The following is a 57671-nucleotide window of genomic DNA, read 5'->3' as shown; positions in this document are numbered from 1 at the left end:
CCCATAAAACGTGAAACGCTTCTGCAACTTCAAGTAAGTAGAAAGTGATTCTATGTGGCTCACAAAGCCTTGCAGATATTTCTACCACATCTGGCCACTTTGCTAAGGTTTTTATGAGGAATAGCTCCCCATCTGTCTTTAAAAGTGAAGGGTCTGCTGTTGGGAGCTCTTTTGGAGCATTACGCATTAACGAATGAGCACGGGCGTGCGCATATTGCACATAAAAAATAGGGTTGTCTTTTGACTGTTCTTTAACTTTAGCAAAATCAAAGTCCAAGACCATATCATTCTTGCGTGTTAACATTATAAAACGAGTTATATCCCTGCCAACCTCTTCCACTACATCCCTAGCTGTAAGAAAATTTCCTGATCTTTTCGACATCTTAACAGGTTTGCCATTTTCGAAGAAATTCACAATATTATGCAGTTTTACCTCTATCTTTGCTTGATCATCACTGAGCGCAGAGACAACTGCTCTAAGCCTTTTAATATAACCGCCATGGTCACTGCCGAGCTCTACGATCATATTGTTAAAACCACGTGATATCTTATCAAAATGGTAAGCAATATCCGATGCAAAATAAGTCCAGCTACCATCCTCTTTTTTTAGTGCGCGGTCAACATCATCACCAAATGTTGTAGAGCGAAATAACATTTCTTTTCTGGAAGTCCAACTTTCACTTTCTTTGCCTTTTGGTTTCTCCAAGTATCCTTCATACACAAGACCCTTATCAGATAATATCTTTATACTCTCTTCGATTTTGCCATTTTTTTGTAGCTCATACTCTGAAGTAAAAATATCATGATTGACTCCAAGCAAGCTCATGTCTTCCTTTATGAGTTCTAAGATAGAACTTAAAGTATATTCTCTAATTACTCGATTATCTTCCTCTGATCTAAGCTCCTTTCCATATTTTTTAGCTAGCCCCTTCCCTATTGGCTTTAAATATTCACCTGGGTATAAACCTTTTTCGATGCTAATTTTCTCTCCCAGAGCTTCCTTATACCGCAAATATACTGACCGAATTAGCGTATCTATCTGCGCTCCAGCATCATTGATATAGTACTCCTTAGTAACTTTATAACCAACTTTCTTTAGCAAATTTGCTAAAACATCACCAAACACTGCCCCTCTTGCATGACCAATATGTAGTGGCCCAGTTGGATTTGCGGATACAAACTCAACATTGATGGCCTGATTGTTTCCAATGTTGAGAGTGCCAAACTCCGTTTTTAGCTCATTTATTTGCTTTAAAATCCCATGCCATACTTCCATTTTCAAGTGCATATTGATGAACCCAGGACCTGCTATTTCCACTTTTGCAACTTCATCAAAAGATTTAAATTCTTCTGCTAAGATCCCTGCAATCTCAACTGGATTCTTTTTTTCATGCTTTGCAAGCACCATAGCAACATTTGTGTAAATATCTCCATGCGCTCTATTGCTCGGAGGTTCTACAATAAAGTTTGTTGCATTCGTGCTTATAATACCCCTTTGCTTCAACTCATTTAACTTGCTGGAAATTAGAGAGGAAACCTGCTTGAAAATGTTCATTTATTATACTGCTAAAATCTATAGCAGTATAGTTGATAAATGGAAGGAGTTGAAGGGTTATCTGATGTAATCTATAGCTAAAGTGACTTAGGTTTACCGACAATTTGAAGAACTGTCATTCCGCTACTAGTTAGCGGCCGCGGTGGTATGACGTGTTGCTCCGTGTCAGCTACTTGGATAACACCTATAGCTCTGTCATTCCAACGCGTAACGCTGGAATGACAAAGAAGAATGGGCTATTGGTTTTTCATATGGTTATGCAAAAGCCTAATCTTGCAGTCTTTTCTTTAATGGCACATGTATCAAAATCGTATAAGCTTATACCATTCCCTGTTCAAAATATCATTTATATAAAAAACACTGGCACTACCTCTGAAGAATACCAAATTACTTCTTTGCAAAGTTCACAATCTCTTCTGTCTTCTGTACAATCAGTTACGTTTCCCTCCTGATCAAAAAATGCTCTGCATTCATCAAAAGTTTTATTACTTATTGTCCCATCTTTTTTTATAAGTCTATCTGTTTTTTTGTCAGCAACAATCAGTGATTCACTTTGAGAAAGTACTACCACCGGCTTATTTTTGTCAATGCTGTCAGGGTAGTAATATGCTCTTGTGTTAGTTAAATAAGCATCGTCAGAAAATACGTGATTTTTACAAGATGCATACCAATCAGGCCAATCATTCCTGTCACCAATTTGGCGTACATTATAAGATTCTTTGCAAAGACTATTCGGAGGAATAGTCATGCAATTTGCATTCATACTTCCTCTCCAAGTGATAAAAGGGTATTCCATGCCATTCTTATCGCAGTTAGTTGCTGCTATACCAAGTTGTTTTACATAATAATCATCGGTTTTAATTTTGTCAATAATGTCTGCACTTAAGTCAGGGTAAATTTTATTTAATGCCTCTCTTATATAAAGCTTACCATTCTGAGTTACTTCAATATAGTTACCATCTTTTCTGCTGTTGTCACATCCTTTTCGGTCACACTCACCTTCGTCAAATATTTTTCTAGTTTTCTCTTCAAGGTTACACGTTTTTAATATGTCACAATTTAACTTTACCCTTAATTCTTTGTCTATTTTTTCTTCTACTTCCTTTATCAATTCATCCTTAGCCTTATCATCAATCTTACAATTAAGATCTTTCTCTAGTTCATTTTTAATCTTTTCTTTCAGTTCATCCTTAGTCTTATCACCAATCTCAAACTTAAGATCTTTCTCTAGTTCATTTTTAATCTTTTCTTTCAGTTCATCCTTAGTCTTATCACCAATCTCAAACTTAAGATCTTTCTCTAGTTCATTTTTAATCTTTTCTTTCAGTTCATTCTTAGTTTTATCATCAATCTTGGATTTAGGGTCTTTACCATCATCTAGCCTTGTATGTAAATTAATTTTCAATATATGTGGCAGTTGACGTATATGACTTACATGCCTATTATTTGAATAAGGGGAAGTGTTCTTTAACATAAAATTGCTCCATTAATAAATAAAGGTTACTAAAAAGTTAACATAAAATAGAAGTGTATACTAACAATGTATACACCTTCATTACTTTCATATAATATAAACAATACCTTCTGGTACTGACATTTGTTCAGGAGAAAATGCTGATTCTGTGCGCGTATCTATTATAGAAGCATTTATCGCATCCACACAAGCTTTGCATTCAGGATTACTATCACATTGTCCTTTGATACGATTGTCTGGACCAATTTCAAGATTGTTGTCACTTTTATCAATAATTTCTTTACATTTTGCAAACATTAAACCACTAGATTTCTTAGTAATGGCATCTTTAATCTCTCCAGAAACTGCATCAACTACTATTGAAAGCTTTGAAAAGTCAATTGGTTTTTTAGGTTCTGGACAAGCAGGACACTCAGGACAAGGAGGTATTTTTACCTCAGGACATTTTACATCAGGACAAGGAGGTATTTTTATATCAGGAAGCTGTATATTTAATTCGAGTCTATCACAACACGGATCAAAGTGGTCATGGCAATGTGGGTTAAAGTAGTTATGACAATGTGGACCAAAATTATTATGGTACCGTGGGTCAGTTGTGCAAGCCATACGCGTCAAGTTAAGAGATTGTGAGCAAATTTAGAGAGGTTAAAGTGGATACTCTAGCCCTTCTACGTTTGTCTTTTAATGAAAATCGCGACCAAGTTATAGTGAGTTTTTTAAGAAATGCTTTTAAACTATTAATTTTGGTTAATACTAAAAATAACTCTCTAACCCGCCTTTTTAGCTCAATAAATGCCTTTGTTAAGCTAAGTTCTGTATTCTTTTTCACTTCTGTGCAACCAACCATGCCGTGAAATATAAGAATTGCGCACAATTTAGCATATAGTTCACATAATACTCTGCATGGCTTTCCTTTTAGCTTATCAAGCCTGATATGGCTTTTATACAATTTAAATAATAACTCAATTTGCCACCTTACTCTGTAAATCGTTAATACTTGCTCAGCACTAATTTTATTTTCTGGAACATTAGTTATAAATATTGACCAGTTCAACAATTTTTGATTTCTTTTAGAGGATGTATATCCCTGCGATCTTGCTAATCTATTAGCTTTCCTTCTTCTGGCCATAGACTGTTCTTCAGTTAGTTTCTGACATATAATTCTTACTCTAATTTTTGCTTCTTTTCCTAACAATACCTCGTTTTCTAAAAATAACTTATCCTCTAAACATTCTAATAACTCCATTTTTTGATTTGTTTCTACATCATATATGTTGGTATCGGATTTATAACGACTTATGAAATAAGCTCCTATTTCATTGATTTGTTTAAAAGAACTTGGCACAAAATAACCGAGATCAGATATTAGCAAATCATTGCTTAATATATTACTTAAATGTTTCCTATATCCCTGGTCTGATCTCACTGCCATTAAGTTAAGGGAAAGAGAAGTTAAGATTGGACAAAAAATTTGAAGTGATTGATAATTATGGTAAATACTAGGGTGAATTTTTAAGAAAAGGGAGTCTGAAAAGTGCAAGTTATTTAAAAAAGTAATAATTGCAGGTTATTTTGCAAAGAATGTACTAATGCAATGATACTGAAAAGATATCTTGAATTTAAAACACATGTTTTCTAGCTCTTTTCTGGTAGTTGAGTGAACGAATATCAGATATCTTATGACGATCAACTCTTCTCCCTTTTCTCACCACTAAAGTGTTCATCAAAAATAACTGTGATAGTCGATCCATAATGCAGTCTATGTCTGACTCTGTAGAAAAAATATCAAAGGCTAAGTTTTTAATCGCATTAAATGAGACAGATTTATTGATGCTTTTTTTTAGTTTACTATTCTGTGAGCTCAATGTCTCTTCATCATCTTCTATCATGATACTTTCTAGATTACTGATGAAGATAGTTGACCAAAAATCCTGCTTGATAGTTTCAATACTTTTTCCTGTGAAATTCTCTAAATTTAATCTTCCCTTCAGCCTAGAAAAAAATGTTTCTACTCCCCAGCGCAAGTAATATAATCTCTCAAACTCTTCAACTGTAAAACGTTTCTCATCTAACAGAGATGTTACTAACACTTCAACTTCGCCAGAAGAAAGTATTATTTTGACTAACCTGAATTTCATCTCATCAGGTAATCCTAGCTTTCGTAGCTGTCTTGCTACTTTAATAGGTGCGGTAGACACTACCACCGTACTAGATGGGCTTTCCGGCTTAAACATAGCGTTTATTTCATTGAAAGACGAACTTGAACAGCGAATTATATAATTGATTTTCCTTCCTGTAAGCTCAGCAAGAAATCGATAAGATACGTATCCTCTATCACAGATTAACAAATCGTCTGATTTTATGGATTCAAGCATACCGATTGCTAAATCAACCTCATAGCTGTCACCTCTACTTAGCACAGATTTTATTGCAATATTATTTAGCATATCGTAGCAAACTTCAAAGGTTGCACTTGTATAGTCTTCAAATCTCTGGATTCCATTCCATACTGCTCTTGAGCTAAACTCACCTATTATTTTGTCGCTCTTTGGCAGAATCAGTATTGAAGCATCAAATGCAAGTACTCTGAAGCCATGGTGGGTTTTAAATTCCTGATCTTGGTAGTATAGGGAAACTATATCATCATTTAACTCTGAAAACGCAGTATGTTTTAGCTTCTTTCTTGCTTGAGTAAATGCACTTGCCGTAATTGTATAATCTTTTCTTGTATGCAGAACAAACTCATTAAGCATCACTTGTAATGACTTTACACTCTTTCTAAAAATCAGGAGAAATACATTAACGAAGGGCAGCTTTCTTTTTCGTGAGAAGTCTTTTGAGGATGCTCTGTGTGCGTTTATAAAGTTTAAACTCATCAATTTATTTTTTATAAACATGATTATTCTTTTTTTTACTCATGTCATTACTTCTTTTAATTTGTGAATCTTACCTGATTTTATAATACAGTTCATCACTTTTCCTTAACTTAATGGCAGTGAAGCATTCTTCTGCCTCACACCGCTTTATATTTGCTCTACCTATGTTGCAACGATCTTGACTAGTATTGCTGGACGGTGGCACATTGGCAGAGGGTTTGACTGCGTATGCAAATCAGTCCCTCTATCAAATCTTCTTGGCTCTTGTTTTGCATAGAGTGGCTGTCCAAGAGTATTCACTGTTTCATTAAAATCTGCTGGTGCAAAATATGTTGTAAATGTGCTTGCTGTTCCTACTGGAAAACAGTGCCCCGTATCCCTTTCTATAAATCTTCTCACGGTTCCTTCAGGATCAGTTGCTTGTCCTCTATATTCCTCAAACGTTATTCCACAGAACGTAAATCCTGACCTCATATCATTTCTTAGCGCTGCTCCTTCTTGCCATCTCTCATATGCTTCTTTCACTTTAGCATGAGAAGTAAGTGCATCAAAAAACTCAGGGCTTACTAAAGCATGAATTCCTGTCATATATTCACCACTTAGATTATCTTCTATGTGCCTCAATACTTCCAGACACTTACGTTTTACATCAGTTATCGCTGCTCCCAGTGCAAAATTTACTACTTTTGGTGTTATTTCAAATTCGTTGTACAGATTTAACAATTCACTGCCATCTGCGTCCAGAATTATTCCTTTCAGCGCTCCCATACGCAAATGCTCCAACGTTATTGCATGTTTATTTCTCATTAGCTGCAAATGGTCAGTTATTACATCTGCCAGCGCTTTAAGTTTACTTTCTGATCCAAATGCTCTTATTCCCTGTACTTCTTCTGGTAACACTACATCATCATGCGGAATATGTGGAATCGTAAATGTTCTTACCTTTCTTTTTCCTCTTTTTCCTACTGTTGCTGGTGCTCCGGGTACTTGCGTTGGTAGTAAACTTAATACTCCATTTTGCTCTTCTATGGTAATATGTCTAAATCTTACTGACCTACTTGGAAATAAATTTAAATTTTCAACCCGTCCATAATTTATCGGCAATATATTCATCGCATTAGTTAGTGCCGTCATACTAAATGCTGTATTTGTAAATGGATTTTGCATTTTTTCTTTTCCCCCTTTGTGTTTTTTATTGTTTAATATAGCTTTAGACTGCTTTACGGATAATGATCCCTCGTGTTTCAAGTTGCTTTATTGCTGCATTTTTCTGCTCTTCAGTGATATTTGCTGGCCATACAACTGCATGATCTGCTAGCATTGCACCGCGAGCAATAATTACTCCTTTAGCATTTTCCTTTGCGTTTACATCACTTGAAATTACTCCTATTGCCGTTTGTGTGCCATCGGTTGCTGTTAGATTTAAGACCCTAATAAAACCATCTTCAGTCTTTTTAGCAACTACTGCCACCAAGCTTGAGATTCTGTCCTTTGGCAACAGTTATTTGATCTCGTGAATATAAATTTGATGCTTCATATTTTAGAAGATCACCAAGGTTATTTTGTTCTGTTATACTACTCATTTTGCTTTTCTCCTTTTGTTATATATTTTAAATGCCTACGACTTTTCGCTACCTGCATCATCAACTCTTCTCCTGAATTCTGTGGTATTGTACTTATTATCTCTGTCTTCTTTGTTCTTTCTGCAAGTAATTCCATTAAAACTTCCCTTGCTTGCTCAACACTTACACTCTGCTCAATAAATTCTCCTATTTTCTCTGGCATCTTTGATATATTACATAAACGTATTAATTCAAGAACTTCAGTACGATACTTAGTTAAATTATTAGTTTCTTCTTTTAGGTCAGTTATAGTTTGTTCGTTCATAGTAATACTCCTGTTTTTATTAATATATTTAAACTCTGAAAGAATTGTAATTCCATCTGCAAGACCTATTTCTACTGCTTTCTCGCCAAAATATAGCCCTGCTTCTGTTGATTTGATTGCCTCTACAGAAAGGTTTCTATTGCGTGCTATTAGCTCAACCAGCATTCCATATAAACGATTCACTTCGCTTTTTAGGTTTTCTAAACTCTCAGAAGTTATTGGCTCATGTGGATTTAAATCATTTTTTCTACTTCCTGCAAATACTGTCGTATATTTTATTCCCTGTTTTTCATCAAACCCACTTTGATCTATATGACTTGCTATTACTCCTATGCTTCCTACTCCTGAAGTTCTACTCACAAATACCTTCTCAGCGCTTGAAGCTATAGCATATGCAGCAGAGTATGCATCATCATTTGCTAATGCCACAATTCTCTTTTTTAATCTTGATTCGTAAATAAAATCAGCTAAATCAAATACACCGTTTACCTCTCCTCCTGGACTATCTATGTCCAGTAAAATAGTCTCTATACTACTATCTTCTAATGCTTGCTTTACTTGTACTTCTATTTGCTCATATGATGTCATCCCGAGCATTTCATCAAACGCACCCGGTTTTTTAGTTAAAATTCCATGAATTGGTATAATTGCAGTTCTTTCTACGTTACTTTTGATGGAGTGATTTTTGAAAATTGGCTGTTTTTCTTTGTATAACGATAGCAGCTCAAAACTCCTTGGTTCAAGCATTAATGGTTTTCCTAAGAGCATCATAATCCTTTACAATCAGAGTCAAACATTAAGTTGAGACTATTTGCACGCTTTTGATCTTCTGCTATTTCTTGATCTATTTCTTCAACATCGTAACCCATTTCTGATACTACTTCTGATCGACTCTTAAATCCATTTCTTACTGCCATTTGCTGTGCTTGCTGATCTTTTAGCGGATCCACCCAATCAAATCCCTGTGGTATCCATTTTACTTCTTCTTTCGCTGCTTTTACTACTTTTTCATCTATACTCAGTTCTCCACAAAGTACTGCTAACTCTAGCCATCTACTCCAAATAGGTCTACAAAACTGGAACACTATCACGTTATGCTGTAACATTGCGCACCTTCTGCGAAACTCTATCAACCCTGCCCGAATGGATGAATAATTAACGCTTGTTAAATCTCCTGTTAGCTGCTCATATGTTATTCCTGTGCCTATTGCTATTGCCCTGAGTTGCTGTCTCATAAATGCTTCATAGCTTCCTCCTACATCAGATGGCTCTGAAAACTTTATATCCTCACCTGGATCAAGTAGTTGCATAGTACCAGGTTCTAGGCCAGATAGTGCTACTCCTTGCTCATTACTTTCACCTTCTCCTAAAATATTTGCTTCTGGATCAAGTCTCGTAATAAACCCTGCAAACATTGCTGCAGTCTTTTTTCGTACTAATTCTGCATCATCATATTGATCAAGTTCATAGAGCTTTAGCAGTATACTCGAAAGCCATGGCTCTCCTCTAATTTGCCCAGGTCTCAGTGGTTTATAGATATGTAAAACATCATTTGCTGGTACTCTTACTGATTCTCCAAATGAGCCTTCGCCTGGATGTTCTCTAAATAAGTAATATGCTTCTCTTTGCCCAAAACTCAATCCCGTTTCTTATTACATTACCATTTGCTAAAGTTTGATTTGTTTTATTGTCTAAATGTTCAGACTCAAGTACTTGCAGTTGTAGTGGTACAGAAAATCTATCTTCCAGCTTTCTCGTTCTTAAATGTACAAAACATTCTCCTCCCTCTATCATACTTCTACATACTAGAGCTTGTAATCCATAAAAATCACTTACTCCGCTACTGTCTGCTTCATCTGTCCATTTTAGCCATAATTCTTGCACCTTCTTTCGAAATTCTCCATCTCTTGCTTTTGATTGTGGTTTTATTCCTGTTCCAATAGAGTTACTTACTATTGTATCAATTATATTTGCAGCATAGGGGTTTTTCCTTACCATATCACGTGATCGACTACGCAGGTGCTCAAGGCTTTGAGAGAGTAAGCTATTTATATTACTTTTCTCCGGTTGCCAATACATTACCCTTCTTCCTGAGCCAGATGCATCCCAGGCTGAACTTTTGATTTTTGGCTTACCAAATAATTGTTTAAATGACTTTAATAGCATTACTTTTCCTTATCTGAAATTTTCAATAATTCAGCCTCTAGCTCTTCTATTGTTGGTAGCGCTGTTTTTATCTCCTCTGGTAGGTTTTCAGTTATTCGATATTCAGCAAGGCCTATCGGTTTGGTCATATCTTGCAATGTATACTCAGCAAGCACGTTATTTTTCGATTTACATAGGATTAATCCTATAGACGGTTGATCTGTTGAGTGCTTGAGTAAATTATCTACTGCAGATAAGTAGAAATTCATTTTACCAGCGTATTCTGGTTTAAACTTATTATCTTTCAATTCAATTACTATAAAACAACGTAATTTCAGATGGTAAAACAATAAATCAACAAAGAAGTCTTCATCACCAACATCTAAGTGAAACTGCCTACCAACAAATGCAAATCCTTCCCCTAGCTCTAGCAAAAACTTCTCCATGTGCCCTACAAGCCCTTTTTCTACTTCTCTTTCATGAGCATCCTTTCCTATACTTAAAAAATCAAAAATATATGGATCCTTTAATGTGTAATGCGCTAAATCTGATTGAGGCAAAGGTAGCTTCTCTTTAAAATTAGTGATAGCTTTTCCCTGACGTTTATGCAACCCAAGTTCAATCTGCATTACCATGATGTTTCTTGACCAGCCATGTGCTATAGCTTCTTTTATGTAGAATAGCCTCGCTTCTTTGTCCCGAACTAAGTCCATCAGAAATACATTATGTCCCCATGGCAATTGGGCAACAAGTTGTTGCACAAATTCAATATCTTGATATTCCCTTGCAAATTGCTTCATGTATTTTAGATTTCTTGTGCTAAAACCTTTCATTTCTGGAAACTCAGCCCTTAAGTCTCTACTTAACTGCTCAATTACTTTGGATCCCCAACCTTGATTCTTTTGTTTTTCTAGAATCTGCGTTCCAATATAATGATAGAGTAGTAGCAGCTCTTTATTTACTGTCCTTGCTGCTTTATAACGACTAGTAGCAATCTGTTCTTTGAGCTGCTCTAAAAATTCTGTATATTCTTTTGCTATAATTTTTGTCATATGGTTCCTTTCAACGATTTTTATCATTATATGATCCCTTTACTCGTTGAAAAAATAATCTTTCTTTTGGCTACGGTTTTCAGTTCAGCTTTAATACGTTGTCTTAAGCTTAGCAAGTCATTTATCTGGACTTCAGCATATCTCACAACATGATCACCATAAGCAATTGAGACAACTCTTTCTCCGCTTTGCAGTTTCTTGATTGCTTTTTCTACTTGCTCTAAATCAACTATGTTTTTTTTAATTTTTCATTTGTATAATTTTGCAACTTTACCCAACCATATAGATAATAAAAACCCGTTTGTCATAGAAACAGAATTCTATATCAAAACAGCTACTGCAACAATTTCCGTTTAAGCTATGTGAACAAGCACTTTAAGTTTGTGTGGACGCACAATATTCATTTCAATTACTGCTATGTAAATTTTTAAACATTCAAATTAATTGCCTCTTTAAGCCTTGCATTAGCAATTACTATAATTTTACGCATTAGAGCTGTTATAGCTACCATCTTCTTCTTACCACTTTCAACAAGCTTAGAATAAAAGGTGCCAAGTGCAGATTTGGACCTTGCAGCAGACATGGCAGATGTAAAGAGCTTTGAACGAATATTACTTCTACCTCCTATAATCCTTCGGTAACCAACAGTTTTACCACTTTCCCTAGGATGAGGTGCAACTCCGGCAAGACTTGCTACTTCTTTTCTACTTAAGTAACCAAGCTCTGGCATTAAACACAGAAAATCTTGTGATAGCTTTTTACCTATTCCAGAAACTGTTTTAAGGATTTTTTGACGTTGTTGTAGTTCATGGCTTCTATCAATAATTTTTTGTATAGTATCATTGAGTTCGTTTATTTGACTATCGAAAAATTCAATGGTCTTCTGACAACTTTTCTTTATATGATCATTTTCAGGAGCTTCCAGTCTACACTTTTCCTGAGCTCTCATTTGCGTAATGTCATCACGACGTTGACAAAGTGCAACCAGGGTTGATTGTTCTTTTGATGTAGGTACAAATAGAGAGAGAGTTCTATGGCGTTCAAATCCATATTGAGCAAGAGCCCTCGCATCTGATTTATCAGACTTTGCTACAGTTCCGTGAGACAAGATAAAGCTTTTTACTTTACGAGTATTAGCTCGATGTACTGCAATATTCTTGTCAATAAGAAAATGTGACAAACCAAGCTCATATTTTCCTGTGTTTTCCAAAGTTACTAAAGAATTAGGTAGAATATCTGAAAACTTTTGAAATAATTGTTGCCAACCATCAGAATCATTGTCAAATTTGACAGCGTTCTTCTGTTTGTGAATTGCAACGACATTTTTAAATTTTCCGATGTCAATGCCAATAAAATTTTGATAAGATGTAACCATAATAAACCTCGATAGTTTTAGTTAATTTAAGATTGTAAACGGGTGCATATATATGTCCCAAGCAACTATTCAAACGTATCGAGAGATGGGCTAGTGTACCTTGATTTAAACGGTTGTAGTACCAATATTCTTCCGGTCGCACACGCCCATGATAGTCCTATTCCTATAGTGAGTAGGGCTATCTTTCCCTCTTATCCTCTTTTATATCACATTTTCAACTTACAATATTCTTTATTGCTAGTTTTATATCATCACTTTAATTTGGTTGTATTTTACTAAAAAAACTTTAGATTTATTTTATAATCGATACTCAAATATGATTTGGAATTTATTGCAGACAGGGCAAAAGGAAGGCTATAAAATTGCGTATACCAATGCTCGTATTATTGACCCGGAAACTAAACTTGATATAAAAGGTTCATTATTGACTGAAGGGGGTAAAATTGTTGATTTTGGCGAATCATTATTTTCAACAAGTGGAGTTGATGAAATAATAGACTGTAAAGGGCTTGTTCTAATGCCAGGCCTTATTGACATTCACGTACATTTTCGTGAACCAGGTCAAGAGCATAAAGAAACTATACATACAGGCAGCAAATCTGCAGCTGCAGGGGGCGTTACAACTGTAGTTTGCCAGCCAAACACTGTTCCAGCGATTGATAGTGTTGTCTTCGCTAAGTATTTGAAATATAGAGCATTTGAAACTTCGCATGTGAATGTTCAATTTTACGCTAAAATCACCACTTCGGAAGAAAAATTAACTGAAATGGCACTCTTAAAGGAAGCAGGTGCAGTTGGGTTCACCGATGATGGTATGCCAGTTATGAATCCAATGATTATGAGACAGGCACTGCTTTATTCAAGTATGCTTGGTGTTCCTATTGCTCAACACGCAGAGGATTTGAATCTATCTGCTGGTGGCGTAATTAACGAGGGTAAGATTTCTGAAGAATTGGGAGTAAAGGGAATCTTGAGTGCATCGGAATCGGTTATGGTAACTCGTGATATACTGCTAATGAAGAACATAGAAAATGTACACTACCATATTTTACATGTCTCTTCAAAAGATTCACTTGATGCTATTAAACGTGCAAAAGATTTGGGATTAAATGTTACGTGTGAAGTAACTCCTCATCACTTTACTTTAACTGAAGATATAGTAAAACAACACGGAGCAATCGCAAAAATGAACCCGCCGCTTCGCACTGAAGAGGATCGTTTAGCTATGATTGAAGGTTTAAAGACAGGTGTGATTGATTGCATTGCAACCGATCATGCTCCGCATGATCTTAGTTCTAAAGATCTGCCACTTGAAAATGCTGCATTTGGTATTATTGGCCTTGAAACAATGCTGCCCCTTTCACTTGAACTATATCATAGTGGACAAATGGGTCTACTTGATGTGCTTGCAAAATTGACATATAAGCCTGCAGATATCATACATATGCCACGTGGCCGCATACAGAAAAACCTTGTAGCGGACTTAATTTTAGTTGATTTGGATCATGAATGGGAAATTAAAGTTGACAACTTTGCTAGTAAATCAAAGAATTCCCCTTTCGATGGACGCAAAGTAAAAGGGCACGTAGTACGTACCGTTGTGTCTGGCAAAACTGTATATTTACAGAAGAGTTAGTTATTATACAATTGTGCTCTCAATTTCAATCAATTGTAAAGATTTAATATAAGTGGTAAAATATAGCCACTGAATAAACAATATATGCTAATTAGTACGACATCGGAACTGGAAAATGCATGTAAAGAATTGATGGAAAAAGATCCAAAATTTATAGCAATTGACACGGAGTTCATTAGAAATAATTTAACCTACTACCCAAAATTATCGTTAATTCAAATTTCTTACGGAGAGAAGAGTTTTATTGTAGATGCATTAGTGCCAGAAATTGATTTATCATTCATTAAGAAAATGATGCTAAATCAAGGAATAATCAAAGTGTTTCATAGCTGCAGGCAGGATATAGAATCCTTACTCACTGTGTTTAAATGTGTTCCCACTCCTATTTTTGATACCCAAGTTGCTGCTATGTTTTGCCATTATTATCATGACTTTATTGGTTATTCAAAAGTAGTAGAGCAATATCAAGGAATAGCACTGGATAAAATTAAAGCTAAAAATTCAGACTGGTTAAGGCGTCCATTGTCTGAGGATCAACTAGACTATGCAATAAACGACGTGGTATATCTATATGATCTATACCAAATATTGTGCAATAAACTTGAAGAAAGTAATAGGATGAGTTGGTTTCAAGAAGAGATGGAATTATTGGTTGATATAAATAAGTATTTGCATAGTCCAAAAGATGCATGGAGGAGGATTAAATTTAACTATGAAGCAAATCCGAGGCTAATGTTAGTTGTTAAAGCAGTGAGTGAGTGGCAAGAGACTTTAGCACAACGCTATAACATCAATCGTAATAAAGTAATTAATAATGCTGTAATAATTGGTCTTATTGAAAAAAATGTGGAGCGTATTGACGAGGTTTTAGATGATCTTGAGAGGAACACAAAAAATATAAAAGAGGAAGATTTATTAGAATTTATGAATATTTTCAATGAGAATGAGAAGGAGTTTGTGCAGCAAAATTATACTCTGTCAGATAATTATGATAAATCTGTATTTGATATACTCTCGATTATTTTAGAGAGCAAATGTAAGGAAAATAACATATCAAGAAAGTTAGTTTCATCAAAAGATGAGTTAGCTGGTTCAATATCTGGGCAGATAGATAAACTATTCAAGGGGTGGAGATATGATTTTTTCGGTAAGTCAGTTGAATCATTTTTGAACGCAGGCTCAAGGTTTGAGATTTTAATGGTAAAATCTGCTGATAGTACAGCTAAAATTCGGAGTAATCTTGTGGAGAATCACCGTATCACGTGTTGAGGTCTAACGAGTTTATTATATCTTTCACTTGAGAAAGAACATTTGCGCTGGTATCGATGATGAAATCACTCATTTGCCTTTTTTCTTCAATAGGTAGCTGAATACTGGACATTAGATTCAGCTTTTCTTTATCCATATTACGCTCACTGAGCCTTTGAGCTTGTACAGCGCTATCTGCATGGATAAAAACAATAAAATCGCAATACAAATGGAATCTCGTTTCCAGCAGGAGTGGAATGTCTAGAACTAGAGATTTTCTATCATTTTTTTTCTCCTGAGCAATAAAAATTTCTAATTCATTTCGCACAACGGAATGCACTAAAGATTGGAATTGTTTCCAATTTTCATCATAGGCTAAAAAATATTCAGACAATACTGCTCTGTCTATTTTACCATTTACTACCACCCCAGGAAATTTTTCTTCTGCATAACTTATTATGTTTTTGTCCACTTTATAAAGCTGGTGCACGACAGAGTCGGCATCAAACAAAGCGGCACCAAATTCTTTAAAGCAATTGGCTACAAAGCTCTTTCCAACTGCAATCCCACCTGTTAAACCTATGATCATATAGCAAATTTCTTATAAAACTATATTTATAGCATCTCCTATGCCTATTTAAAACTGAATGCATAGGTATAAAAAGAAAAGCTATGATTTTTTTAGTAATTAAGTAAAATAGAGTGAAAGATTAAGAGGAAATTTTGAAAAATAAGATAAAAAAGATAGTGATTTCAGGGAAAGAAGTGTGGCCAATCATCGAGGGCGGCAAAGGCATTGCAATCAGTGATGGAAGATCAAGTGGGGCGTTTGCTGCAGCAGATGCTGTTGGTACATTTTCTGGTGCAAATGCTAAACTTATTGATGACAATGGAGAGTTGGTGCCACTGATTTATAGGGGTAAAACAAGAAATGAAAAACATGAGGAATTAATTAAGTATAGTATTGAGGCTGGAGTTAGTCAAGCAAAAATAGCGAATGAAATATCAAAAGGCCGTGGAAGAATACATATGAACGTGCTTTGGGAAATGGGAGCAGCAGAACAAGTCCTTCATGGCATATTAGAAAAAGCAAAAGGCTTAGTTCATGGCATCACTTGCGGTGCTGGTATGCCTTACAGACTCGGAGAAATTGCAGCTAAATATCAAGTTTATTATTACCCTATTATCTCATCAGCACGCGCTTTTAAAGCGTTATGGAAACGTGCTTATCAAAAAATATCTTCTTTTTTACTTGGTGGAGTAGTATATGAGGATCCGTGGCTTGCTGGTGGTCACAATGGCTTGAGTAATAGTGAAGACCCAGAATTACCGCAGGCTCCATTTGAAAGAGTTGCAGAGCTTAGATCTTTCATGAACGAGATTGGTCTTACTGAAACGCCAATTGTTATGGCAGGGGGAGTGTGGCATTTGAAGGATTGGGAACATTGGTTTGACAATTTACAAATCGGACCAATAGCTTTTCAGTTTGGCACTCGTCCACTTTTAACAAAAGAAAGCCCGATTTCTACAGAGTGGAAAAAGAAGTTACTTACTTTAGAAGAAGGTGATGTATTTTTAAACAAATTTAGTCCAACAGGGTTTTACTCATCTGCAGTAAGAAATAACTTCATACGTGAGCTACAGGAGAGGAATTCACGTCAAATAAAATTTTCGGAAAGTGCAAGCGGAGAGTTTAATAATGAATTTGCAATGGGTAGCAGAGGTAGAAAGATTTACCTCACTGTAAAAGACAAAGAGCTAGCAAATGCATGGATTAAAGCAGGGTATACAGAGGTAATGAAAACTCCAGATACAACTGTTATTTTTGTGACACCAGGCAAATTTGCGGAAATAAGACAAGATCAAATTAATTGCATGGGATGTTTAAGCCATTGTCTGTTTAGCAATTGGAAAGATCATGGTGACCATTCAACAGGGCGAAAGCCAGACCCACGGAGTTTCTGTATACAAAAGACACTGCAAAACATTGTACATGACGGCAATGTTGAAAATGAACTCATGTTTTCTGGACACAATGTGTACAGATTTAAGCAAGACCCATTTTATGAAAATGGCTACGTACCGACAGTAAAAGAACTGGTGGGAAGGATATTAACTGGGTATTAGGGTATGGTTGAATTGACAAGTAAACTTTACTTTGTTATAATAAATGTTTATTAATTTAACCTTAATTTAGGGGGAACTTTTATGCGTGATAGTGTTTTAAAAAGGTATGCACTTGCCTATATAAAAGAAAATGGCAGTGACAATGGTGTTCAAGAATTTTTACGTTCTCTTGATATGCAAAATATTGAGAACTGGAGTGATAAAAGTTTTGAAAATGCGTATAAGGAATTTAAGCTCAATAATCCAACTAATGAGCAGAACAGTACAAAATATGATAGAAGCAATAGGCAACAAACTACAGGCCCTCAAGTCACGCACGTACATGATAATAGAGGTTTAGATTTTTGGGATTATTTACTACTTAGCAACCTGTTTGGTGGTCGTACTACAGTTATAAATAACCCTGGTTTTGATACTGTTGGCTACCAAAGCAGAGAAGATAAGAAAAAAGACTCAGAAGACAGCAGGAAATTATTAGCTTTAGGGATAGTAGCTGTAGTTGCGTGTGTTGCTTTCCATGCTTTAATGTGTGTTTGGTACAACAGCAGCGAAAAAACGGCTAGAAAATCAGAAAAGGTAGATTACCTGGATAATAAACTTAAAATGTTCAGAAATATAGAATTTGCAGTTGGTGCAATTTCTTTAGCAGCTTTGGTAGGTTGCGCTATTAACCCAGTCTTACCAGTTTGGGGTTTAGTCATTCTTGGTATTAATTCTCTTGTATGTTTTGCTGGTGGTTTGGCTTTTCATATGAAGCATGAGAAAGAGTCAGAAAATATTGAGAGAGCTAAAGAAGCGGTAGATAATTATCCTAAACAAGGACCTGGGTACAGCTCTAGAGATTCTTCTAATCTTGAACCACCACCTCCTTACTCTCCTCAAGATCCTAATACTGCTCCAAGTGCTCCTTCTTATGATGAAACCAGACCTGGTGGGTTGTTTTCTACTCCTAATCTGACACAACAGTTTGGAGGTTTGTGCTAAGGCTAATAGCTAAAGCATAAGTTACTAATCGAGAATACCGCTGCAACACGCAGCGGTATAATGGATTTTCAGATTGCTTGTCTGGTAGGATATGTATTGATTTTTATTACTAGTGCAGATACGATAAAGCTTTAAGCACTACAAGATGGAGCAATTTGAGAGCTTTTACATCACTACGCCAATATATTACGTAAACGACAAGCCACATATCGGCCACGCATATACTTCCCTTATCTGTGATGTTACAGCTAGATTTATGAAATTAGCTGGAAAGAACGTCAAATTTACTACTGGTACAGATGAACATGGACAGAAAATTGAAAAAGCGGCTAAGGTAAAGGGAATAGAGCCAAAAGAATTTACAGATGAAATAAGTGTTACGTTCAGAAAATTGGCTGAGCTAATGAACTTTTATTATGATGATTTTATTCGCACCACAGAAGAACGTCATGAAAAAGCAGTTATAGCTCTATGGAATAGGCTTGAAGAGAGAGGGCAAATATATCTGAATTCTTACTCAGGTTGGTATTCAGTTCGTGATGAAGCGTTTTATCAGGAATCAGAGTTGATAGATGGCAGAGCACCAACAGGTGCTGAAGTTCAGTGGATAAAAGAAGAGAGCTACTTTTTTCGTTTGTCAAGTTGGCAAAATAAATTACTAGAGTTATACGAAAATCAGCCGAATTTCATCTTTCCTGAGAGCAGAAAAAACGAGGTGGTATCGTTTGTAAAATCAGGACTTACTGACCTTTCGATTTCTCGTACTAGTTTTAATTGGGGAATAAAAGTACCAGGGAATGACAAGCACGTAATTTATGTTTGGATAGATGCGCTCACTAACTATCTCACATCAATAGGCTTTCCTAATATAGAAGATGAGGAATATAAGAAATTTTGGACAAACTCCTTCAACGTTCATGTGATCGGTAAAGACATATTGCGTTTTCACGCTGTATACTGGCCAGCGATCCTCCTTGCAGCAGATTTATCACTGCCAAAGCAAATTGCAGTTCATGGTTGGTGGCTGAACGAGGGGGAAAAAATATCCAAATCCCTTGGTAACGTTATAGATCCAATTGGTCTGGCAGAAGAGTTTGGTGTTGATCAACTACGCTATTTTCTCCTTCGGGAAGCAAGTTTCGGTCAAGATGGTAATTTCAGTAAGAAGAACATGATCAGCCGCATAAACTCAGAGCTGGCAAACAATATAGGCAATTTAGTGCAAAGAACAATTTCATTTCTGCACAAGCAATGCTTTGGAGTTGTACCAGTGGTCGATCGCAATTTGCTTAAAGATGATGAGAGTTTACCAAATTGCAAAGCCATAATTGATCAAGTAATGGATCATCTATCAAAGTATGAATTTAACCAGATTATACTCCTGATTATCAATATCTCTTCCAAGGCCAATGCTTACATAGATAAAAGTGCACCCTGGACACTCAGTAAAACCGATAGAGAGCGCATGGATTTAGTAATCTACAAATTACTTGAATACATTAGAATGATTGGCATTTTGCTGCAGCCAATTGCTCCAAAGTCAGCAAAAATGATACTCGATCAGTTGCAAATTCCAAAAGAACAACGTGATTTAAAATCTCTGTGCAACGCATGTGTAAGCTTAGGCATTACACTGCCTAAACCTACGCCGATTTTTTTGAGGATCGATATTTAAAGAATCCTTAGTAAGCCGTTACAAGACTAGACTGAGTTGGCCGTTCTGTAGTTAGCCTTTTTAATTCAACAGAGTCAAAAAAAAGGTTCTGTCGCATCTATAAACCATAGGAAAAAAGCTGAGATTATAGGAGTTATGAAGCCATTAACATAGCAAAATTCTCAAAAGTAGAAACATTATTTTAATAATTTGTCTTTTTTGAATCATACGAATATTTTCTATGCCTGTGATGGTAATCTTTGCGAAATGGAAGCTTTTAAACCCAAGCATTGGCTTTATTAGTTTTTTGATAAATCTATCAACAATATTATTTAGATATTTTATTTGAAGAACTGTAATCTTCAGAAATTTCTGCATTCAAATCATCAAGAGCAGCAGTATTACTGCCGCTTTTATCAATTACAATTTTCTCAGGAAGATAGTTACTCCTGAAGGCTTTACGAAAGAATGCAAGTGCTGCAGACTTGTCTCTACTAACACACAAGTCTACAGTATATAAATAAACCCATTTACCGTTTAATTTAATGTAAGTCTCTCCAACTACTACCAACCTGCTTCTTTCTTTTCCTTACTGCCTCATCTATCAGTGGTGATAACCCACCTTTGTGACGTAGCATTTTGCTCCCCTTATACTCATCATTTCTTCCAAATCTCGATAGCTCAAAGAGAATCGATATTTCATGTATACAGATAACATCCTCTGAAAAGCTAAATCCTTTGAAATATGGCAACAATTTTTGATTGATACGAAACATCTTTGCTTTTTTTTTAGACAATTATATCATTCTTCTTTCTACTTCCCTACAAATGCGACAGAACCTTTTCATGATACTGTTTATAATCCTCAAGACTCTTTGATATTTTGCCTTTTAACTCTTCTTGCGAATCTTTGCTTTTTAACGTTTCTTGCAAATTTTTGTCTTTTAACAACTCGTTAGCTTTAGATTTTTCAATTTTTGGCTTCCACTCATCATATGTATATTTTTGTTTCCCACCATATTTTGTACCATAACACTCGCTTCCTGCATTAAATATTTCTTCGTTACAGATTTTATCACCCTGATAAAAGTAATCGCTTATATTAATTTTATCGCTAGTTAAAGTTTGTCTAATTGCTGCTTTATTTTCTGCAAGTTCTTCTCTGTACTTGTTAATGCAATTTAGTAATTCTTTTTTGCAATCTGTAGTCATAAGCTGTTTCCTTTAATAAAATAATTAATATTTTATTACTATTTTGGTTATAACTAAGATAGTAATGAGAAGTTCAGTGTCTACAAAGTTTGTTTAAACTATTTTCAAAATGGGTAGAATGTAATTTTAGGTTAATAAAATGAATTACGATGTAATCATTTCAGGTAGTGGGCTAATTGGTCTTATTACTGCTATTGGCCTGAGTAATGACTCTGTATCTGTAGCCGTAATTGAGAAAAATAGTTTATCACGTGCAGTTGATGATAATCGAGCATTTGCTATTTCTCAAGGATTAAAAAAAATACTAGAAAAATTAGGGATTTAGCGGCTCTTAGAAGGCGAAGCTGAACCAATACTTGATATATGCATATTAGATGGAGATAGTCCATTTACTGTGCATTATGACCATAAAATGGTTGGTGAAGAGCCAATGGGCTACGTAATCAAGAGCGCTATTATATGGAATGCAATCAATAACAATTTTTTGCATAAACTCAATATATATTCTCCACGTTCCTATAAGACAATCTCTTGTGACGAAGGATAAATGGAAGTTACTCTTGATAATGATCAAAAATTGATATCATCACTATTTATCTGCGCTGAAGGTAAAAACTCTAAGTTGCCAGAGTTGTTTTCTATACCAATGATAAAATTTGATTATAAACAAAATAGCATGGTATTTAATGTAAAACATGAACTACATCACCAAAACTTAGCTGTAGAGCGGTTTTTTCCTGGTGGTCCATTTGCAATTTTGCCAATGAAAGGTGGCTATACTTCTTCAATAGTTTGGACAGAAAAATGCGAAATTTCAAAAATGCTGATGAGCTTATCTGAAGAGGAGTTTATCATAGAACTCAAAAAAAGATTTGGTTCTTATTTGGGAGAAATTGAATTAGAGGGTGAAAGAAAATCTTACCCTTTGAGTTTTACTTTTGCGAGAAAGCTTCATAAAAGCAGAATTTTGCTTATTGGCGATGCAGCACATTCAATCCATCCAGTTGCAGGTCAAGGACTTAACCTTGGAATGAGAGATGTAGAGAGTGTTATTAGACAAATAACTGCTGCAAAATCCTCTGGCATTGATGTTGGCAGTAATTATCTATTGAAGAAAATTTCACGTGATAGATACTTTGATAATTTTACTATGGCACTTGCAACTGATGGACTAAATAGAATATTTTCCAACAGAATACTTTGCGTTAAAGTTCTGAGCAATCTTGGTTTAATGGTAGTTGAAAATTCAGATTTTCTTAAAAAAAGCTTCGTTCGACATGCTATGGGGTTTATATAAATCATTAGATTTCTTTCATCATAATCAGGTGTCATTAGAGTAGTTGACACTGGAGCCCAAATTCCATAATGTCATGCCAGTGCCCAGACACTGGCATCCAGAAAAATTTATAAGCAAACTTGAGCTTATGCTAAATTTGATGAAATGAAAAACTGAATTCCAGCGTCACGCACTGGAATGACAAGAAAAAGGGTACTGGCATGACATTAAATGATTTTCCTTATTTTAGCATTAAACGCGATGAAGAAAATCATTTATAATCGCTATAGCAACTAGTGTTGAAACCTGACGTACCTTTTGGCTTGACAAACGAGAGTTTTTATCTGATTTGACAACAAGGGCTTCTAGATGACTTTGAAAGTAAATATTACCATGCTTATCTTCGATAGCTTCTATTACCCCGTCATTGGCAAATGCTGCAATTTTATATCCAAGTAGCTCTAGCCTTCTTCTATTCTCTGTAGTATTACTTACTGTACCTGAATGAGCATTCGGAAAATAAGTTGAAAACCAGCCATTTTGATTAGGTAGTAAAAATCTAGCTACCACTTTTTCCAAACGACTACCTGGAACAATTTTTATCTGCTGAAGAGATATATTCTCTTTTTGTGGATAGGATGATGATTTTAAATGATTCTTCTCATCATTAACAACATTTGTTATTTCAATTTCTTTTGCATGCATAATGTCTTGTAAACCACCGCATATGGCAAGCAAATGAATTGTAGGATTGTCATCTACTATTTTTACAATTGCTTCATTCACAAGCTGGCGGTAAGGGTTAAGAGCTGAATGAAAGTTATCTGAAATAAATATTCTGTTTATCTTTTGCTCTTTGATAAATTTTGCAACTTCAACTTTTATTCGATCTAGTATCAGCTTTTTTGCCAATATTTCATCTTGTTTTGCGAACTCTTCTTGGATTTCTTTTAGATTAATTATTTTGTCGTAGTCAATGAATATAGTTTTAACCCCAAAATTATTGAATATCTCATAGATATTTTGAGATTCATCTGTTTGCAATAAACCAACAATTATATTATAATTTACTGCATTTTCCACTGTCAAAGCAGATAATTCTTTGTTTACTTTTTCACTATAAGCGATATTACTCAATAGTAGAAATGTAATTAATAGTATATTAAATATTCTATTGTAACATTTATACATTATTTCCTAAATAATTATATTAATATTATAATATATTATAGAACATTAAGAAAAAGAATGTGGCCTGAGCAGGAATCGAACCAGCGACACAAGGATTTTCAGTCCTTTGCTCTACCAACTGAGCTATCAGGCCAACTACGTACTTTCATTTTTAGATAAAAAACGTTATCATGTCCATCAAAAGTTTTTGAAGTATAGAAACAAAGAATGAACATTAGTAACAAAATAGGAATTTATCCTGGTACATTTGACCCCATAACTTTTGGGCACCTTGACATAATAAAAAGAGCATGTAAGCTAGTCGATAAGTTGATAATTGGTGTTGCAGAGAATGTTAATAAACATACTAATTTTGACATAAGTCTACGCACAAGCATGGCTAAAAATGAAGTGAAAGGAGCAGGAATTGATGCAGATATTATATCCTTTAATGGGTTGCTAGTGAAGTTTGCCAAAGAGCAAAATGCTTCTGTTATTATTAGAGGACTGAGAGCAGTATCGGATTTTGATTACGAGTTTCAAATGAGTTGGGTAAATTATAAGCTCTTTCCTGAAATCGAAACTATATTTCTTCCTGCATCTGAGGATACTCAATTTATCTCATCAAGTTTTGTAAAGGAAATAGCGAGATTAGGAGGAGATGTTAGCAACTTTGTGTCAAAAAGTGTCCAAAGTGAATTGATTAATCTAAATAGGGTAGAAAATGGAGAATAAGTATTTGTTGTCTTTTTTATTTCCAAAAGAGTATGTTAGATGTGTAAAATATTGTAAGCTAAAGGAGAGACATGTTAAAAGTGAGGGATAATAATGTAATAGTTTGCTGCCGTGGTGATGAGAATGATGATGGTTCTGGTCATCCAATAGTATACTTACACAAAGAAGGAGAAATGTATTGTCCTTATTGTAATAAGTCAATGGATGAAATAGTGAGTGCCGAAGAATTTCAATCTGTTGAGGTGAAAGTAATAAGCAAGAAGGAAAGAACCAAAGGTTAATAGTACTTCATTTTTTTAGCTTATGTAAATAGCAATGAGAGGGGCAGTAAAAATGAAACTATCCATACGGTCGAGTACTCCTCCATGGCCTGGTATAATACCTCCACTATCTTTAACATTGTAAACTCTTTTGATGAGTGACTCAGTGAAATCTCCAAGTTGGGCTAGAATAGCAACTATCAAACCAATTATTGGAGAATAAAAAATTGGAAATAAACTCAAAAATATTGAGCCAAAAATTGTACACACTATTCCAGCTAAGACTGCACCAAAAAGTCCTAACCAAGTTTTCCCAGGGCTAATGATTGGACAAATTCTAGTTTTACCAAAATTTTTGCCGAAAAAATAGGCAGCAATATCGATGCTCCAAATAGTTAAGATAAGCCATACTAATGCATATTTTCCCTGTGGTAGATTATATAGGCATATTAGCGAGGCATTTGGTAGTGCGATTAATAGTAATGCGAAAATGTATAAGATTCTATTGCCCTGAGTTAGATTATACCATTCAAAAGAAGATAAAACTGCAATTGAAAAAATTAGTAGATAAAATGATAAATCACTGAAATATGTAGCAAAAGAAAATATGAGTAATATTACTATTGAGGACAATATTCTAACCATAAAGTTATTATCTACCATATTTTTTTTCTCTTTTTGTATAATCTTCTAGTGCTTTGGTCAAATCTTGACAAGAAAAATCGGGCCACAAAGTATCACAAAAATACAATTCAGCATAAGCTGCTTGCCATAATAAAAAATTGCTTAACCTTTTTTCACCACCAGTGCGAATTAATAAATCCAATTTTGGCAAATCTTTAGTATACAGAAATTTTTCAAATTCCTCTTCCAATACGCAATCAATATTTCCTTTTATGACGTTGTTGATAGCATGTATAATTTCCTGCTTTGCTCCATAACTAACTGCAACAGTGAGTAATAGACCATCGTTCTTATGTGTCACTTCTTCTGCTTTTTTGATTTGATCGAATATTTTACTGGGCAATAGACTTAAATTGCCAATAAAATTTAACTTAATGTTACAATTGTAAATGAATTTCATTTTATCTTCATTAGTTAAAGTGGAGTAAAATAAATTAAATAGGTAGTCTGTTTCGTTTTCAGATCTGAGCCAATTTTCCATGGAAAATGCATACAAAGTTAAGTAAGGTATGGCCAGGACTGTACAATGCTTAGCAATATCAAATGCAACCTCACTGCCTTTTCTATAGCCATCAATTTTTACCCTTCCTTGATTGTTTGCCCACCTACCATTACCATCCATAATAATTGCTAGATGTTTTGGCAGAGATTCTAGATTCAACATTTGAATTCAACCTGTTCTAATTAGCTTAATGTCTATATCTCTGTATGAAACGTTCACTATATCCACCTAAAACTATATTATTACTGAAAAATCATTGATAGTCTATATTACAAAAATTTTCTCAACCTCGGTGTCAGCTGCCAGTGATTTTACCAAGAAAATATAGTAAAAATAGTCTGATATAGATGGTTTTACGATATAGTAAAATTATTATAAATAAATGAATTTGGTGTTATTAGAAATACCTAGCTCTTTTATGTGAATTGATATTCTCAATAACCTGCTCTAAAGATAAATTATATAATTTTGACACAGGTTCTTCGCATGTGATATTTTTCTCGAATGTAGGGAATTCTACAAGCGATATTATATCCAGATTTGGGCAAAAATGTTTAATAAGCAACTCTATATTCGGCTCTGAGTAAAGATGTTCAATTATATCATTGTAAACACTATTTTTGTTATTCAAATAATCGATATTAATATCTCTGACTCGACCAGCTCTAAACAGAGGTATGACAAACCTCAAAGTTGACTTTACGCTAGGTTCAAAATTTTTAAATATACTGATGAATACCTTACCAGTAACATTATCTGTTATTGCTTTTAGCTCTTTATTGGTAACAGAATTGATGCCCTTAACAACATCTTGATCTTCTAGTACTTTTATAATATCTTGAGAACTAAACTTATTAAATATGAGTTCTAATTTCTCAGGAGCAATTGAATTGATGCAATCAACAATTTTTTGATCTTTTAGTGTTTTTATAATATTTTCAAAACTAAAATTCCCATTATTAAATATGAGTTCTAATTTCTTAAGAGCAATCGAATCGATGCAATCAACAATTTTCTGATTTTCTAGTAATTCTATTGTATCTACACAGTTAAGCTTATCACTATAAAATATGAGTCGAAATTTTTCAATGTTAAAAGAAATGATATTCTCAACAACCTCCTGATTTTTTAGTAGTATTATAATATCGCTAAGAAGAAACTTATCATTACAAAGTATGAATTGAAGTTTTTCATAATCAATAAAATTGATGTGCTTAACAAGCTCTTGATTTTCTAGCAACCTTATAACCTTGTGACTGCTACTAGCATACTTGCTACTATTAAACTTATCACTATTATGAATGAGTTCAAATTTTTCATAATCAATAAAATAGAGGTATTCAACAACTCTTTGATTTCCTAATAACTCTATAATATTTTCACCACTAAACTTATCACTCTTGAGTATAAGTTGAAGCTTTTGATCATCAAGAGAGTTAATTCGATCAATAGAACTCGAATCTTTTAGTAATTCTGTAACATTTTGCTCACTAAGCTTACCATCACTCTCAACTATCATCCATTGAATAAAACGGATATTCCTAATAGCATTTTGATTTTCTAGTGGTATTCCCACATCTGCATCGTTGCAAAACTGAACATCATCAACATGTTTTTCATTAATTCCTTTATTTCCTAGTGCTTCTTTAGCGAAGTTATTCGGATCATTTTTTTCATCTTCCTCGTAATCATAATTCTCCTCACTATCACTACTTTCGAATTCATTGTTGATATTGCAAACCTTCCCAACTTTTAGTATTTCTAGAATATTGTGCTCCGCAGGTGCATCATTTAGCATGGACCTAAACATTTCATCATCATAATCGTTGATGTGATTAACAATGCTCTCATCTAATAGTAATTCTTCAATACCTTTGTGACTAAACTTATTATGATACTTGCATAAGATTTTAAGCTTACTGTAATCCATTGAATTGATGCCATCAACAACTCTTTGATTTGATAGTAATTCTCTGCCATAAGTCTTACATATCAGTTGAAGTTTTTCGTTATATAAGTCTTCTGCATTGCCTGCCTTATCAAAATCCATAATCTTATTTCAATTTACTTAGTATTTTAATTTTGCATGTATTAGGAGGAAATAATCAAGCATTATGATAAAAGGCCTAATGAATTTATTAGTTTATTTATGTTTCTTTTCATGTATAAATTTATAGAAAGTTTTATGTAGAAGTTATTTTATGAGCAAAATTATAGAAATCAGAGCGCCAAAAACTCTTGGTGGTGAATCAGTTACGGAAGGTATAGTAAAAATAAAGAAAAATATCGGCGAAGCAGTAAAAGTAGATGACTTGATCTTTGAAATTGAAACTGATAAAACGGCGCTAGAACTAACTGCAGAAGCTTCAGGACAAATAACTGAATTTTTTGTGAAAGAAGATGATGTAATTAGCCCTGATCAATTACTGGCAAAACTTGCTGTAGGAGAAGTAAAAGAAGAAGTGAAAAAAGAAGATAAAGGCGAAAGCGCTGATAAAAAAGATGCCCCTTCAGCTCGTAAAATTATGGAAGAAAATGCAATTAGTGCAGAAAATGTAAAAGGAACTGGCATGGGAGGAAGAATAACTAAAGCGGATGTGATAGACCATATGAGTAAAGCTGAACAACCTCCGGTAAAACAATATGAATCGCCAAAAAGTGTAGTAAGTGGAGAGAGAAGAGAAGAGCGAGTGAAAATGAGCAAAATAAGGCAAGTAATAGCTGCTCGTTTGAAAGCATCGCAAAATACTGCTGCAATACTGACCACGTTCAATGAAATTGACATGAAAAACGTCATGGATCTGAGGGCAAAGTATAAAGAAACTTTTGAAAAGAAATATGGAATAAAACTGGGTTTCATGTCGTTTTTTATAAAGGCAGCAGTGCAAGCACTAAAAGAAATTCGTGAGATTAACGCTGAGATTTCAGGTGATGAAATTGTATATAAAAATTACTATGACATAGGTGTTGCTGTTGGCACTGACAAAGGTCTTGTTGTACCAGTTATTCGTGATGCTGATCAAATGTCATTTGCTGAAATTGAACTAACCTTAGTTGCTCTTGGCAAAAAAGCACGAGAAGGTAAGCTGCAAGTATCGGAAATGGAAGGTGCAACATTTACTATCTCAAACGGTGGTGTGTATGGTTCACTTCTTTCTACTCCGATAATAAACCCTCCGCAATCTGGAATACTTGGCATGCACTCAATACAAAATAGACCAGTTGCTGTGAGTAGCTCAATTGAAATCAGACCTATGATGTACATTGCCCTCTCTTACGATCACAGAATAGTTGATGGCAAAGGAGCAGTTACTTTCCTTGTGAAAATCAAAAATTACATAGAAGATCCAAATAGATTGGTTTTGGAAATTTAAGCAGGTTAAAAGCGACAAGTAAGTTTTTCTGAAGTTTTCAAGATGGGTGGCTTTGTTGAATGGCAAGGAATGAGGAGGAGTAATGAAAGGAATTTACGGGGCAAATTTGAAAATAGGCATACCTATATCAGTAAAGTTATTAATCAAATAGCATTTTAAAAGCACCTCTTGAGAGCGATTTACCTCAGATTTATTCTTAAAACTAAATCCAAATGTTTTTTTGAGCCTCAGGAAAAAACTCTCGATACGTGAACGTATTTCATACCTTGTCTTCTTTTTCCAGTGGGTTAAATTGTAAGTTTTCCTTATACTAATGTTGTTGTGTAATAGTTTAGACTTAATCTGACAGGCATGAATTATCTGACAGAAGAATTGACAAAGTCAAAACCGATATCAGCATCCTGTTTAATGCTATCAATATTTTTCTGATAAGCAATATGCATACTATCAAAAAAGGTTTGCATAGGCATAGCAATATTTACCTGAATGTGGTCTAGATCTATTGTAAGAATGCACCCAATGGTCTACGTCTAACTGAAGTTCTGCCAAAGAGGTGTAAATTTTCTTTCTAAAGATAATATTGTAACATTCATCTTGCATAGTTCTATGGAACCTTTCACATATGCCATTAGTCTGTGGAGAACGAGCTTTGGTTCGAGAATGATCAATATTTTCTACCCCTAAATATAGCTGGTAAGCGTGATTTTCAGGTCTGCCACAATACTCTGTACCACGATCCGTCAAAACACGTAGCAATGATACTTTCTGTTCATCAAAGAACGGTACTACCCTATCATTAAGAAGATCTGCAGCTGTGATAGCAGTCCTTTCTGTGTAAAGCTTAGCAAAAGCAACTCTGGAATAGGTATCAACAAAGGTTTGCTGGTCCAATACCTTTGATATTACCAACATAATAACTGTCTTGGCTACCTAAGTATCCTGGATGCTCTGTTTCAATTTCTCCATGGGCCTCTTTTTCTTCCTTAGCCTTTTCTAGAGCTGTTATCTGTTCTTCTGTTAAAATGATACCATCCTGAGCTACTTTTGCTTCTAATGCCTTTAACCTCTTTTTAAAATTTTCAAGATCGTTTCTTTGCCACACTGATCTTATTCCACTTGCAGAGATCTCTCTTTTTCAGTTCGTTTGCTGCTCTTTCTTGTCCGTATGCTGGAAACTCTATTGCTATTTCAACTACTGCTTTTTCTATATCCTCCGACACTCTATTTGCATACAATGGCTTGCTTTTGCTTATCTCGTGTAAAGCCTCTTCTCCTCCTGTTTCATACAGTTCTTTGAAGCGGTAAAATGTATCCCTCCATTACTTTACACGCCTGTGATACATTTCCTAATTGCTTTGCAAGTTCTAGCAATCCCAACTTTGGTTTTAGTATTTTTTCTTGTGTTGTATTCATATCTGACACTCCTTTAAAACTTGTTTATATTTTTATCTTACTTTGTTTGCCTGTCAGATTAAGTCTAAACTATTACACCTTAATATATTGTACATGCATTTACTTATGCAATTTCCATTCTCTTTGACCTTAAAAAACATCCCATCCATAAATACTATCGGGTATACTGATTGTAGGGGACGACTCCTCCATTCATTGATTATAGGTAGTAATTTATCTGTAATTCCAGATATCTCTGCTGCAGATATTTTATGGTCATAGATTTCTTCCACATAGGATGCTATATCCCTGTATCCCACACCGCTTGCAAACATGTTCAAGACCTTTGTTTCAAGTTCTGGATGTAAGCTTGTTTGCCTTTTTTTCACTATCTGTGGTTCGAAACTTCCCTCTCTATCTCTTGGTGTCAATAGTTCAAATGAACCTGCACTCGTCTTCAAAGTTTTGCCATTCTTTCCGTTTCTTCGATTCTTTTCTTCTCTTTCATTGGATAAATGATGCTCTATTTTACCTTCTAGATTTGCTTCCAGCAGCCTTTTTACAAATGGTGTTAATGCTCCATCTCTCCCCATCAATGGTTTACCTTCCCTTATTGATGACAGTATATTTGCTTCCAGCTCTTTGTAATCTACCAGGCCAGTCGTTCCATTTTCTATTTTGTAACTCATATATCAAACCTCTATTTTTTGTTTCTATTTTATTTTTATTTCTCGGTTTGACACACTTTTTTGAACCATACGCGTCAAGTTAAGAGATTGTAAGTAAATTCAGGGAAGTTAAGGTAGATACTCTAGTTTTTCTGTACTTGTCTTTTAATGAAAATCGAGACCAAGTTATGGTAAGCTTTTTAAGAAAAACTTTCAAACTATTAACTTTATTCTTTAGTGCTAAAAATAACTCTCTAACCCGCCTTTTTAGCTCAATAAATGCCTTTGTTAAGCTAAGTTCTGTATTCTTTTTCACTTCTGTGCAACCAACTATGCCGTGAAATATAAGAATTGCGCACAATTTAGCATATAGTTCACATAATACTCTGCATGGCTTTCCTTTTAGCTTATCAAGTCTGATATGGCTTTTATACAATTTAAATAATAACTCAATTTGCCACCTTACTCTGTAAATCGTTAATACTTGCTCAGCACTAATTTTATTTTCTGGAACATTAGTTATAAATATTGACCAGTTCAACAATTTTTGATTTCTTTTAGAGGATGTATATCCCTGCGATCTTGCTAGTCTATTAGCTTTCCTTCTTCTGGCCATAGACTGTTCTTCAGTTAGTTTCTGACATATAATTCTTACTCTAATTTTTGCTTCTTTTCCTAACAATACCTCGTTTTCTAAAAATAACTTATCCTCTAAACATTCTAATAACTCCATTTTTTGATTTGTTTCTACATCATATATGTTGGTATCGGATTTATAACGACTTATGAAATAAGCTCCTATTTCATTGATTTGTTTAAAAGAACTTGGCACAAAATAACCGAGATCAGATATTAGCAAATCATTGCTTAATATATTACTTAAATGTTTCCTATATCCCTGGTCTGATCTTACTCCCTCCGTTAAATTAAGTTGGTCTATTATCTGATTCATGTAGTCGAAAACTAATTGTAACTTTATTCCATACTTAGTATTGCTTTCATAGCCACTGTAGCTAGTACCATAACCTTTATACATCTCTTCCATACTGTTAGGTAGAGTAATATAGCTACTGTCCAATAATTTAACACTATTAAATTGCTGTAAGATTTTGCAATCAACTTGCAAGATATTTTTGAAGAGAACCACAGATTCATTATACATCCTTTTCATAAATTCCACTGCTTCTTCAGTAAATCTAAAATCCAAACCTTGTTTTGTTATATCTATCGAGTCCTCGTTTAGTAATTGACACATTGTTTCTACGCTACAATTATCAACCCCTATATTACCCAAGACCATGGCTTTTACGAACGATGAACCTTTTAGCTTTCTCTTTCTTTTTATAAACCTTGTTGTAATTGAGATTTTGTCTGCTTTTTCATTAAAAAATTCTTTGAGCTTTTTTGATAAGCTAGTTATTTTATTCATTGGTTCTCTCACTAAAAGTATATCTGGGAGAACTTATACCTTATTATTCTATCTCTTTCATACCTTTATTTCCTTAACTTGACGCGTATGCTTTTTTGAACATTCCCATCTCTTCTTATTAAGAACCTAAATAATATAACCATTTCCAGCAGTAAAAATCAGCTAATGAGAGAAGTGTTTATTTTGGATGTGTTGGTCTATTAAATGTTCTACACAAACTTTTCTTTATATCAATTTATTTTTTGATTTGACACACTTTTTTGAATGTTTTCTCAGCGTTTCATTACCTTCTCTCTTTCTCCATTTCCTGGTTCAATATTTACACATGACATTTTTCTTTGAGGATGCTTTGATGGTGGTTCATATCCAGAAGGTCCTGGCTGTGATTTTGATAAATCTTCTATTGCCTCAAATTTTCGCTTTTTCACTTGATAGGATTCATCTACTTTTTGACGGGTACTATAAGGAAAAAGGTTTGACTGCACTGTATCAAGCATTTCCTTACCACTATAGTTTGTCACAGCTTCAAGACACACCCTTTTGAACTCCTCAGAAGAATATGCATGGCTTTCAATTATATGGGAAGAAAGCATTTTATGATCATAAGCTGCTAACATTGCATATTGTTCTTTTTGCGATCCTGCTTTATCTAATAGAAATTCTAACACTTCAATATCAGCTTCAGCAGCAGCTTCTCTAAATGCTTCATAATTATTGGCTGCCAACATTGCATGTAGTTCTTCTGGTGATCTTGCTCTATCTAATAGAAATTCCAACACTTCAATATCAGCTTCTCTAAACGCTTCATAATTATTAGCTGCCAACATTGCATGTCGTTCTTCTGGCGATCCCGCTCTATCTAATAGCAGCTCCAATACTTCAATATTACCTTCACTGGTAGCTATTCTGAGTGCTTGACAATCATTAGCCACCAACATTGCATGTTGTTCTTCTGGCGATCTTGCTCTATCCAATAAAAACTCCAATGCTTTAATATTACTTTCAGCAGCAGCTTCTCTAAACGCTTCATAATTATTGGCTGCCAACATTGCATGTCGTTCTTCTGGTAATTCTGCTCTATTCAGCAGCAATTTTAACACTTCAACATTCCCATTACCGGCAGCTACTCTAAATACTTCATAATTATTAGCTGCCAATATTTTACTCTGTACATCTAGTAATTTCGCTTTATCCAATAGAAACTCCAATATTTTAATATTACCACTGTCAGCAACTGCCCTAAATGCTTCATAATCCTTCACTGCTAACATTGCATGTAGTTCTTCTAGTGATCCTGCTCTATCCAGCAGCAACTTCAACACTTTAATATTACCTTCACTGATAGCTTCCCAAAACGCTTCGTAATCATTAGCCGCCAACATTTTATTCTGTACATCTAGTAGTTTTGCTCTGTCCAATAGAAACTCCAACGTTTCAATATCACCACCATCATTTGCAGCTTCTCTAAACGCTTCATAATCATTAGCCACCAACATTTCACGCTGTACATCTGATGATTCTGTTCTATTCAATAAAAGTTCCAGTACTTCAGTGTGCCCCGCATAAGCAGCTTTTCTAAATGCTTCATAATTATTAGCTGCCAACATTTTATACTGTACATCTAGTAATTTTGCTCTGTCCAATAGAAACTCCAATACTTTAATATTACTTTCAACAGCAGCTTCTCTAAATGCTTCATAATTCTTCACTGCTAACATTGCATGTAGTTCTTCTGGTAATTCTACTCTATTCAGCAGCAGCTCTAATACTTCAGCATTATCATTACTGGCAGCTTCTCTAAATACTTCATAATCATTAACTGCCAACATTTTATACTGCACATCTAGTAATTTTGCTCTGTCCAATAGAAATTTCAACATTTCAATATTACCTTCAGCAGCAGCTTCCCTAAATGCTTTATAATTATCAGCCGCTCTTAACATTTTATATTGAATATTTTTCTGTGATTGTTGTGTTTCGTTCATAAATTACCTCTAACCTATAGATACATTATGCAGCATAAATACTTAATAGTTTTTAACATTACTGTACTTACATTTTTGAGTACTATAAATGCTTATATTTTTTTTGTATACTTCTGCGATTTTTGCTTTCTTTAGGAAAATTTCTATTGCACTTTTATTATAAGATAAGCATAAACTTTTCTTACCATAATTCTTCTCTTCCATTTTTTAATGAATTAGTATTACATATTGCTAAAAATTTAAACAATATAACCATTTCCAACAACAAAAACTACTACCGTGAGAACAAGTTCCTTTGGAATCTCATGGTCTACCATGTGTAACATACGAACTTTTCTTTATATCAATTTATTACTTTATTTCTCGGGTTTTTTGAATATTCCTCTTATAAAATTAATAGCTTACTGTCAAATTATCTTCTTAAGTTCTTGTTATTCAGAGGTTCTACAGCAACGCTATCAAATAAAAACATAGGTGTCTCATTAGTTACGCTAACCATGCTTCCCGTTCTATCAGCAAAACCTTCAAATTGCATTGACATGTCAGATGGTGGATTCTGACTACTTTGAAGCAATTGTATATTTGATGCATTTTCTTCAAATGTTGCACTTATATTTTCTAATTTTCTTTTTTTAGGCTCGTTTAAATGCGCAGATCTCCTCTGTTGTCTTTCATGCAAAAAATTCTTGAGTTTAACTTTCACATTAACTTCTTTTCGCACTAAAGAAGAATATTCAGTAAGGTAGCAAGCAATATCTGGGCGGCCAATGATAATGGTAAGAGCATAAAATAAAGGACTCATACCACCTTCGTCCTTTAGATTTATATCAGCCCCTTTCTCTATAAGGTACTTAACACTATCTAAGTGAGCATATATGACAGCAAGGTGTAAAGGACTAACACCCTTTTTATCCTGTGCATTTACATTAGCCCCCTTTCCTACAAGATAGTCAATAATACCTGAGTGACCATATATGACAGCAAAGTGCAAAGGACTCATACCATCTTTGTCTTGTTCATTTACATTAGCTCCCTTTCCTACAAGATATTCAATAATATCTGAATGACCACATATGGCAGCAAAGTCCAAAAGACTTATACTACCTTTGTTCCGTAAATCTACCAGTGTTCTTTGCATTATAAGGTACTTAACACTATCTAAGTGATCATGTATGGCAGGATGGCACACAGAACTCATACAATTTTTATCATATGGATTCGCATTCATAATAAACAGCTTTTTCTTTATAAGGTATTTAGCAATATTTAATCTAACACTTTCAGCAGCATGGCAAAAAGGACTCATATAATCTTTACGACCATTTTGAGTAGCAAAATACAAAGGATTCATACCATCTTTATCCTGTAGATTTACATTGACCCCTTTTTCTACAAGACATTTAACAATATCTATATTACCACTGATAACAGCATAGTGTAAAGGACTCATATCATTTTTATCATGTAGATTTACATCAGCTCCTTCCTCTACAAGGTATTCAACAATATCTAAACGATTCTCTTCAATAGCAAAATGCAAGGGCCCTGAACTTTCATCTTGTAGATTTACATTGGCCCCTTTTTCTATAAGATATTTAATAATATCTATATTACCACTGATAACAGCATAGTGTAAAGGAGCACCACCCTCTCCACTCAACTTATCAACTTCCCAATATTCATTGTCAATAAAATGCTTAACTACTTCTAGTTGACCACATACAGCAGCCCAGTGTAAAGAGGTAAGGTCGCGATTATCTCCATCTAAATCACTTCCTTTCTCTATAAAGCATTTAACTATCTTTAAGTGACCATGCATGGCAGCACAGTCTAAAGAAGTAAATTTCATTTTATCAACAGCATTAACAATTTTACTTAATTTATTTGAATCTACTTTCTTTAATATACGTTTAATAACTTTCTCATTACCATCTTTGGCTAGTAAATGTAAGATAGTACTTCCATCATAAAGAGAATCAATAAATTCATTAACTAACCTGTCATATTTACTTGCATGACTCCAAACAGATATAGCGTGATTTGCATTTGTAAGGCAAAATGATGTCATAATCTCTCTTAAAATTTCTTCTTCTGTTCCTGCTTGTTCTTTCTCTAATCTTATTGTTTTTTGTACTCCCATATGAACTCTTGCTATTGATTCCTCTAAATCAATCACTGAGAACTTATCAAGTAGATTAAGTGCATCCAAAACCTTTTGCTGATCGTTTTCTGATTTCTTATGAAGAAAAATTTCTGCTGTATCAATTTGATCAGGACTCAAGTAAGCCATAGAGGCTAAAATATCATGCGATTGTTGTCCAATATCTTTTTCTTCTTTTATTTTGTCAAAGTTGACCTTCAAAGTCGTAAATAATTCTGGGGAGATATCTTGTTCCTCCAAACAATCAAGATTTGATTCTTGCATTACTTTACTATAGCGTTCTAGGTATTGACTAATACTAATACCTTCTTCTCTAATGTATTTTGTTGCTTCTTTTAAAGCTAATGGAAAGTAACTCAACCCTTTTACTAACTTTACCATCTCGTAAATCTGTAAGTGTGAGTTATCCTCTATTCCTAAGGCTTTTTCAATAAACATTAAGGCTTCTGCTGAAGAAAATCCTTTATCCAAATTTATCTTTTCTATCTCTTCTTTCCAATCCTTATTGCGAGAAGTAATTAAGATGTAAGGCTGTTTTCCACCAAAAATGAAACCATAAGGCGGCAAAAATTTTTTAATCTCATTATATTGACTGGCGTTATCAAAAATAAAATAACTTTCTACATCTTGAAGTTTCTCATATACATTATCAACAATAGATTCAATTCTTTTCTTTTGAACATCATTGTAATCTACTTGCTCTCTACCTTCCATACCAGAATTTATTTTTTGTATACCTTGATAACCTTCTGTAGGAATTCCTAATTTTTTAGCTAAACTATAAAATGAATTTGAAAGAGTGCTACATGATTTGGCATTTATCCATATAACGTTACCTTTACTCTTTATATTATGCGCATAACTTTTAGCTAGTTCACTTTTTCCTACTCCATAGCCTCCATGAATTAAGACCATTCATGGTATTTCTTCTTGTTTTTCAATGTCTAACTTCTCGTTTAACATCTTTAACATATTTCCTCTTTCTACAAAGAATTGTGGTAAATGGTCCAAATTAAAGAGAAACGGACGTACACTTTCCTCTTTTTTTGTTTGGAAATTCTTGATCTTTTCATACAGTTCTTCTATATCTTTTCTTTTCGTTGAATCGTTTCCATTAATCTCTTTTAATATATTACCAGCCAATTCTTTCTTTTTTTTCTCATTTAAAATATGCACATACTCTTCTTCTTTAGGTAAGTTAACAAGCCTATACTTTTTGTCTACCTCCCACCACTTTTCTAATTCCCATGTAAAAGGAAGTCTATATACATATTTTTCAGCATTATGTTTCCTCAACTGATAATATTCAGTAGTATCATAATTTACTTTTTTTATTCCTACTCCTGTATATAATCCTGGGGTTATCCAAATTTTACCACTTTGTTTATCTTTCACTTTATATCCAGACTGAAATGCTTCTGACTCAAAAAGTTTCGCTGGTTTTTTTAAAACTTGCTTAGCAAATGTTCTCGCTTTTGATTCACCTAAAACAACACCTTTTGTTATAAGATCAACGGAAAGTTCTTCTTTATTAGCTGAAATATAATTTATTACTCTAGATACAGCATCTATTGCTAATTTCTCAATCCCTCTCTCCCAAGAAAGGCTACTAACATCCATAATCCCAGTAAACTGCCCCTCAAATTTTTGAAAAATTTCTAAACTAGCATCTACTAAAATCTCTCTTGTTCTACCTTCTAAAGGCATAACTGTTGAAGAAACACTTTTTACTCCTTTCTTATGCTCTTTTGCAGAAAGATAACCTATCATTTCAATTGCTTTATCAGGAATTACTCGCATACCTGGTGGAATAGCACTCTTTATAGTTGAATCAACCAGACCTAATATTTTACCTGTTTTTTCTATTTTTGAACCTGGTTTTACTTCTTCAGAGTATTGAAATAGTTTTTTTTCGAATTCTTTAACAAAAGTCTTAACAAAAAAAGTTGCTCTTTTCACTATTTCATCATCTGTAAGACCTATATCCTCTACCGTTAACCTACAATCAATCAATGCACTATACAATGTACTACTGCTGCTTATAGATGAAGCTCTTGTTACTCTAGGACTATCTTGACTTCGTTCATGCTGAAGTTCTTCATCAGATAATCTGTCTTCATAATCAACTGTTGCTTCCATTATTGACTCATCAGGCAACACCTCTACAACAGGGCTAGATTCTTTATAATCTTCACAGTCCATTTGATTGTCTGTGACATCTTTCATTTCTGCTTCGAAATTTTGTCGAAAATAAACAGACTCACTGTCCAATTTTTTTTCACTAGCCATGGTTTTATAATAATAAAGTGACATTTGCTGTATTGTCCCTCTTAAGATTGGTTGAAAATGAAGACCTCCCTGATTTACTATATGTATAGTATCTTTTGTATAGTAAATTTTCTTACTAAGAATCTCGCTATTTAATATATCCTTTTGGTAACCTTCCTTATCAATAAGGTGATGCGTTATTACCTTTCTTCCATCGGAAGTAATGTGTTCTTCAATAAAATGCAATCTTACCTTATATACTATACAAATTATTCTTCCATCAATTTCTGGTAGACCCCACATAGCCGTAGTTAATTTTAATTTATCTATTGCTTTAGATCCTTTCTTAATATCATCTGCGGTAAACTCAACTCGTGAAATATAATCAGAAATGCTTCTACCATCATTTTTTAACGCTTCTGTAAGCCATGACGAATCAAGACCAAGTTGTTTCTCTGCGAACAGCCTACAAATATTTCTTAAAGATTTCACAGTAAAGTTCATTTCAGGTTTTAATTGCTTAAGTCCTTGTGCAACTGCATCAAAGAAACAATCCCCTTTTCCAATTGCTTTCCCTATTGTAAAACCTTCCAGCTGTAATATTTGCTGACTACTAGATAGCAGTGTGTCTTCTTTTTGCATTCTTATTAACCTAGATTGATTATCTGCTACTTGTTTCCCTGTATTTTCTTTACTTAACATAAAGCCCCCTATATTTTAATATTCATATTTGAATTGTTTGGTCGTAAACCTCTTTTCTGAAGATTGGTTTTGACATCTAATTCATTTGATTCTTATACAGCTGTACTAAACTGCTCTACAAATTTACTGTAGAAACCTCACGGTAATCCTAAGTAACTTTGATTGCTGAGTAACAGTGTGCTTTTCTTTTGATTTCTGATTAAATTAGATAAATTCTTAAAAAAGTGTAGATATATCGTTTAAATTCTTAACAAAAAGATATACTAAATTAGTAATAATTTATTTAGGAATAGTAAAGAAAAGTCAAGCAAACTTATTGACATTTATTATTAATATATTTATACTAAATATTAATCATTTTAGAGATAATTTATGCCACAACTAGAAGAAACGAAATCAACAGAACTTTTGGATGCTGTTAGAACACTAAATATGAAGGAATTTGTGAGATTGATAAAAGCTGGAGCAGATATTAATGCAAAAGATAAGGATGAACGAACTCCTTTGCATCATTCTGCTCAAAGATTATCTACACAGGAAGTAAAAGTTCTAATAGAAGCTGGAGCTGATGTGAATTCAGTAGACAGATGTGGATGGACTCCTTTGTTTACTTCTATTATGTCTTTCTATGGAAACGTTACAGATATAATAAAAGTTCTAATAGACTTAGGAGCAGATATTAATGCAAAAGATAAGAATAAAAAAACTCCTTTGCATTGGGCTACTAAAATGGGCTTTACAGATATTTGTGAGGTTATACTAAATCACATAGCAAGACTAGAAGTTGCTGGCTTATATGTAAGTGAGGAAAATTTACAAAAGAAAAATGAATTTATAACCACTTCAACCGAGAGGTATAACAATTATTTACAGCATCTTAAAAATTGTGAAGAAGAAGTTAAAAAGATTAAAGAAAGAAATAAGTCACTATATGACTTTTTGAGGGAAAATGACGTTAATAAAATGGCTGGCATATGGGAGCAAAATGAAAACGTACGTAATGAATTTGATAATGAAGAGAATTTAAAAAAGCTATATCCAGAATATGCTCATATTTTAATTAATAAGGCTAATGAGGTTAATAAAGTAAAAAAAGAAATTTTCCTTCATAACCATAGACCATTGATTGATGTTTTATCAGAAAATTATAAAGAAGATTTTCAAAAAATGTCATTTGCTGGCATAAAAAACTCTCTTATGTATCATAATAATGATTATAGTTATATTCAACAAGAAACGGGAGTAACTTTGATTAATTGTTTAGATTTTGAAGATGTGAAAGAAAGGCATGTGCCTAAGCTTAAAGTAAGGGTATTTGCAGAAATGATTAAAAACAAAGGTATAAATAGTCATCTTGAGTGTTCAAGCACTGAACAAACTCAAGGAGCTAGTCAGTCTCTTAATTAAAGAGGGATACATGGAGACCTGCTGCAAAAACAAAAAGAGGTGTTTCTCACTTGTATAAAGTGTTTTTAAACGTGATTTTTTAATATCATAATTACTATGAAAACTGGGGCTTTCCTTTTGCAGCAGTTCTTGAGTTCCAGCAACAGACCAATCCATCCCAAAACGAACTCTTCTCTCACTAGCCGGTTTTAGTTGTTGGGAATGGTTGTTTTATTTAAATTTTTAGTAATATATACTATTAAGTCAGTATTAATTCGTTAAGAACTTTCATTAAAGATTATCAAAAAAACTTCTAAATAGGGATTGACAAGTTTTAGAGATGGAGTATTTTATGAAAAGTATATTGAGCTATTAATTTTTTATGTATAATAAATATGATAGTGAAAATATTTTTCTTTATATTATGAGGTAGCTGTTTTATTCAGAAAAAGATTTTTTTCTTACTTTAAAATTGAGTGGTTTTTATCGAGGGTTAAATGATTAATGAATTATTTGCTGCTGTACGTAGTGGAGATGCTAATCAAGTTGCGGATCTTATCAATAAAGGGGATGATGTTAATGCCAGGGACAATAGAGGCAATACTCCTCTACATTTAGCTGTTCTTGCAGATAAATTACAGGTAGTAGAAAAGCTTATAGAGAGAGGAGCTGATATTAATGCTAAGAATAATCATGGCGCTACTCCTCTGCACTGGGCTGCTCTTAATCAGAATGTCAGTATAGTAGAAAAGATTATAGAGAAAGGGGCTAATGTTAATGAGAAGAATAAATATGACAATGTCCCTCTGCACTATGCTGCTTTTTTTAATGGTTGCTTAGGTACAGCAGAAAAGCTTATAGAGAAAGGAGCCAATGTTAATGCTAAGAACAATGATGGCGCTACTCCTCTGCACTGGGCTGCTCTTCATGATAATTTACAAGTAGCTGGTCTTTTTATAAATAAGCGTGCTAATGTTAACGCTAAAGATGAGAATGGTTGGACACCTTTGCATACTGCAGCTGCTCGTGGCAATTTGGGTGTAGTTAAGCTCATTCTTGATAAAAGTGATTATGTTGATGCTAGAGGAGCTTTAGCCGTAGCAAATACGCTTAATGAAGAAAACAGCTTAGAAATACGAAACCTTCTAGAAGAAAGAATAAGAAGAAATGAAGAAATCACCCAACATCTTAACTTGCAAGAAGAAAGCAGCTCCCTATCAACACGTGTCCATAATCGCCTCAGTATTGCACAAGAAGATGAAAATTCGTTGCAAAATGATAAGATAGGTCCTGATAAAATAGGAGTTACAAGCGGAACAAGTAAGCCATCTTCATTTATCAATATTTTTGCTTACACTACGGTAGATACTATTAAAGGTATTTTTCAGTTTGTTTCTTCTCCTTTTAAGGCAGCTATAAGTATGGAACCTTCTAAAGCTATTACAGTTCAAGGTATTGATAACAACGGTATACTTCTTTTATTAGATGTATTTATAAGGAAAATCACAGGTCAGAAGTATATTTCCACAGTAGTTCAGTCTATATCACCATTAGAAGCACAGGGCTATGCATTAAATATTATAGAGGAATTTGAGAAAGTAGTAGAGCAAGCTGCATTAAAAAGTGGGATATCAATACATCGGTTAAATATTGATTGTGTAGAAATGCAGAAAGAGGTTACTGCAAAAATCACGGGTGGTAAGTTTAATGAGATTTCAGGATTTTTAAACTCATATGTAGAGCAAGCATGCCACGATAGAGAAGCAGGTAAGTTAAGTCCAAAGAAGTTTAACAAATTTATGGTTATATTTAATAAGGAACTAGATTTAATAGTAAATCAATCAATGCAACAGATATTACACAATAGAGATAGTACATTAGAAGTTGAAGAACAGCAAATAAACTTAGAGCCTCAAAGTTATTTAAGTAATACTTCTGTTCAAGGTCATTTAATTCAGGATAGAGGTTTAATAAATCAAGGTAAGGCTTAATTCCTTAGCTTTTTGATTTCATCTAGTAAAAGGTCGGTAATTTGATCTTATAACATCAATGGGCACACCAGCCTTTATTTTGTATGCATTCAAGCAATGTGTGACTATTACGCAACCTAAAAAAATAATCATACACTGTCTTCCATAGAGGAAAATCTTTTGCTCTACTGGCAAATACCTTTCATTATGTATTGTATAACATTAATAATTGTTCTTATTTTGTGCTTTCTTGGCCACACCTTGTGCAACTCTTGGCTCAAGAAATTTCCATTCTTTGTCGCTTACATCACCTGGATATATTTTTTACTGATCCTATCATATTATCTTCCTGATTTCCTTTCAAGATATGTTCTAAAAAGTAGAATCCGTTCAGCAGGGTGACAAAATAAGGTAGAAAAGACAGCCATAGAAATAAATGGTGTCATCCCAATATGATGCTTTCTCTGTCATCCCAGTACTTGACACTGGAATGACACCATTTTTGCTTCGATATTTACACATTAGCCATGCATCTGAACGGATACAAAAGTAGAATTTACAATTCTATCTAAAAGGATACCGAAAAAGAGCAGGAGTCCTATCTGGGAATTATTTTTAAATATGGACATGCATTGATTAGAATCGTCTGGATTGAAATTTTTGTGTTGGTGGTGAAATATGAATCCTATGGCAAGTAAAGCAATATAAAAGATGTTATTTAATGATGATAGTATACCAGCGCACAACCATGCCATTAAGGATATTAAATAAAATCTTTTCAACCAAGATTTTGTTGTATTGCCAAAATATAATGCAGTAGATTTCATTCCTAATTTCTCATCATCTTTTTTATCTTGATGAGCGTATATAGTATCATAACTAAGCGTCCAAAAGACGCATCCTATATAAAATAGCAAGGATTCTATGCTAATCTGGTTTGTTATTGCTGCTGAACCCATGAGTGATCCCATGTTGAAAGTAAACCCTAAAAACAATTGTGGCCACCAAACGTAACGCTTTAGCAAGGGGTAGATAACTATCATGCACATTGAAATTATTCCAAGTATAAGAGTAGTTTTATTGGTTAATAATAAGATTACCAGGGCAATAGACAGTAACAGTGAAAGTAAAGCCAAAGCCTGCTTTATGTTTAATGCACCACTTGCAAGTGGCCTATATTTTGTTCGTTCAACGTGCGCATCTATTTCTCTATCGAAGATATCATTGATTATGCACCCTGCGGGTCTCATTAAAAATGCACCTATAGTAAACAAAACAAGGAGAAAAAGAGCCTGATACGATAGAGAAGTTGAGGCTAAAAGAATGCCGCTTGAGCTAGAAAATAGCACAAGCCATAAACCTGTTAAACTGTGTATTCTCATTAATGAGAAATAATGGTTGAAATACATTAATTAAGTGTGATTATGTAATATTTTGCTTACATTGACAAAATTATCGAATGCTAAATCAGGCTTAAAAACTAACTCAGGTATAAATCGCAAATCAACATAACACAATATAGATTTACGTATTGACCATGCAGATTGGTTCATTTCATTAACAACAGTGCTGATATCATCATTATCATTTTGGATGTTTAATGAAGATAACACAATATATACATCTGCTTTCTTCAAATCTTTGCTTAGCTTTACATCAGATACTACTACTTTTTCATTAAGAACATTACCTTCCATTAAGACTTTTGATATTGCCCTGTGTAATACCGATGCTACTTTTAGGTTTCTAATTTCCTTTTTCATATTCAACTACTATAACGTCCTTTCTTCTTGCACTAATTGATAAGCTTCCAAAATGTCTCCAACTTTAATATCGATATTACCCTCTAGCGATATTCCGCATTCAAAATTTACACCCACTTCTTTAACATCATCTTTAAATCTACGTAGTGCTTTTAACTTTCCTTCATGCACCAATTTGCTGCCACGTACTACCTTAATTAAAGAATCTTTTTTTATAACTCCATCAGTGACATAACATCCGATTATATTACCGGCTTTGGATGCATTAAATATTTGCCTTACAGATGCAGAACCAACACGAACCTCTCGTGTAACAGGCTTTAACATTTTAGTTAGATACATCCTCATGTCTTCAATAAGCTCATATATTATATTGTAAGTATGTATTTCTATACCTTTTTGTTTTGCTAATTCTCTTATTTTTGAATCCACTTTTACATTAAAAGCTAAAATTACTGCGCTTGATGCTTCTGCAAGCAGCACATCTGAATCTGTTACTCCTCCTACTGCTTTGTGTAGAATATTTAATTTCACTTGCTCTTTACCAAGCTTATCAATTGAGCTTGATATTGCTTCAATAGAACCAGTGACATCGCACTTTAAAACTACAGATAGTTCTTCTGTTTCACTATCATTACGACTGAATATATCTAAATTACTGTCGTCTAAATCTTCTTGCTTTTTCTTGATTAATTCTAACCTGTATTCAACAATTTCATGAGCCTGCCTTTCAGAGTTTACAACAACAAATTTATCTCCAGCATTTGGTACACCATTTAAACCAGTAACTTCAACTGGAGTAGAAGGTAGTGACGCTTTTTCTCTTTGACCAAGGTGATTAACCATACTGCGTACTTTGCTGTATGTTGTACCAACTATCAATATGTCACCAATCTTTAATGTTCCTTCTTCAACTATTAATGTAGCTGATATTCCTTTAGCTTTATCTATTTTGGACTCTATTACCCATCCAAGTGCTCGACAATCCTCTATGCCTTCTAGCGTCATTAATTCAGCAATTAATAAAATTGCCTCTTCTAGTTTATCTAAGTTGATTTTCTTTTTTGCTGATACTGGCACAATTATAACATCACCACCAAGTTCTTCGGGGATGAGGTCATACTGAGGCAAACTATTAATTATTCTTTCTACATCGCCAGGTTGTGATTTATCAATTTTATTAATGGCAACTATAATAGAGACATTTGCTGCTTTTGCATGGTTTATTGCTTCAACTGTTTGTTTCATGATTCCATCATCAGCTGCAACTACTATCACAACTATATTAGTAATATTGGCACCACGTGCACGCATTGCAGTAAACGCCTCATGCCCTGGTGTATCAATGAAAGTAATTTTTTGCTTATTTTTTGTCGTTAATTGATAAGCACCTATATGTTGAGTGATGCCACCTGACTCTTTTTCTGCAACATTGGATTCACGAAATGCATCAAGCAATGATGTTTTACCATGATCCACATGTCCCATAAAAGTAACGATAGGTGGTTTTGGTCTTTTAGGTAAGTTTTCTCTGTTGCTTATGAAGAGTAAATTCTTTTCTTTATCAGCATCACTTACTCGTTTAGCCGTATGATTAAATTTTTTTGCTATTTCGCATGCTATATCTGGATCTACTAGATCATCTACTCTATAGCTCTCCCTAACTTCTTCTTTGAGCATTTTTAGCACACTCTTGCTATCTTCTGCCATACGAATAGATAACTCCCTGATAGTTATTTTGTCTGGTATAATAACTTCTCTTGCTATATTTTTACCCTTAGTAAACTTTGATTGTTTACTTCTTATACCAAATTTTTGCTTAAATACAGGGAGGTGTTCATTTCTTTCATCTATTGCCTGTGTAATTACTAGCTTAGAATGCTTAGAGTATATATCTTTGCTAGCTTTAAAAGACTTTTTATCATTGTTCTCATATTCAATACTATCTTCTTTTTGTTCAACTGAGTTAGTATTACTTAAAACTTCCTTATTTATTTCTTTAGGTACAGAGTGTGATTCATTTTTATCTTCAGCTTCTTGATTGCTTTCTTCTTTTTTTATTTTCTCTTCTTGTTCTCTCTGATTCCTTTCTTTCAGCAAAGTAGCATTCTGTACAGCATTAATGCGGGAAATTTGTTCTTTTTCAGTTAAAGAGCCTAATTTACTCTCGTCAAATAAACTATATTCTTCTGCAGAATGAATTTTTCTTCTTTTTTTTACTATTGTAGTACCAGTACTTTGACTATCTAAAGAGTTTAAATTAATGTCTAATTTAAGCTTGCTTAAGCCTTGTAGGGTTAATTTTTTATTACTGATATCTTCATTATTCATATTGTTTTTATATTAATCCAAGCTTTTTACGTGCTTCTATGATTATTAAATCTGCTGTATCTTTTAGATTGTCTTTATTATTAGTTGAGGAAGAGAGTATGCTACAAAACTCATAATTTGATAAATCTGCTATGTCCTCTAAAGTTTTAATATTATGTTTACTAAGAGCAATTTTATTATCTATTGATAAGGCTAAGTTGATTACATCGTCTTCCATACCTAAATTTTTTAGCTCTTCTATTTTTCTATCATTCTCTGCTTTCAGGTAATTATTTGCTCTATTATGAAGTTCATTTGCAATATCTTCATTGAAGCCCTCTATTGAAGCAAGTTCCTTAATTGAAGTGTTAGATATATCTTCTACACTTGAAAAACCTTCTGTTACCAATAATTGGCCCATAATCTCTTCTAAGTTTAAAGCTTCAGCAAATAAAACTGAACATTGACTAAATTCTTTGTTTCTTCTTTCTGATTCTTGCTGAGTGCTTAATATCTCAATTTTCCATCCAACAAGCTCTGAAGCTAATCTTACATTCTGACCCTTTTTTCCTATAGCTAAACTCAATTGATCTTCAGCAACTATTAACTCTATACAATTTTCATTTTCGTCAATAATGACCTTTGATACTTCTGCAGGAGTAATGGCTTTAATAACAAATTGACCCAAATCTGATGAGTAATGTATGACGTCGATTTTTTCACCGTTTAATTCGTGTATAATAGTTTTTATTCTATCTCCTTTAACTCCAATGCAAGCACCTACTGGATCGATATTCTTATCAGATGAAAAAACAGCAACTTTAGATCTTGAACCAGCGTCTCTAGCTATACCTTTAATTGTTATCAATCCGTCAGCAACTTCTGGTACTTCTTGATTCAACAATGCCTCTAAAAAGCCTTCATGAGTCCTAGAAAGAATGATTTGACGTCCATCGTCAGAGCGCTTAACAGCCTGTATGTAAGCTTTAACCTTATCGCCTTCACGAAATGACTCACCACCAATTAAGTTTCGTAAAGGGAGGTATGCTCCAATTCCGTTTATGTCTATAATAAGATCTGAATATTCTACTTGTTTAACGATGCCATACCTCATTTCTCCTACCTTATCTTTAAATTCCTCATATTGCTTTTTTAACTCTTCATTTTTGATTATTTCAGAAATCTTTTGCTGGGCAATTCTTGCTGAAACAAGATCAGTGTTAAGAGAAATCAACTCACTAATAGTATCTCCAACTTTTGCATCTTCTTTTATTAACTTAGCTTGTGTCAACTTAATTAAGTCACACTCATTTTCATTTGATTCATCATTAATGACTTTTAGTTGTCTATATGAGGTAACTTTGCCTGTGTTTCTATCTATATTAACTACAATTTTACTTTTGCTACCATACTTTTGTTGAGCTACTGCTTCGATAGCACTTTTAAGTGCATTTATTATAATATTAAAATCCAAACCTTTTTGAAGTGAGAGCTCTCCCGCTGTTTTTATTACATCAAGGCTCCCAACTATGTTATTCTTGTTGCTTTTCTGCTTAACACTGCTTTTACGATTAGCAATCATATAAATAAATCCAATTTAATTAGTTATAATTATAGCTTCAACAGGTAAAGAACGCTATCTTAAATGTTAAATGATTGCTAATTTAAGTCAAGTTTTTTCATGTCTTTGTATGACAAGCAACGCCGGAGTAAAGAGTAAAGTTAAGACCGTTGCAGCCAATATTCCACTTGCTATGGTTGCTGAAATATCAACCCACCACTGGCTTGATGGAGCATCATATGTGATTTGTAGCGTAAAAAAACTGATATTTAACCTAGTAATCATAGGTATTAAACCAAGAACTGTAGTTGCAACGGTAAGTAGTATTGGCCTGATGCGAGAAATTGAAGCGTTTATTATACATTGCTTAATGTTATTTTTGCGCACCTTAATTTGCTGATGAAAGGCATCAAGCAATAGTATATTATTATTCACTATAATTCCTGCTAAAGCAATTATCCCCACTCCACACATGACAACTACAAAAACTTTCTGAATAAGAAAGAAAATGAAAAATACACATGTTGTTGATAAAAACACTGCTGTCATTACGATAAATGTATAGTATATGTTGTTAAACTGTGCCACTAGCACCAATATCATCAATGTAATTGCTAATATAAAAGCCTTTAATAAAAATGCTCCTGATTTTTGTTGATCTTCCTTATCACCTTTGAAATCAATCTTTACTCCTTTACTACAGTCTTGAGTAATCGAATTTTGAATGAACTTAACTCTTTCATCAACAAGATAGCCAGTATCAACGTCAGCAGAGATTGTTACTGTGCGTGATCCATCAATCCTACTTAGTTTATTTGCCTTTTTTTCGGGAACGTATTTCACTATGCTACTCATAGAATATGGTCCATTTGCTGTATTAATAAAAAGGTTATCTATAGTTTTCATGTTGCGATTCTTTCTGGGAAAGCGTAGTACAATATCAATTTCTTCATCTGCGTTATTTGGTCTATATTTTCCAATTAATACTCCATTTGTAACCATCTTTATAAAATCACCGATGGTTGCAACACTTACTCCAGAGCTTGTAGCCTTACTCTTATCAATACTCATATTCCACTCTATTTCAGGTGCTGATCTACTATCTTGAATATTTATAAATCCAGATGAAGGTTGGTCCATAATTTTTAGGATTTTCTCTGCTACTGAATTCAAGTTGGATGCACTTCCGCTTAAGTTAATTTGTATTGGCTTGTCAGCTGATGGTCCTGACTTTTGTTCCTGTACATCAATTATTACTCCTTTTATGTTTTGTACACTACTCCTTATATCATTTAGTATTTGCTTAGCTTTGCGCCTGCAGCGCCAATCTACAAGTTCCAATTGAATTTTGGCAATAAGGAGAGTAGACCGGCGGAGCTTCCCCACCAGTCTCTCGCAGAACTGCACGGAAACCTCTCGACTTATACAGCTCCCATTATTTAGCCTTTTGATCCTAACCCAAGTGTCCAATGATAGAAAATACTTGGAGACCTCTTTCTCACTTTTCCTAGAAATTGCTTTGCTAGTCTTCCGTGATCACGAAGTTTCTTATATTTTGTCCTGACCCATCTTATGAGGTATCTCTCTATATTTCTGAGAGATGGATACATCTCTGATTTATAAAACCTGCCATAGTACTGAAACCAGCCTCTGACTATTGGATCTATTTTCTTCGATATTTCCTCTAGTGTGGTCCATGTAATCCGATGTATTCTCCATGACTTTATGGTTTTCTTGATCTTCTTCTTGGCTTTGTTACTAATTGCAGGTAGAAATGAGATGAAATAATTCCTCATCTTATTCTTTGCTACTCTAGGTCTAAAAGTATAACCTAGAAAATCAAAGCTTTGTTTAGGAAATTGTTCTTTTCTATCATCATCCTTACTGTACACAATCTGTGTCTTTTCAGGATGTAACTTCAATTTACACTTAGCCAATCTTTCTTCAATCATTACTTTCATAAATCCTGCCTGTCTTTTAGTTCTGCAGTGCACTATCGCATCATCTACATATCTTTCAAATGGTACTGTTGGATAATTTTGTTTCATCCACATATCAAACGCATGGTGCATAAATATGCTTGAAATGATTGGGCTTATTGAACCTCCTTGCGGAACTCCTTTATCCCTTGTTACCCTACTGCCATCTGCTTGCTGAATGGGGGCTTTCATCCACCTCTCAACATACAGTATGACCCATTTGCAGTCTGTGTGTTTCTTGATAGCCTGCAGTGCTAAATCGTGGTCCAGATTGTCGAAAAATCCAGATATATCAAGATCTACCGTCCAATCATTTTTCCAACATCTCTTCCGTGCTGTGTATACCGCATCCAGCGCAGACTTATTTGGTCTATAACCATATGAATCTTCGTGAAATTTCGGTTCTACTAACGGCTCAAGATACATTGTAGCTGCTGTTTGCGCTATTCTGTCGAATACTGAAGGCACACATAAAATTCTTTGCCCTCCTGTATCTTTTGGTATCGCAACAGCTTTTACCGGCTCTGGAAAATAACTTCCGGATGACATCCGATTCCATAATTTGTATAGATTATCCTTTAGATTTTCTTCAAACTTTGTTATCGAGACCTCATCTACACCTGCTGCACCTTTATTTTTCGATACTTGTTTATAAGCTCTCCAAATAAGTTGCTTCGGTATATCAAAAGACTTTGTTTTATTCATTAACTCCTCCCTTTCGGTTGATAAATAATTAAAACTAAATAACTTAGCCCCTTCACTCCATTTCCATTACAGAAACTTCTTCGCTACTACGAGCTAATCCGCCCCTGTTTTTCGCATCGGTACTCTCATCCTCAGAGATCAGCTCTTTGGACTTCTCCCTTTTCATCGAAACGACAGGTTCCCGTAGTTCCATGCAATAGCCTAAAATAGATTCACGCCACTTTTATGCCGGACGCCACCTACCCAGTAAACAAGCTCCCAGTAGATTCATCCCAGGTTAACGACTACCCCCTGGTTTTGACGTCGTCTCTACGCTTTCGACACTTCATCAGTGGTTCACTTGCGTTCGTCTCTCTATTTCATACATGACACATAATTGTGCCTTTTCCATAACGCTCACTACCTTAGCTCTTTACCAAAGCAGCTTATGGCTGTTTGAAGCCTGCTCTTGCAAACCGGCTCCGAGGGGCCCTCCCTCATCTACTGCACAGCTTCAACACTTTCCGTGTTTCTACGGCGCACCGTTGTCTGCAAATTTTCCTGATCGAGCATAAAAAACATAAATTTCTTTTTTAACACCCAAAATACGTTCTTCTACTTTCTTAAGTATCAAATCTCGTTCTTTGGCTGATAAGCTTTCTTTTACTTTAACGCTGATTAAAATGTTATCTGAATCTACATTCGGAAAGAACTTTAATCCAGGACCAAAAGTAAAATATAATATACTAGACAAAAATAAAACAAATACAACAACACATACAAATTTTTTGGGGTGATCTAAGACTTTCTCTAACATACGTACATAAGTTCTTATTATAAGCCCAGTATTTTTTATCTCACCACTTTCTATAGCACTCATTCTTATTATTTCTTTTTTTGAAGTTATGGAAGGTTTACCAAATATTGTACCAAGTGTTGGTATAAAAACCAAAGCCATAATTAGCGATCCAGTCAAAGTTAAAATTATTGTAATTGGTATGTACTGCATAAATTTACCGACCGTATCGGGCCAGAGTAACAGAGGGAAAAACACTGCTAATTTAGTTAATGTTGATGATAAAACTGGATAGAACATATCATGAACTGAGGTGCAAAAGGCTTCTACTTTATCCATGCCACAAATCATCTTTCTATCAGCATATTCGCTGATTACAATTGCATCATCAACAAGCATGCCAACTGCCATAATTAAACTGAAGAGGACAACTATATTTAGAGTAATACCCATTAGGTAAAGAGCCATTATTCCTATGAGAAAGGAGCCAGGTATTGATAGTGCAACAAGAATAGCAGCCCTTGTTCCCATGAAGAGCATTATTATGGTTAGTATTAGTAATACGGCAAATATTATACCATTTTCCAAGTCGTCAAGCACATCACGTACATTTTTTGACTGGTCATTCAAATAAACTACTTTTAAATTTTCAGGTAATTGATCTTTTGCTTTGTCCATTAAGTATTTTACTTGATTTACCGTATCTATTATGTTTTTTCCATTACGTTTTGAAATTTCTAGTACAATGCTAGGTAGTCCATTAATACGAGCAGATCCTTGATGATCCTCAAACCCAAGGTATACTTTTGCTATATCTTTGATTCTCAAAACTGCATCACTTTGAGATCTAATAGGAATATTCATAATATCTTCTATATCTTTTAATAACCCTGATATTTTAATCGAATATTTACCGGTATCATTTTCTAGTGATCCGGCTCCTACCAATCTGTTGTTGTTTGATATAGCTTGAAATATCTCATTTGATTGAATGTTATATTTTGTTAGAACTGTGGGCTCAATTATAACTTCCACTGTTTCTTTACGCATACTTGCTACTTCAACTTTAAGAACATTTGGCAGAGATTCTATTTCTTTCTTTAGTTTGCGTGCTATTTCAGTTAGAGCTCTTTCCGGCAAATTACCAATCAAGCCAACGTTTAGTATCGGAAATAAGCTCAAGTCTATTTCATTGATTATCGGAGATTCTGCTTCAATAGGTAATTTTGATTTTATGTTTAAAAGCTTTGAACGGACATTATCGAGCACTTCTTTATTATTATACTCTGTTCTAAATTCGATTATCATGTGAGCACCATCATTAGTTGCAAAAGCTCTCAATTCTTTTACACCTTCGATGGATCTTAGTTCATTTTCTATAGGAAGCACTAATAGCTTTTCACTATCCTCGACAGAAATACCAGGAAACCCGACAAATACACTAATTATAGGAATCTGTATATCAGGATTGCTTTCTCTTGGCATCTTTATATAAGTGTATGAGCCGAAGGTAAAAATCACGATAAGCAATAATATTACTGTTCTATTCCTCTCTACAAGTAAGCTTTTCATGCCAAACATTATACGTATTTATATCATATTATAGCTAAGATAAATTATATATTAATTAATCCTTATATGTCTTTATGTAAATGATTAAAATTTTTACAGTTTTGCAAGCGTAAGAAAATTTCTATATAATATGACTTTAGTATGGTATTTGAGGGATTATTATGGTAGCAGTTTTAAGTGTGACAGAAGGCAAGAATAAAGTGATCGTATCTGGGTGGGTTGGTGTTTCATCAACTTTAGTATTTTTAACAGTGATTCACATTGCTGCAAAGATAGCCATTATAGTTACTGCTGCTGCAGTTACTTACGCATTACTTTCATTGCTTAATAAAGCAAGACCTAAGTCTGTTAAAACTGATGATATGTCAGAAGATGAAGGGTATAGCAGTGTTGATGAAGGTGAAGAAAAAGATACCGTAAAAGAACCAGAAAGAACTGAAACTGAGTTAGAAGAAGAATTAAAAAATAAAAGAGCAGAAGAAGAAATGAAAAGTGGACTACCTGAACATATGGACCTTGACGGTAACTCACTTGCTGGGGCTGATGATACAAGTCAGACTAAATGCGCAACGAATTATATGGATTTAATGCTATCCCCTCCTATGCATATGGATGGATATTACCGAGAAATCAAAGAGGTTAATGCTCTGAGAACTTCTGTAAATAATTATCCAATGATAGTACCAGAGCGGCTAACTATGGAAGATATTGTTAAACAACGTGGTTAGAGTTTATATCAAACTCTCCATCTTGTATTGAGAATCAGATGCAATGCCGTAGACTCTACTTGGTGGAATGATTTTATTCTCTATACCGAAAGCCATGCCTTCAACTATTGCTGCAAGCACCTTTTCAAGGTTGCAATCTGCTCCAGGAACACGGTGCTCTAGGCGGCATCTTTTGGAATCGTTGCCAAAATAGGGAATTCTTATCGCAGCAGTTCTGTTATTCACTCCCCAACTAATCGTAGTTGGAGTATGAATATCTGGGTACTGAAATCTTAAATATGAATCATCATTTGGAGCAAAAAACAACATATGTTTTTTCATCATTGCACATAATCCACCTATGCTGTGAATCAGGTGGTCACTATATTTTTGCTTGTTGCCATAAAATAAGTTATGATTATTTGAATCCATGAGGCTAACATGTACATTTAGTGCGCTGCCTGCTCTATCCAAATAAGGTTTTGCTTTAAAAGAAACATTACCATCGAACTCTTGTGCTGTTCCAATCAGTAATTTTTTTACTAACTCAAAATGCATAATTAAATTATCAGGACTCGTATAACAATCACTTTTTATCTCGTATTGGTTTAAAGAACTCTCTTTCTCACAAAAAAATCCAAGAGAAGCTATTTTATTTTTGATGCTATTCAGAAATAAATATTCTTTTTTTATTCCCTCAGTGTAAAACTCCAGTTCAATACCGAATACAGTATTATGACTCAAATTACTTAACATAATCACAAATTTACTTCAATAAATTGATACTAAATCAGCTATATTTATACAAGTACTTTACTTATTTATCAGTAAATTTAATATCTTATTTATACATAATATATTACTATTTTTTAATAACATACTTCTAATCCTCGGTACAAGCGACATTTACAAATTGATTGTTTTTATTTCAAAAAAATGATCAATTTTAGTGCTTTTATACTCTTTACAACTCGTCAAAAAATCCTCATAATTTTAAGTATGTATTAAGTAGTGTTAGCTTTTTATCTTACATTAAGCTATTGATTATCTTGCATCTTTCTGATTATTGTTCTTTCTTGGTGTGGTATATGAACTTAACTAACCCTAAGGTTTCTACTATGTTTTTTGATCAGATTATTACAGTAACGGACCACAATGTGACTTGGGAAAAAATCCAAAATTATCTCCATAATCTCTATGGAGAAGCAACATATAACAGCTGGCTGAGTTCACTAAGATTTATCAGCAACAGAAATGGAGAAGTTTTGTTGTCTGTACCAACAAGATTTATAAAGGAGTGGATTACAGTTCACTACATGGAAAAAATATTATCATTATGGCAAAGCGAAGATCAAAGTGTATGTTCTATTGATATTCAATTAATTGAAGAAAGAAATTCAAATTCTAATACGATACTAAAAAATAGAGAGGAAAATAATCATAATCTTGGTTCACCACTAGATACCAGATTCACTTTTGATAATTTTGTGGTAGGAAAGTCAAATGAGTTAGCATTTACAGCGGCAAAGCGTGTAGCGGAATCTATAGATCCAATATCAGGAAGCAACCCTTTATTTCTATATGGTGGAGTGGGACTTGGTAAAACACATTTAATGCACGCTATAGCTTGGGACATAGTCAATTCTCCGTCAGCAAAAAGAAAAGTGGTATATTTATCAGCAGAGAAATTTATGTATCAATATATTACGGCGCTGCGGAGCAAAGATATTATGTTATTTAAAGAGCAATTTAGATCAGTAGATGTATTGATGGTAGATGATGTGCAATTTATCAGTGGTAAAGATAGTACACAAGAAGAATTTTTTCACACTTTCAATGCATTGATAGACCAAAATAAACAATTGGTTATATCAGCTGATAGGTCTCCTAGTGATCTTGATGGAGTAGAAGAAAGAATAAAATCACGACTTGGTTGGGGATTAGTTGCAGATATTAATGAAACAACTTTTGAATTAAGACTTGGTATATTGCAGGCGAAAGTGGAACGAATGAATATGTATGTTCCAAAGGATGTCCTAGAATTTTTGGCAAGGAATATAAAATCCAATATAAGAGAACTAGAAGGAGCATTAAATAAGGTTGCTCATACCTCTTTAATTGGAAGAAGCATGACAGTAGAATCAGCTAGTGAGACCCTAATTGATCTTCTTAGGTCAAATCATAGGTCAATCACAATAGAAGAAATACAGAAAAAAATAGCTGAATTTTTCAATATAAAGATTGCAGATATGCAATCTAATAGAAGGCTCCGCAGTCTTGCGAGGCCGAGACAAATAGCTATGTATTTCGCAAAGAAGTTTACGCAAAAAAGTTTACCAGATATTGGAAGAAATTTTGGTGGTAGAGATCATGCTACTGTTATACACGCAGTCAAACAAGTGGAAAATTTCATAAGAACTGACCCAAAATTTGCTGATGAAATCAATCGATTAAAAAAGATGTTTAAGTAGCACTTTATTAATGACAACCAGGCTGTTTTCATTTTTTTGATCAAATATCTTTTTCAAGTAGATTAAGTAAATCAAAGATCATTATTAGTATAAGCTAAGAGAAAATAGCTAGTCGATTGCTTAAAAAGTATATAAAATCACAATTTAAGTAGGAAATATGGCAATTAGACTTATTCCAGATAATCTTGATATAAAATTTAGTAAATATAGAAATTTGACAGCACTTGTTAGCGTTATTCTTATCATTTTTTCAATGCTTACTTTTATGCTGCGAGGAATGAATTTGGGTATAGACTTTACAGGTGGAATTTTGATAGAGATAAAATCTTCAAGCAAGGATGATGCTATTCTCGGTATATTAAAAGAGAGTGGATTTACGATACAGAGTTCAAAAGCTGGTGATAACTTAGTTGTGCGGTTTAAAGATGAGGGAGATGAAGATAAAATTAAAAAGGTTAAAAGTATATTAGAGAGCAAATTAGGTAATTTAGTAACTTATCGCAAAATAGATTATGTTGGTCCACAAATAGGCTCAACGCAGATATTTGAAGGGATATCAGCCATGTTAATTGCAATTATTGGAATATTTTTTTATGTTTGGCTTAGATTTAACTGGCAGTGTGGACTTGGTGGAATAATGG

Annotated in this window: 41 protein-coding genes, 1 tRNA gene and 7 pseudogenes (2 of these 49 only partly in view); 14 read left to right on the top strand and 35 right to left on the bottom strand. The window is 34.0% G+C overall.

Going from position 1 to position 57671, the window contains the following annotated elements; translation table 11 throughout:
* From argS to ABWU45_RS01620, 12 genes and pseudogenes are all read right to left on the bottom strand, one after another.
* Nucleotides 1-1555, bottom strand: the 5' portion of a protein-coding gene (argS, locus tag ABWU45_RS01675; protein ID WP_353278742.1) for an arginine--tRNA ligase. It extends 152 nt beyond the left edge of the window; only the first 1555 of its 1707 coding nucleotides appear in the window; the start codon lies at nucleotides 1553-1555; its stop codon lies beyond the left edge, outside the window.
* A 346-nt stretch (nucleotides 1556-1901) separates the two neighbouring features.
* Nucleotides 1902-3029: a hypothetical protein gene (locus ABWU45_RS01670; protein WP_353278741.1), complete on the bottom strand. Its 1128-nt coding sequence runs from the start codon at nucleotides 3027-3029 to the stop codon at nucleotides 1902-1904.
* 87 nt (nucleotides 3030-3116) lie between these two features.
* A complete protein-coding gene (locus ABWU45_RS01665; protein WP_353278740.1) occupies nucleotides 3117-3635 on the bottom strand; it encodes a hypothetical protein in 519 nt (172 codons plus the stop codon).
* Nucleotides 3636-3645: 10 nt separating this feature from the next.
* Nucleotides 3646-4470 (bottom strand): annotated as a pseudogene (locus tag ABWU45_RS01660) (IS4 family transposase); the annotation flags it as partial.
* 178 nt (nucleotides 4471-4648) lie between these two features.
* Nucleotides 4649-5926 (bottom strand): IS4 family transposase, encoded by a 1278-nt coding sequence (locus ABWU45_RS01655; RefSeq protein WP_353277926.1) that lies wholly within the window; start codon nucleotides 5924-5926, stop codon nucleotides 4649-4651.
* Between the two features lie 141 nt (nucleotides 5927-6067).
* Nucleotides 6068-7072: a major capsid protein gene (locus tag ABWU45_RS01650; protein WP_353278738.1), complete on the bottom strand. Its 1005-nt coding sequence runs from the start codon at nucleotides 7070-7072 to the stop codon at nucleotides 6068-6070.
* Between the two features lie 43 nt (nucleotides 7073-7115).
* A pseudogene (locus tag ABWU45_RS01645) lies at nucleotides 7116-7488 on the bottom strand (head decoration protein).
* The gene (locus ABWU45_RS01640; protein WP_353279065.1) at nucleotides 7481-8560 is read right to left on the bottom strand and encodes a S49 family peptidase; all 1080 of its coding nucleotides are present in this window, start codon (nucleotides 8558-8560) and stop codon (nucleotides 7481-7483) included. Before ABWU45_RS01640 ends, ABWU45_RS01645 begins: the two are co-directional and overlap by 8 nt.
* Nucleotides 8560-9958: pseudogene (locus ABWU45_RS01635) on the bottom strand (phage portal protein). The gene ABWU45_RS01640 and the pseudogene ABWU45_RS01635 overlap by 1 nt, the downstream one beginning before the upstream one ends.
* Nucleotides 9958-10989 (bottom strand): YhcG family protein, encoded by a 1032-nt coding sequence (locus tag ABWU45_RS01630; RefSeq protein WP_353278736.1) that lies wholly within the window; start codon nucleotides 10987-10989, stop codon nucleotides 9958-9960. Before ABWU45_RS01630 ends, ABWU45_RS01635 begins: the two are co-directional and overlap by 1 nt.
* Before the next feature lie 26 nt (nucleotides 10990-11015).
* Complete coding sequence (locus ABWU45_RS01625) at nucleotides 11016-11222, bottom strand: gpW family head-tail joining protein (protein WP_353279064.1); 207 nt, start codon at nucleotides 11220-11222, stop codon at nucleotides 11016-11018.
* 194 nt (nucleotides 11223-11416) lie between these two features.
* Complete coding sequence (locus tag ABWU45_RS01620; RefSeq protein WP_264375505.1) at nucleotides 11417-12364, bottom strand: IS110 family transposase; 948 nt, start codon at nucleotides 12362-12364, stop codon at nucleotides 11417-11419.
* Nucleotides 12365-12680: 316 nt separating this feature from the next.
* Between ABWU45_RS01620 and ABWU45_RS01615 the strand changes: the two genes are divergently transcribed.
* Nucleotides 12681-14000, top strand: coding sequence for a dihydroorotase (locus ABWU45_RS01615; protein WP_353278734.1), 1320 nt, complete (start codon nucleotides 12681-12683; stop codon nucleotides 13998-14000).
* Between the two features lie 84 nt (nucleotides 14001-14084).
* Nucleotides 14085-15269 (top strand): ribonuclease D, encoded by a 1185-nt coding sequence (locus ABWU45_RS01610; protein WP_353278732.1) that lies wholly within the window; start codon nucleotides 14085-14087, stop codon nucleotides 15267-15269.
* Here ABWU45_RS01610 and coaE read toward each other — a convergent pair.
* Nucleotides 15259-15837 (bottom strand): dephospho-CoA kinase, encoded by a 579-nt coding sequence (gene coaE, locus ABWU45_RS01605; RefSeq protein WP_353278731.1) that lies wholly within the window; start codon nucleotides 15835-15837, stop codon nucleotides 15259-15261. The two genes, ABWU45_RS01610 and coaE, sit on opposite strands and share 11 nt — an antisense overlap.
* A 134-nt stretch (nucleotides 15838-15971) precedes the next feature.
* Between coaE and ABWU45_RS01600 the strand changes: the two genes are divergently transcribed.
* The 3 genes from ABWU45_RS01600 (at nucleotide 15972) to metG (ending at nucleotide 20034) form a co-directional block, all read left to right on the top strand.
* A complete protein-coding gene (locus ABWU45_RS01600) occupies nucleotides 15972-17375 on the top strand; it encodes an NAD(P)H-dependent flavin oxidoreductase (RefSeq protein WP_353278729.1) in 1404 nt (467 codons plus the stop codon).
* An 81-nt stretch (nucleotides 17376-17456) separates the two neighbouring features.
* Nucleotides 17457-18359 (top strand): hypothetical protein, encoded by a 903-nt coding sequence (locus ABWU45_RS01595; RefSeq protein ID WP_353278728.1) that lies wholly within the window; start codon nucleotides 17457-17459, stop codon nucleotides 18357-18359.
* 145 nt (nucleotides 18360-18504) lie between these two features.
* Nucleotides 18505-20034, top strand: coding sequence for a methionine--tRNA ligase (metG, locus tag ABWU45_RS01590; protein ID WP_353278727.1), 1530 nt, complete (start codon nucleotides 18505-18507; stop codon nucleotides 20032-20034).
* 133 nt (nucleotides 20035-20167) lie between these two features.
* On the opposite strand, the pseudogene ABWU45_RS01585 reads toward metG, so the two are convergent.
* A pseudogene (locus ABWU45_RS01585) lies at nucleotides 20168-20789 on the bottom strand (IS6 family transposase).
* Between the two features lie 46 nt (nucleotides 20790-20835).
* Nucleotides 20836-21225 carry a hypothetical protein gene (locus ABWU45_RS01580; protein ID WP_353278725.1) on the bottom strand — a complete coding sequence of 130 codons (390 nt, stop codon included), beginning with the start codon at nucleotides 21223-21225 and terminating at the stop codon, nucleotides 20836-20838.
* Between the two features lie 139 nt (nucleotides 21226-21364).
* Here ABWU45_RS01580 and ubiH point away from each other — a divergent pair.
* A pseudogene (ubiH, locus tag ABWU45_RS01575) lies at nucleotides 21365-22522 on the top strand (2-octaprenyl-6-methoxyphenyl hydroxylase).
* Nucleotides 22523-22753: 231 nt separating this feature from the next.
* On the opposite strand, the gene ABWU45_RS01570 reads toward ubiH, so the two are convergent.
* Both ABWU45_RS01570 and ABWU45_RS01565 read right to left on the bottom strand, forming a co-directional pair.
* Nucleotides 22754-23692 carry a gamma-glutamyl-gamma-aminobutyrate hydrolase family protein gene (locus ABWU45_RS01570; protein ID WP_010401296.1) on the bottom strand — a complete coding sequence of 313 codons (939 nt, stop codon included), beginning with the start codon at nucleotides 23690-23692 and terminating at the stop codon, nucleotides 22754-22756.
* A gap of 60 nt (nucleotides 23693-23752) precedes the next feature.
* Nucleotides 23753-23825, bottom strand: a tRNA-Phe gene (locus ABWU45_RS01565).
* A gap of 74 nt (nucleotides 23826-23899) precedes the next feature.
* Here ABWU45_RS01565 and coaD point away from each other — a divergent pair.
* Nucleotides 23900-24406 carry a pantetheine-phosphate adenylyltransferase gene (coaD, locus tag ABWU45_RS01560; RefSeq protein WP_264375308.1) on the top strand — a complete coding sequence of 169 codons (507 nt, stop codon included), beginning with the start codon at nucleotides 23900-23902 and terminating at the stop codon, nucleotides 24404-24406.
* 71 nt (nucleotides 24407-24477) lie between these two features.
* Entirely contained in the window at nucleotides 24478-24687 is a 210-nt protein-coding gene (locus ABWU45_RS01555; protein ID WP_007302836.1) for a zinc-finger domain-containing protein, read from the top strand.
* Between the two features lie 15 nt (nucleotides 24688-24702).
* Here the strand turns inward: ABWU45_RS01555 and ABWU45_RS01550 are convergent, their stop codons facing one another.
* The 3 genes from ABWU45_RS01550 to ABWU45_RS01540 form a co-directional block, all read right to left on the bottom strand.
* Nucleotides 24703-25329, bottom strand: coding sequence for a phosphatidate cytidylyltransferase (locus ABWU45_RS01550; protein WP_007302837.1), 627 nt, complete (start codon nucleotides 25327-25329; stop codon nucleotides 24703-24705).
* Complete coding sequence (gene uppS, locus ABWU45_RS01545; RefSeq protein ID WP_063630495.1) at nucleotides 25319-26014, bottom strand: polyprenyl diphosphate synthase; 696 nt, start codon at nucleotides 26012-26014, stop codon at nucleotides 25319-25321. The genes ABWU45_RS01550 and uppS overlap by 11 nt, the downstream gene beginning before the upstream one ends.
* 235 nt (nucleotides 26015-26249) lie before the next feature.
* Nucleotides 26250-27902: a hypothetical protein gene (locus ABWU45_RS01540; protein WP_353278723.1), complete on the bottom strand. Its 1653-nt coding sequence runs from the start codon at nucleotides 27900-27902 to the stop codon at nucleotides 26250-26252.
* A gap of 151 nt (nucleotides 27903-28053) precedes the next feature.
* On the opposite strand from ABWU45_RS01540, the gene odhB reads away from it, so the two are divergent.
* Nucleotides 28054-29226, top strand: a complete 1173-nt coding sequence (odhB, locus tag ABWU45_RS01535; RefSeq protein WP_064085656.1) for a 2-oxoglutarate dehydrogenase complex dihydrolipoyllysine-residue succinyltransferase — start codon at nucleotides 28054-28056, stop codon at nucleotides 29224-29226.
* Between the two features lie 356 nt (nucleotides 29227-29582).
* Here odhB and ABWU45_RS01530 read toward each other — a convergent pair.
* The 6 genes and pseudogenes from ABWU45_RS01530 to ABWU45_RS01505 all read right to left on the bottom strand — a co-directional run bounded on the left by ABWU45_RS01530 (nucleotide 29583) and on the right by ABWU45_RS01505 (nucleotide 39831).
* A pseudogene (locus ABWU45_RS01530) lies at nucleotides 29583-30639 on the bottom strand (IS481 family transposase).
* 80 nt (nucleotides 30640-30719) lie between these two features.
* A pseudogene (locus tag ABWU45_RS01525) lies at nucleotides 30720-31307 on the bottom strand (transposase); the annotation flags it as partial.
* A 79-nt stretch (nucleotides 31308-31386) separates the two neighbouring features.
* On the bottom strand, nucleotides 31387-32715 hold the full coding sequence (locus tag ABWU45_RS01520; protein WP_353278337.1) for an IS4-like element ISWen1 family transposase: 1329 nt from the start codon (nucleotides 32713-32715) through the stop codon (nucleotides 31387-31389).
* A 272-nt stretch (nucleotides 32716-32987) separates the two neighbouring features.
* Nucleotides 32988-34700: a hypothetical protein gene (locus ABWU45_RS01515; protein WP_353278721.1), complete on the bottom strand. Its 1713-nt coding sequence runs from the start codon at nucleotides 34698-34700 to the stop codon at nucleotides 32988-32990.
* Between the two features lie 412 nt (nucleotides 34701-35112).
* On the bottom strand, nucleotides 35113-37776 hold the full coding sequence (locus ABWU45_RS01510; RefSeq protein ID WP_353278720.1) for an ankyrin repeat domain-containing protein: 2664 nt from the start codon (nucleotides 37774-37776) through the stop codon (nucleotides 35113-35115).
* Nucleotides 37777-39831 carry a hypothetical protein gene (locus ABWU45_RS01505; RefSeq protein WP_353278718.1) on the bottom strand — a complete coding sequence of 685 codons (2055 nt, stop codon included), beginning with the start codon at nucleotides 39829-39831 and terminating at the stop codon, nucleotides 37777-37779.
* A gap of 372 nt (nucleotides 39832-40203) precedes the next feature.
* Between ABWU45_RS01505 and ABWU45_RS01500 the strand changes: the two genes are divergently transcribed.
* A complete protein-coding gene (locus ABWU45_RS01500; RefSeq protein ID WP_353278716.1) occupies nucleotides 40204-41238 on the top strand; it encodes an ankyrin repeat domain-containing protein in 1035 nt (344 codons plus the stop codon).
* A 476-nt stretch (nucleotides 41239-41714) separates the two neighbouring features.
* The gene (locus ABWU45_RS01495) at nucleotides 41715-43208 is read left to right on the top strand and encodes an ankyrin repeat domain-containing protein (RefSeq protein WP_353278715.1); all 1494 of its coding nucleotides are present in this window, start codon (nucleotides 41715-41717) and stop codon (nucleotides 43206-43208) included.
* Nucleotides 43209-43708: 500 nt separating this feature from the next.
* On the opposite strand, the gene ubiA is transcribed toward ABWU45_RS01495, so the two are convergent.
* The 8 genes from ubiA to ABWU45_RS01455 form a co-directional block, all read right to left on the bottom strand.
* Nucleotides 43709-44596 carry a 4-hydroxybenzoate octaprenyltransferase gene (gene ubiA, locus ABWU45_RS01490; protein WP_353278714.1) on the bottom strand — a complete coding sequence of 296 codons (888 nt, stop codon included), beginning with the start codon at nucleotides 44594-44596 and terminating at the stop codon, nucleotides 43709-43711.
* Nucleotides 44597-44599: 3 nt separating this feature from the next.
* Nucleotides 44600-44950: a ribosome-binding factor A gene (locus ABWU45_RS01485; protein WP_006015187.1), complete on the bottom strand. Its 351-nt coding sequence runs from the start codon at nucleotides 44948-44950 to the stop codon at nucleotides 44600-44602.
* Between the two features lie 9 nt (nucleotides 44951-44959).
* Entirely contained in the window at nucleotides 44960-47281 is a 2322-nt protein-coding gene (infB, locus tag ABWU45_RS01480) for a translation initiation factor IF-2 (RefSeq protein WP_353278713.1), read from the bottom strand.
* Between the two features lie 7 nt (nucleotides 47282-47288).
* The gene (nusA, locus tag ABWU45_RS01475) at nucleotides 47289-48842 is read right to left on the bottom strand and encodes a transcription termination factor NusA (RefSeq protein WP_353278711.1); all 1554 of its coding nucleotides are present in this window, start codon (nucleotides 48840-48842) and stop codon (nucleotides 47289-47291) included.
* A gap of 87 nt (nucleotides 48843-48929) precedes the next feature.
* The gene (locus ABWU45_RS01470) at nucleotides 48930-50207 is read right to left on the bottom strand and encodes an efflux RND transporter permease subunit (protein ID WP_353278710.1); all 1278 of its coding nucleotides are present in this window, start codon (nucleotides 50205-50207) and stop codon (nucleotides 48930-48932) included.
* Nucleotides 50208-50260: 53 nt separating this feature from the next.
* Nucleotides 50261-51505, bottom strand: coding sequence for a group II intron reverse transcriptase/maturase (gene ltrA, locus ABWU45_RS01465; protein ID WP_007302363.1), 1245 nt, complete (start codon nucleotides 51503-51505; stop codon nucleotides 50261-50263).
* Nucleotides 51506-51557: 52 nt separating this feature from the next.
* A complete protein-coding gene (locus tag ABWU45_RS01460) occupies nucleotides 51558-51698 on the bottom strand; it encodes a hypothetical protein (protein ID WP_019078704.1) in 141 nt (46 codons plus the stop codon).
* A 318-nt stretch (nucleotides 51699-52016) separates the two neighbouring features.
* The gene (locus ABWU45_RS01455; RefSeq protein ID WP_353279063.1) at nucleotides 52017-53852 is read right to left on the bottom strand and encodes an efflux RND transporter permease subunit; all 1836 of its coding nucleotides are present in this window, start codon (nucleotides 53850-53852) and stop codon (nucleotides 52017-52019) included.
* A gap of 161 nt (nucleotides 53853-54013) precedes the next feature.
* Between ABWU45_RS01455 and ABWU45_RS01450 the strand changes: the two genes are divergently transcribed.
* Complete coding sequence (locus ABWU45_RS01450) at nucleotides 54014-54580, top strand: hypothetical protein (RefSeq protein ID WP_353278708.1); 567 nt, start codon at nucleotides 54014-54016, stop codon at nucleotides 54578-54580.
* A 3-nt stretch (nucleotides 54581-54583) separates the two neighbouring features.
* Here the strand turns inward: ABWU45_RS01450 and ABWU45_RS01445 are convergent, their stop codons facing one another.
* Entirely contained in the window at nucleotides 54584-55321 is a 738-nt protein-coding gene (locus tag ABWU45_RS01445; protein ID WP_264682718.1) for a glutamine synthetase, read from the bottom strand.
* 326 nt (nucleotides 55322-55647) lie between these two features.
* On the opposite strand from ABWU45_RS01445, the gene dnaA reads away from it, so the two are divergent.
* Both dnaA and secF read left to right on the top strand, forming a co-directional pair.
* On the top strand, nucleotides 55648-57030 hold the full coding sequence (gene dnaA / locus ABWU45_RS01440; RefSeq protein ID WP_012481713.1) for a chromosomal replication initiator protein DnaA: 1383 nt from the start codon (nucleotides 55648-55650) through the stop codon (nucleotides 57028-57030).
* Nucleotides 57031-57187: 157 nt separating this feature from the next.
* Nucleotides 57188-57671: the 5' portion of a protein translocase subunit SecF gene (gene secF, locus ABWU45_RS01435; RefSeq protein ID WP_010401100.1), read on the top strand. Its footprint extends 392 nt past the window's final position; 484 of the gene's 876 nt are visible here — the first part of the coding sequence; the start codon lies at nucleotides 57188-57190; the stop codon falls past the right edge of the window.

It is taken from the genome of Wolbachia endosymbiont (group B) of Longitarsus flavicornis, from assembly GCF_964028135.1.
Lineage (GTDB): Bacteria > Pseudomonadota > Alphaproteobacteria > Rickettsiales > Anaplasmataceae > Wolbachia.
The sequence above is the reverse complement of the archived record's forward strand: the minus strand, read 5'-3'. Positions and strand labels throughout refer to the sequence as shown.

Coding starts and splice junctions, on each gene's coding strand:
- ABWU45_RS01505 (WP_353278718.1), bottom strand. CDS start 39,831: ATGTTAAGTAAAGAAAATACAGGGAAACAAGTAGCAGATAATCAATCT.
- ABWU45_RS01595 (WP_353278728.1), top strand. CDS start 17,457: ATGCGTGATAGTGTTTTAAAAAGGTATGCACTTGCCTATATAAAAGAA.
- ABWU45_RS01500 (WP_353278716.1), top strand. CDS start 40,204: ATGCCACAACTAGAAGAAACGAAATCAACAGAACTTTTGGATGCTGTT.
- ABWU45_RS01655 (WP_353277926.1), bottom strand. CDS start 5,926: ATGTTTATAAAAAATAAATTGATGAGTTTAAACTTTATAAACGCACAC.
- ABWU45_RS01620 (WP_264375505.1), bottom strand. CDS start 12,364: ATGGTTACATCTTATCAAAATTTTATTGGCATTGACATCGGAAAATTT.
- ABWU45_RS01495 (WP_353278715.1), top strand. CDS start 41,715: ATGATTAATGAATTATTTGCTGCTGTACGTAGTGGAGATGCTAATCAA.
- ABWU45_RS01460 (WP_019078704.1), bottom strand. CDS start 51,698: ATGGAACTACGGGAACCTGTCGTTTCGATGAAAAGGGAGAAGTCCAAA.
- ltrA (WP_007302363.1), bottom strand. CDS start 51,505: ATGAATAAAACAAAGTCTTTTGATATACCGAAGCAACTTATTTGGAGA.
- nusA (WP_353278711.1), bottom strand. CDS start 48,842: ATGATTGCTAATCGTAAAAGCAGTGTTAAGCAGAAAAGCAACAAGAAT.
- ABWU45_RS01520 (WP_353278337.1), bottom strand. CDS start 32,715: ATGAATAAAATAACTAGCTTATCAAAAAAGCTCAAAGAATTTTTTAAT.
- ABWU45_RS01455 (WP_353279063.1), bottom strand. CDS start 53,852: ATGAAAAGCTTACTTGTAGAGAGGAATAGAACAGTAATATTATTGCTT.
- dnaA (WP_012481713.1), top strand. CDS start 55,648: ATGAACTTAACTAACCCTAAGGTTTCTACTATGTTTTTTGATCAGATT.
- ABWU45_RS01610 (WP_353278732.1), top strand. CDS start 14,085: ATGCTAATTAGTACGACATCGGAACTGGAAAATGCATGTAAAGAATTG.
- ABWU45_RS01630 (WP_353278736.1), bottom strand. CDS start 10,989: ATGACAAAAATTATAGCAAAAGAATATACAGAATTTTTAGAGCAGCTC.
- infB (WP_353278713.1), bottom strand. CDS start 47,281: ATGAATAATGAAGATATCAGTAATAAAAAATTAACCCTACAAGGCTTA.
- ABWU45_RS01615 (WP_353278734.1), top strand. CDS start 12,681: ATGATTTGGAATTTATTGCAGACAGGGCAAAAGGAAGGCTATAAAATT.
- ABWU45_RS01555 (WP_007302836.1), top strand. CDS start 24,478: ATGTTAAAAGTGAGGGATAATAATGTAATAGTTTGCTGCCGTGGTGAT.
- ubiA (WP_353278714.1), bottom strand. CDS start 44,596: ATGTATTTCAACCATTATTTCTCATTAATGAGAATACACAGTTTAACA.
- coaD (WP_264375308.1), top strand. CDS start 23,900: ATGAACATTAGTAACAAAATAGGAATTTATCCTGGTACATTTGACCCC.
- coaE (WP_353278731.1), bottom strand. CDS start 15,837: ATGATCATAGGTTTAACAGGTGGGATTGCAGTTGGAAAGAGCTTTGTA.
- odhB (WP_064085656.1), top strand. CDS start 28,054: ATGAGCAAAATTATAGAAATCAGAGCGCCAAAAACTCTTGGTGGTGAA.
- ABWU45_RS01665 (WP_353278740.1), bottom strand. CDS start 3,635: ATGGCTTGCACAACTGACCCACGGTACCATAATAATTTTGGTCCACAT.
- metG (WP_353278727.1), top strand. CDS start 18,505: ATGGAGCAATTTGAGAGCTTTTACATCACTACGCCAATATATTACGTA.
- ABWU45_RS01485 (WP_006015187.1), bottom strand. CDS start 44,950: ATGAAAAAGGAAATTAGAAACCTAAAAGTAGCATCGGTATTACACAGG.
- ABWU45_RS01580 (WP_353278725.1), bottom strand. CDS start 21,225: ATGACTACAGATTGCAAAAAAGAATTACTAAATTGCATTAACAAGTAC.
- uppS (WP_063630495.1), bottom strand. CDS start 26,014: ATGTTGAATCTAGAATCTCTGCCAAAACATCTAGCAATTATTATGGAT.
- ABWU45_RS01540 (WP_353278723.1), bottom strand. CDS start 27,902: ATGGATTTTGATAAGGCAGGCAATGCAGAAGACTTATATAACGAAAAA.
- ABWU45_RS01510 (WP_353278720.1), bottom strand. CDS start 37,776: ATGGTCTTAATTCATGGAGGCTATGGAGTAGGAAAAAGTGAACTAGCT.
- ABWU45_RS01515 (WP_353278721.1), bottom strand. CDS start 34,700: ATGAACGAAACACAACAATCACAGAAAAATATTCAATATAAAATGTTA.
- ABWU45_RS01670 (WP_353278741.1), bottom strand. CDS start 3,029: ATGTTAAAGAACACTTCCCCTTATTCAAATAATAGGCATGTAAGTCAT.
- ABWU45_RS01650 (WP_353278738.1), bottom strand. CDS start 7,072: ATGCAAAATCCATTTACAAATACAGCATTTAGTATGACGGCACTAACT.
- ABWU45_RS01550 (WP_007302837.1), bottom strand. CDS start 25,329: ATGGTAGATAATAACTTTATGGTTAGAATATTGTCCTCAATAGTAATA.
- ABWU45_RS01450 (WP_353278708.1), top strand. CDS start 54,014: ATGGTAGCAGTTTTAAGTGTGACAGAAGGCAAGAATAAAGTGATCGTA.
- ABWU45_RS01640 (WP_353279065.1), bottom strand. CDS start 8,560: ATGCTCTTAGGAAAACCATTAATGCTTGAACCAAGGAGTTTTGAGCTG.
- ABWU45_RS01570 (WP_010401296.1), bottom strand. CDS start 23,692: ATGTATAAATGTTACAATAGAATATTTAATATACTATTAATTACATTT.